Source organism: Rhodopirellula sp. J20-39 (genome assembly GCF_057365095.1).
The window spans coordinates 3,621,650-3,679,320 of sequence record NZ_CP195123.1 but is presented as its reverse complement, the minus strand read 5'-3'; the positions used below and the strand labels follow the sequence as shown (position 1 = coordinate 3,679,320).

The window sequence follows — 57,671 nt, the reverse complement described above, 5'->3', positions numbered from 1 at the left end:
CTCGACCGAGGTCGCACCGATGATGGTGGAAGCCACAAAATCGTGCTGCTTGGACCATGCGACTGACAATGCCGTGACACTGACACCAATCGATTTCGCGATTTCCATCATTCGCCGCGTCGTCTCCAGCGTGCGGTCGTTAACAAAACGTTTCGCCATATTCTTTTGACGTTCGGCATCTCCAGTCAGATAGCCGGTGAAACGAGCCCCCGGCGGTGGTCCATCGTTGTACTTTCCGGTCAAGACGCCGCCACCAAGCGGAGAATACGGAAGCAAGCTGACGTTTTCACGTCGACAAACCTGAGCGAGCTCGCTTTCGCACCGACGGTTGATCAAGCTGAAGTTGTTCTGCACCGTTTGGTACCGGTCGACATCATGCAAATCCGCCGCCCACAAACTTTTCATTAAGCCCCACGACGTTTCGTTACTGCAGCCGATGACGCGGACTTTGCCGGATCGTTTTAGATGCGTCAGTGCCTCCAGGACTTCTTCGTAAGGCATTCCATGATCCGGCCAGTGTGTCTGGTACAGATCGATGTAGTCGGTTTGCAAACGACGCAGCGAATCTTCGCACGCGCGAATGATGGTATGGCGATCCAGGGTGGTACGTCCGTGCCGTACCGGCGGGACGAACCAACCATGTCCGGGGCCTGTCACCTTGGTCGCGACCGTGATCCGGTCCCGCGGTTGCCCAGCCAGCCAACTACCGAAAATCTCTTCCGTCACGCCAAACGTTTCTTCGCTGGGCGGGACAGGATAGATTTCGGCGGCGTCGAAGAAGTTGATTCCCGCATCCAGAGCCGTATCGCATATCTGGTGGCTGAGCGTTTGGTCACACACGGAACCGAACGTCATCGTCCCCATACAGATGTCCGAAACCGCAATACCGCTGGCACCTAAACGTCGTTGTTGCATGAAAATCGGTTCTTAGAGTTCAGTTGGTCGGCTACCGGGAGGCCAAAAATCATTTTTTGGCTACAATGTGAGCCCGCGTTGTACCCACCTCCCGCCTCAGATCAAGCCGTCCATGGAATTCCCCCCGCCATTGCCCTTCCTCCGGCTTGCAATCCGTCCCACCTGGGTGGTGGCTGCGATTCTAGTGGCAACGATTTGCTACCCAGGTCCAACGACGGTACTTGCCCAAACCAACTACAAATTGAGCGCGGACTCCCAACCAAGAGACGGGGTTGAACGCGGCACGGTTACCCATCACACCTGGACAGACAGCAAAATCTATCCCGGAACGTCGCGGCACTTCAGCGTTTACGTTCCAGCCGGATCCAGCGACACGACCTCTTGCGCGTTGATGGTGTTCTTGGACGGACACGCCTACCTGAAACCTGACGGCGACTTCCGCGTTCCGACCGTGTTTGACAATCTGATCGCTGATGGAGCGATGCCGCCAACCATCGCTGTCTTGATCGATCCAGGCTTCACGAGCGAATTGCCGGACAAACGAGGTTGGCAGCCGCGTCCCGAAAACCGCAGTGTTGAATACGACACGGTCAGTGGTGACTTCGCCGAATTCCTGATCAACGAGATCCTGCCTCCGATCGAAAAACAGCACCCCATCAGCCAAAACCCCGAATTGCGAGCGATCGGTGGCAGCAGTTCTGGAGGCATTTGTGCGTTTTCGGTTGCCTGGCACCGCCCCGATTCATTTCGCAAGGTGCTTTCGAACATCGGCAGCTTCACCGACATCCGAGGCGGACACAATTATCCGTCCATGATTCGCAAGGCGGACCGCAAGCCGATTCGCGTATTCCTTCAAGACGGCAGCAACGATTTGGACAACCGCTACGGCAATTGGCCACTGGCGAATCAACAAATGGCGAAAGCACTCGCATTCCAAGATTACGACTACAAATTCGTCTACGGTGACGGAGGGCACGACGGAAAGCATGCCGGCAGTGTCTTCCCCGATGCCTTGCGATGGCTGTGGCGTGATTGGAAGCAAGCACAACCGTGAGCGATATCGATATCCCCTTCACCGTCGCCTTCACCCATCGTCTTCGAACGACGCTCGATGTGGCGGGCCCTGACTTCGACGCGTTAACGTCTGTACTGAGTGCTGACGTGGGCCAGCCCGCTAAGGTGCAACTGTGGGTTGACTCCAACCTGCACGATGCGTCCACGTCCACGCCGGATTCGTTTGCCAATCGGTTGGCATCGCAACTGGCGAACTCGGACCGTGTCGATCTCGCCGCGCCCATGCACGTGATCCCCGGCGGCGAGGTTTGCAAGAACTCGCCTGCGGTGCTGGAAGAGTTGCTTGGCTTGATCAACCAGCACGACATGGACCGCCGCAGCTACCTCATTGTCGCTGGCGGTGGAGCGGTTTTAGACGTGGCCGGTTACGCTGCCGCAATCGCACACCGCGGAATCCGTCTGATCCGCTTACCATCAACGACGTTGGCCCAGGCCGACTCGGGTGTCGGTGTGAAAAACGCGGTGAACTACTTTGGCAAAAAGAACTGGGTCGGCACCTTTGCGGTTCCTTGGGCGGTCATCAACGACACCGAGATCCTGCAGACTTTACCGGACCGCGACTTCCGATCGGGGCTTACCGAAGCGGTCAAAGTAGCGTTGCTGAAGGAGCCTGAGTTTTTCGAGTTCCTTCATACCCACGCGGACGCACTTCGACATCGTGATCCCGCGATCAGCTCCGAAGCGATCACCCGATCGTGTCGTTTGCACCTCGATCACATCACACGCGGCGGCGATCCCTTCGAAGCCCTGGAAGCCCGACCTCTCGACTTCGGACACTGGTCGGCTCACCGCCTTGAACCGATGACGGATTACGCGTTGCGGCACGGCGAAGCGGTCGGCATCGGAGTCGCTTTGGACACGCTGTATTCTTCCCAGAAATTCGGCCTTCCCAAACCCGACGCGATGCGGGTGATCGATACGCTTGCGGCCATCGGCACGCCGTTGTGGTGCGATGCGATTCAGGACACCGAAGCGGTGCTGCGGGGGCTTGAAGAATTCCGCCAGCATCTCGGCGGCCGTCTGACGGTGACGATGCTAAAGCGAATCGGCGAGAGCGTGAATGTTCACGAGATCGACCGAACCGTGATGCGTCAGTGCATCGAAGACCTGCAAACCATCGCTGCCCAGCACGAATCCATCGCATCCCGCTAGGTCGTCGCTTTGTGATTTCCGCGACATCCATCGAGCGGCCACGAACTTATTCTGGGTGAAACGTTTGTGGAATTTCACAACAGAGGACACGGAGTTGATAGAGAAAGCCGTTTCACTCCATCGACCAGTTTGGATTGACTGAAATGGATGAGCAAACCTGGTTTCAAACCTCGTTTCAAGCTCTTTGATTGTAGACAAGAGAGCGTTTAAACTGCGGGGACGTTGGGAATCTTGGTAACAGCTTTTTTGCTCCGCAAGAACTTCGCCGATCACAAAGATGTCAAGCTTCTGTCTCTTGATGACACATTGCTCGTAGATCAGACCAACCTCCCATTGACGTTCGCACGCAAGACCACTCAGGTGCAACTCATGGCACAAGGCTTTGGTGAATGTCTACGTCGGATAAACGTGGTCCGCTTCACGCTGTGCCCAAGCAATCAGGGAGAGGGATTCTCGTTTGCCAGCAATCGCTTCAGCGACCGTGGCAATGATATTGATCAAGTACTCGTCGCCACGTCGCTCGACGAAATCCAATTTCAGCCTTGGCACGTCATGCGATTCCATCACATTCACGTCAAAGTACGGTTCGCCAGATTCTTCATCGTATGGCGAATGAAGTTCGACGGTAGTCCCCGTCAGGTCGTCCATTGGCTCTAGAGGCAAACGACCGGATTCTGTCATTAGTCGAATGCCGTATGGGTATTCGGGTTCCTCACGGTCGCCAGTGACGCGTGGTCCCGAGAAATTGAAGTCCCAGCCGGGACCGCTGCAACTGTCAGTGATATACCGAAACGTTGCGGACTCAATCGCGAAGCGGTGAGAGTCGAAATGCAGTTCGTTTTCATTCATCGAAGATCAACTTGCTGCAGAAAGTCACACATTACCGAACCAGGACAGTTGATGTTCCATTTGAAAAACCACGCAAGCCCGGTTTCGGTGCATGTGGTGGTTACCCGCCGTCTTGGGCAATCTTCGCAGTGCGTCGCAGTTTACGGACGACCGCAGCCAGCGTCATCACGATAGCACCCGCGAAACCACCGTACAATGACATCATCGCAATAGCAGCTATCGAGCCACCAATGCCGCGCAAGATACCAGACCACTCTACGGAGCGTGCAAAGTCTCCGTTGGTGATAGCCGTCATATAGATAAACATGCCAACAGCAAAGATTGCGAGCGCAACTATAATCGCCGTCATTGCGATTGCGGTCAGTTTCGCGCCGAGTTTGAAACCCCGCCATGATTCGGCACGAAGAGACGACGTATGTGGAATTGCAGTTGCAGTGTCTGGGCCAGTAAGAGGCGGAGAGAACGGATTTGCGTCAGTCACAGCAGAAGATTCGCACAATGCTATCAGTCGGGTAATGCCACCGTTCACCGGACCGCGGCGAAAGACATTGATTTCACCAAACCGCGCGGCCCGCGGATCCCTTTGCAACGGTTTGTTTTTTTGCGATGTCAGGGTACAAGTTCATTTTCATCAGGCATCGACTTGCGGTCTGTACAGCGTCGCAGAAGATTGCAAAGAAGGTCTGCAGAGTCGTTAACGATGTTAGAGGCGTCGCCCTTGATTTTCGAACCATGTACAGCAGCCGAACGTGAATTGTAGAGGCGTTTCACGGCATCGAACACCGTTTGGCGTTTGCTAGCGTCGTCGGGGTGGAGAAACCGGGCAATATACAGACTAATCCGGAATCGGATTTCAGTGCTTGTCCCAAACATACATTCGATTCCAGCCCAGAGAATCGCCAGTTGAACGCGAGCCATCGAATGCCAGCGGTATGTTGCAAGGCAATGCACAGCAGTCTGAAATTGGTCGTTTTCAAGCAGTTGTCGAGCGTTTGCAAAATTGCTTGCGATCCAATGCAAATCGTCATCGGTGATTTGGTACGGCGTAGAGTTCGTGAGTCCGCGCATGTGGAGATTGGTCGCGTTCAGCGTACTGTCTGCCGATATTGCGTTGGCAGAAGTAGTGCTCTGCAAGTTGAAGCCAATCTCGGTGCGAAAAAACGCACTGAGCAACAGCACATCCCACGATGAATTCCATGCAACTACCGCCAGTTCTTTGGGCGTGTGAGCAGTTATCTCGAACTGTGCTGTGACGCGAGGGATGGATGCCGCAGCGACCGCGATATCGTCAGGTTGCGTACACGCAAAAAGCATTGTTTGAAGGTCAAGGTGTGATGTATCAGCGGGCTGCAACTCAACGCCTTCACTGAGACGAACGCAGTGAGGTACGGCGATCCCGCTGAGGAGAATGTATGTGACGTTACCAGTTCCTACGACTTGCATCTGGTCTCAGCAAAATAAAGAATCTATGTAAGTCCGAGGTTTGATGGGTGGGAGCCATTTATTCACAATGACTGGCGACTCGGACCCGTGATCTGAGCAGCTTGGGGCTGCCTGTCACATTCGCTCCACCCACCAAACACAAGGATTCAAAGCAATGAAGATTCTCGCACTTGACCTCGGCCCAGTCAAACCAAAAGAAGCGGCAACTCCGGTACACGCTTTTTCGATCCAAAGAATCGAAAGCCCAGGTTCATGACAGTTCCGACGACGCGCGAGCACATGGACTCGCTGTTCACCAATCACCAAGCCGACCTGGTCGTCATGGAGGCCTGCGGCCCCTCGGGATGGATCAATGATCTGGCTGAAGCTCATGGGCACAAAACACTCGTCTGCAGCACCAACGAGGAAGCCTGGCGGTGGGCCAACGTCAAACGCAAAACCGATCGCGACGACGCCCTGAAACTCGCTCGCATGGCCGCCATGGGCGAACTCAAGGGCGTCCACACTCCAGCACCGTGAATTTCGATCGCTCGTGAAGTATCGCAAGACACTCGACCACCGCGTCAACAAGGCCAAGAACACCATCCGCGCCTGGTTCGTTAACCATGGCATCGAGATCGCCACTGGCGAAAAAGCCTGGCACACCGGACGGGAAAGAATCAACTCGTTCCGCAAGCCACTTACCGACTGTAGCCCCGATGAACTTTGGAAGGGGCAACTGGACATTGAGCTCACCATCCTGGATTCGCTGACCGAGCAGCTCAACACGGTCGTCTAGCGTCTCGAAGCGATCGGAAAGACCGACGCACGCGTTCGGCGTGTGCAAACGATTCCTGGCGTGGGGCCTCGTACCGCCGAGATCCTGGTTGCCTGTATCGACGCCGCTCATCGCTTTGAAAGTGGAAGACAGGTGTCAGCCTATTTCGGGCTGGTGCCTCGGCAGTATCAGTCCGGAGAAACGGATCGCAATGGACGGATCACAAAACGAGGCAATCCACTGGCAAGAACGATTCTCGTCGAGTGTGCCTGGGCGTCATTGCGTTACAACCCTTGGGCCAAGGGAGTTTACGAACGAATCTACGGAGGTCAGAAGACACGCAAGAAGAAGGCAGCGATCGCGTTGGCTCGAAAGATTGCCGTGATCGCTTGGGCGATGCTGCGAGATGAAAAGGACTGGGAACCGGCCAAGATGATTGAAGTGACTGAATCCTACGGCGGTCAACTTCCCATGGATAAGAAAGCCTTCGAGGCGATGCCGAAGAAAGAGTGCCGACACAAGCGGAAACGCCGGTTGGCGAAAGAACGCAAAGCGGCTGAGGAGGCCAAGACTGAAACAACGAAAACAACCAGCAAGGCGAAGAAACCGTCCATCACCAAGCCCAAACGGACTGTCAAGAAGTTACCTCGCCAGCCAACTCAGAGACGAGCAAGACAGCCAGTATCGCGTGACTGATGTTCTGACATCGAGATAACGAATCGGACCTTTGGGCTTCCTCGAAATCCCAATCCTCGCAATTCATCGACACGACCACCTCAATCAAACAAGGAACCTGCTGAATCGAACACGCCCCAAGGACCAGATCCCCCCCAGTGTGTCAGCACCGACGTAGCCTGATGCCGAGCGGCTCGCCTAGGAACCTGATTGCGATCGAGCAATCAGCAGAGCTTTCGGACACATCGCTCTAAAGAATGTGCGGCACTCCTGGACCAACTCTTACTGCTCGTGTCCTCCAAGAGGACAGAAGCCTCCAGGTAAGAGCCAGCCGAAAACGTTTCGAACCAACCAAGTGGTTTGAACCGTGCATGGATAACTGAGACTGCGTCGCCAGCGTCCACGAACGTCGGCCCTCCAGGACTCAAGAACGCTGACAACTCGAATAGTCGTTTAATCAAGCTCCTTGGCGTTGCCTGACCGAAACACCGAACGAACCGAACTCGTTATGGCTTCACCGGCCGGTGCCGTTACCTACGCCATTGATCGGTCGCCACTACTGCGGCGAGCGACCGATCAACGCCTCCGGCAACGGCCCCTCGATCGACTCAGCAAACAAAAAACATAAAATAAACCCAAACACCCCACTTGCCAACCTCGGACTTCATAGTCGGCAGTGATCACCGAGCCGGGACGATAATCTTGCAAGCAGAAAAATCCGCACGCAAGCCCGGCTTCGCGTGCATCACATTGTTATGCTACGACCCGAACATGTCTTGCGCCTGTTTGGAAAGAGTCAGAGCTGAATCTACGAGCTGTTTCGCATCTTTCGTCGCATCTTGTTTGTTGCTTTTTGCAGAGGTTCCAGCAAGAGCTTTGGGCGAATTTCTATCGACCTGAGCAAGCACATTGACGACCTGCGTGATCGTAGCTTCCCCGTGGGAAAGAGCAACCTGCAAGCCCAAATATCGGGATTCAATTCCCGTCAGTTCATTCTGAAAGTACTTTATGTCGTCAAGGCTAAGTCGGTATAGACGCAAGAAAAAGTAAGCGAATACTTCCACAAACATTACAAGTGAAATTCGTGGAAGGAGATACAATAGAGCGTTCGATAGCGAAACATCGGATATCGGTTTGGAGAAAACTACAAACCCAAGAATGACAAGACCTGTGAGCGCAGTGACGAGCCCGATTACCAAATTGATGTTGCCGCGTTTGCTCAGTGACTCTACTTCACGAGAGAGTCGGCTGGTTGTTTTTTCGTATGCCTGTGCAACGGCTTCCATTGGGATTTCAGCTGCGATGCGAGTTGAAACCTGTTCTTCGATAGCGCTGATAACCGAATCGGCGGCTTCATTTCTAACCTGTTCTCGAAGTTGTTCTACCAATTGCTTGCGGTCGTCATCAGAGATCGTGGCGCCACCGCTTTCATGACGAAGTATCGCTATCTGGCGTTTTACGTCCTCGATCTGACGCAATGTTCTACTGCCAATTGGAATTGGCGATTCACTTTCATCTTCGGAGTCAAGTCGAAGGTAGCGCAGCATCATTGTCGAAAGACCTGCCACCGACGCACCAATGAAGAGTGCCGTAAAACGAAAATCTGAGCCTAATGAATCTCCCAGCGAAAATACTGATGTGGCTGCAGCCACTATGGTGACGAGTGCAATTACAGCTGAACGTATGTTGTCAGGATCAAATTTCATTATTCTTAAGTAGCATAACGTCCGCCGTCACCAGGCACGGAGGGACGACTTTCCATTGGTAAAAACTCGCAAGCCGTGCTCCGCGTGCACGGCTTGGTTCTGGCTCATTGCGGGCGAGAACTGAGGGCGTTGACACTCAACTGTCGAGTTTCGCCATTCTGGTTGGCTTGCCAAATTGTACCTGAATCGACACAGAGACAGGAGAGCCAGCGCCGCTTGCACGCACCGGTGTCGATACATATCGAAAATTCATTCGCGACGGGCAGACCCGAGTCTTGTGACTTATGTCCGCATACCATGAACTTGCCGGAAATGTGCCCGGGAAATTGGTCTGAGTAGCGATCCCAAAAGAGAGTGCGGTCAGATTGTTGATCCATGGGCAGAGTTGGATCGACCATTGCGTGAACGAAGACGTGTGTCTCGGTCTCGTAGTACGGCAGAAGATTTGAAAGGAATTGCCAGTGCGAATCGGGGATATCGTCTAAGTCAGCAGCGCCATCGTCGCCCGTCGCGTAGGAATCAAGAGTTTCAATCGCTCCAAATTGCCCCCAGCGGAGTTTGTCCGACTGGTTTATGCGGGCGTTAAGCATCATCACCTCGTGATTGCCGCGAAGAGCCACCAGCGAGTTCGTCTCGCGAAAGGAAATAAGCCAATCGATCACGTCTTTGGTGTTCGGACCACGATCGACATAGTCACCGAGCGTCACAACGACGTCCGAATCACAGACGCCTACGAACGACACCAATGTGCGAAGTGCGTCGAAGCAACCGTGAATGTCTCCGATGGCAAGGTATCGAGTCATACAATGGAACCGCTAACCAATAAGGATGTCTTGGTGCCAGAACGTCGGCCGTCACCGGGGACGGCGAGTTGATTTTCCAGTTGTAAACACGCGATACCGCCCTCCGGTGCACGGAACGGTTACCCGCCGCCCTGTTGTTGCGGCAGAAACTCTTTGAACGATCCCCAGTCTGGGTCACGTACCGCCATGCATTGCACGTCATGCGTTTCCGATTGTTTTCGCAACGATTCGTGTAGTGACCCGATGTCAGCACCCTCTGCGATGTAAAACACCAATTCCTTAGCGTCTGGTGCAGTCAGCGTCAAAACATGAATTCCGTGAGTCTCGGCGGCCACGGCATCCCGGATTTTGTCTTCGAGCGTCGCAACCGCATCGTTCTCGTCGGGGTTCGGGACGCCGTATTGCGGTTTCTCATTAAACGGAATCGCGAATCCAAGTTTGATGCCGAGTTCCGGATGTCCGATATACGGTTGAGCGGATTGGTTGAGTCGCACAAAGAGTGTGCCGTCTTGAAGCGGAATCTGTCCAAGCTTCCATCGGTCTTCCAACGCGTTTAGCGATTCCAAGTTTGCGTCCATCGTGAATCAGGATTCCTTCGGTCGGGTAACGGCGGTCGTCACCGAGCACCGCCAATGTGTTTTCCATTTGTAAAATCAAGATGCGGTGCTTCGGTGCACGACATGGTTCGCCGCATCTGAAGCGGAGTCGCGTCAGCCAACAGGAACGACGATGCGCAGTAGTTTACAGATCGCAGTGACCGCGAGCAAACTCGTCATTACCTACGTTGGCAATATCGACTCATTTCGCATTCGATACCACTAGATTACATATACAGAAATCGGTGTCACATTCATTACAAGACGATGATTGGTTGAGGGACGATTGATGGGTAAGAAAGTAAGTACGGTCGCCAGCATCCGGCGCGGAGACAAGGGCAACCAGGTAGATGATTACAAGATCACTGTGAATCAATATCGCGGGAAACCAGCGTGGAAAATGCCGCCGGAACGCACGCAGATTCTGTTGCGTGCAAGAATGACGTACCCGTACAAAGCAGACACGGCGGACGAGAAGAACATGGCTAACATTTGGATCGGGATGACCCGAGAGTACGCTGAAAAGGTCGCGATTGCGATGTTGCGTGAGTGCTACAAAGGCGAGCATCCATCGGTGCAGCGATTGCTCGACCTGTTTGAAGGCAGCAAATGATGACTTGGTCGGCGAACGGTGGCCATCAGCGGGCACGGACGGTTGATTTTCCATTGTCAAAAAACTTGCAAGCCGTGCTCCGTTGCATGGCTTGCTTATCCGCCGTTTTGTCTGGTTCTGGGATCGCCGCGATCACGTCGGCACCAGCAAAGCGAAACCACTGAAGGCAACGACGATACCAGCACAGAATAGCAGGTACAAAAGGCTTCGACGATGGCGAAACCAGTTCCAGCCCGCGAACGCAGAGAGGCAGGTAAACGAGAAGAGCGATAAGAACCCAGCGAGCGTTAAGCCGATGAATAGGTTTCGCTCGGCGGCGCCACTAAATCCAGACACCATCGCAATAGCGAACACGACACCAGCGGCAGGGGCCGCGAACGTCGCGGCGAGAAAGCCTATCAGTATGTCGTTGCGAATACCGCACTGTGGAGCGGAGGACGAATCAGTCGGAGTCGGAGGTTCGGTCATGTGAAGGAATCGCGGACTAACGAAGCATCAGAATCAAGCGTGCCAAGTCGGATGACGCCCAGCATCACCGGGCAGGGGTGACGGAGTGGAGGTGGTATAATGACGAAGGCAACCACCAGAACGAAGACACACTTGCTCCGGTGCATGCATTCGTTATCCGCGTCATGGAATGCGGTTGTGCAATGACGCCTCTATTGCCTCAGGGCGTTGGCGATCACCGAACACGCCAAATACGACCACCTCGTCCTTGATCACATCGTAGTAAATCGAATACGGAAAGCGTTTGGAAACAGCGCGAAAGAAGCCAAATTTCTTCGAGTGAGTGCCGGCAAAAACTTTCAGGGATTCGATGTCAGAGGCGAGGCAATCAACAAAATACGCACCTATTCCGCTCAGTCTCGATTCATAGAAATCTGCTCCACGCTCCAGGTCAAATTCCGCCTGTTCGTGCAGTCGGATTCTCAACCGTGCCGCTCCCGCAATCGCTTCTTAGCATCGGCCCAGTCAACGAGCTTTGCCGTGCCATCCTCCAGTGACGCTCGCCGCTCGGCGAGCACATCACCATGCCAGTCGGGCGGCTCGGTTCCTCCCGGATCCGCAGACAGGCGGTCCCAGATCAGCTGCAATGCTGCAATTTGCTCGGTTCGCGACATGCTGTCGACGAGAGTTTCAATTCCCATTTCAGTTCTCCCCATCGCGTCATTCTAGCCAGGACCTCGCGAGATCGCAATCAAGCCCAATGTCAACCGGATAACGGTAGCGATATGCGGGCGGCGGCGAGAGATTCTACCATTGCCAAATCGGCCACCACCGCCGCTCCGTATCATCGCATGGCTATCGGTTGTTTGTGTCAAGATCAGTGTGCCGTTCAAGAATCACTTGTGCGCGACGAGCCACGCTGTAATCACGGGCAATACAGGCGGCTAAGCCGGATCCGATCACGACCAAGAATGGCCATGAAGACAGTCCATGCCAGCGCAAAGTACGAAAAGATATACCAATCGCTCCAATGCCGAACACAATCGAATTTCTCCATTGCCTAGCAATTACGCGGTTCGCGACTTCCCTGTAATTTCCAGCGTGAATCGCCTGATGCTCGTCGTAAGCAAGTGCGAAGTTTAGTCGAAGCTCATCACCCATCGTGAGGTCACTCGTTGCGATATCAAGCCTTTCGGATTCGTAGATCGTGTAGGCAGTCATCAAGGCGACAGAGTTGAGATGGCGACGCATCGCCCAGATGCCGCACGCCGTCGTCACAAGCAGTCCCGGAACGTAGGCGAATGGGGAAGCAAGGCTGTAGAAAGAGAAGAAGAGCGAAATTGCAGCCAGAGAGGCAAGAGCTAGAGTCAACACCCAGCGTTTTCGGACCACATAGTGAACAAGAAAACCGAGATCGGACTTATGCAGCAGTTGATGCTGTTCGTAAGTCAGATGAAACGATTTGAGCTGCCGGACCAAGTCCGCGCGAAGGTCGTCTAGTTTGTGAGTAGCATCGGAAAGTGCCATCGTGACGTTTAATTCAACCTTGTTCCGATAACGAATCTGTGAACTCCGTGGTTTGAGGCGACTCGGCTGGATACACCTGCTGACCAGGCCGTGATCTCGATCTTTCGATCGGTCACAATCAACACTTCTAACACGTTGACTCCTCAAACCACGGAACCACTCCATGATTATCTGTTCGCTCGACCTCGGCAAGTTCAAGTCGGTCGCCTGTTTCTTTGACAACCGAAATTAGCGTTATCGATTCGAAACCATCCTCACCAAGGTTTCTCACGTCGATCAACTGTTCGAGTCCAATCCAATCGACCTTGTCGTCATGGAAGCCTATCAAGATCGACACCGGAGCACGCGTCTGGAACAGCGGCCGCGCCCATATCGACTCCCACCGCAAACCAATCCATGAGAGTGGCACCGACGATCTCTGGAAAGGACAACTCGACAGCGAACTGAAACAACTTGATGAGCTCACCACTGAAATGGAAGCGATCGAACAACCTCTGGAACTGTTCGCTGCCGACAACGCCCACATCCAACGCGTGATGACCATCCCCGGCGTGGGTCGCAAGATCGCCGAGATGCTCGTCGCGGCAATCGATGCCCCACATCGCTTCAAGAGCGTTTAACACATCTCCAGCTATCTTGGCGTGACCCTAGGATAAATTCTTTCCGGCCAGTTCGTGACGAAGACTGTGACTGGCGATGCCCTGAACGCGACAAGCTCAAGCGATCGGATCATACAGCAGTAGTCAATGAATCAAGCCGACTCGTTAGCACTGCAAGGAATGACGAGACGACGCTGTCACTGACAGACTTAGCTAGCCCAAGTCCAAGCGTCGACACCTCGAATAGTCGTAGAGTACCGAATCGGATCTCGCCGATACTCGCAAGCGTCAACGTTCAAAGTCAGCCGAATCCACCCCCAAGACAATAAGACGGAAACTGAAGAATCACCGATGTAGAAAAAGTCACCAAAAGCGGCCACACGCCTCTGGTCAAACCACGGACTTCATAGTCGACACGCGTTACCGGAGCACGTGAGTTGATGTCCCATTTGTGAAACCTTGCCAACGGGCCTCCGCGTGCACGCGATGGTTATCCTCCAGCCTTCGTGCCAAGTGCCCCCCACAAACGCATCGGTTCATGAATGTCTAGTCCTGGGAAACGTTCTCGCATTCTCGACAGCGCAACGGAATCAGGAGCGTCGCGAATAATCGACACCGACTTCAAGGATCGTAGCATCAGCAAGTCATCGAGTACAGCTTCGTCCAAAACATCCATATCGATCTGTACGGAGGTGATTGGTGAGAAGCAGTAGATCTGAAGCGATGCGGGAAGAAACGACAAACACTTCGGTGTCGCGTCGTTCCTCCAGGCCCTTCCTGCAGTCGGAACAAATTTTCCATCAACAATCATATGGTAGCCACCGGAGTGCCGCGGCTGATGAGACAGATTGACGACAAGAAAGTGGACGCCGTACTTTTTCTCGATCGCTCGTATCACCAAAAGCTCATCTTCAAGCGTCCGGTGCAACATCACCGGCGCCGCAAATAGAATCGCGAAAACAGCGACAATCACCAGTGAGCGACGAATCGTTAAACGCATTTCATTCAGTCGGATAACAGCGGCCATCACCGAGCACGGCCAATGTGGTGTCCATCTGCAATCGCCCCATGCCGTGCTCCGGTGTATGGCATGGTTATCCCATCGTTTTCAGGTGAATCTCGTTCGGCGTTTGGACCGCAGCATGAATGGTGGCCCCAACACTTGAATCGTGCTGGAACCAATCCTTGAGCAGCGTACCGCCCATGATCCTTGGTGTCGAATTCGAGTTCGCGCGGCGGTTAACCGAGCCAATGATTGGGAAATCGGACTGTCCGCAGAAAATATCTATCTGCTCGCCATCACCACCGAAGAACCGTTCGTGTTCGACGGTGACATTGAAGAATCCCCTGTTGAAATACGTCGTATGCAATTGAAATTGAAACTCGGTCTGCGGCGGTGAAGAATCTAGCGTTTCGATCGTGACCTTTGTCCGCGCTCCGTTCCAAGGCGGCCGAAGTGTCGAGATGATGCTGTCCTCCAGTCCTGCGGCGAGGTTCAGGTGAAACTGACCGTAGTGCATCAATCCGTTGTCCGGCAGCACGAGAATATCGACCGCGACCCCATCAGCGAGTTGTTCGCAAATCAAACGATGATTACGTTCGTTGGTCGCTTGCGTCGGACTTGGATTCCTATAGCCGCCAAGACGCTTCGCAAGTGTCTGTGTGGTCTTGCCAACGTAATACACGTTACCATCGCAAACGAACGCGTACAGGACGTTTGACTGCTTCGCATGGCGCACGAGTTCGACTTCCAACTTATCGTTGGACAGGAGCCAATGCCCTGCATGTTGAAAGCCAATTTCGAGTAAGCGATGCATGTGTGTTTGATGGGATAACGACCTGCGTAACCGGGCGGCGACGTTACGCGTTGATTTTCAGAGTCCGCCGGATTCGCCGCTCCGGTTCACGCATTTGTTAGGCTGTTGTTGATTCTTTTTCCTGAGGAACGGCACCGAAAAGCAAAGACTCCAAGTCGGACTGGGCTGGTACTTTGCCATCATCGATCATGCGGACAAGTGCGTTACGCATCATAACGTATGTTTCCATGAGCGGCGCCATCTCAACATCCTTTACCGTATGCGCCGCAACCGATCGCTCGTTATAGAGTTTGAGTATCCGCTTGTAGAGCTCAAGCCGAGAAGCACCGGGCCGTTCCAAAAAAGAAGCGAGTAGTGCCGAGACTCGGAATCGAAGCTCGCCAGCCGACGGTGCGAATAGTTGTTCAATTCCACCCCAAAGCGCAAGCATTGACGCCGAGGCGCGACCTCGAACCGTCGCTGAATCGAATGCTTTGAAAGCGCTGTAGAATTTGGCATTGCTGTTCAACATCTGGCCGGCTCTCAACCAGTTGTCGGCAACCCACGCAAGGTTATCCGTGTCGAGTGTACAGTCTGCGTCGGCGGGAGGGCCGAGAACACGTCCTTCAATCTCAAATGGAGTGAGGACTGGCTCCTCGCCAGACTCTGGGATCTGACGAAACGATTGGTTCGAAATCACAGGAACGGACAGGTAGGGATGTCGTACCAATCGCAATAGCGCGGCGATCCACCAAATGATTTCAGTTGCATCGAACGAGCTTCCTAGGGGTTTCGGCTGGGGCGCAGATTTCAACTTCAATGTCATAGCCCCATCCGCCCTTTGCCGCCTTCCAAGGGGCGGGATGATATCTCTCAGGTCCCGGACGCGCAAACGCCGTCATGCTTGTCGAGAACAGGTGGCAGTATGTTTGCCGAAGCTCTACGCCTTCGCCAATCGCGAAGGACTCAACCGGCAGCTGCACGCCAGCGATGCCTCCGTAGATCATTCCTGCGTCTTTCTGCACGTCGCTTTCCATAGACATGTGTTGTTGGTGGTGCCGGATACAGCCTAACGTCAACGATCACCGGATGGCGGGAGTTGACTCTATATTTCCGAAAACGCTGGCCACCGGCACTCCGGTGCATGGCATGGTTCGCCAATTCCTTAGCGTTTGATCAACCATGAATCCCCGCTTCGTCAGGACCATTCTTGACATCGCCGCTTACCATGATCGAATGCCCCCAAAACAAGTCTCCATCGTCGAACCAAAATTCAAATTGGCCATCTGGCAGTATTTGAATTGATTCAAGTTCCATTCTATCAATGAATCTCTTTGACGTGAAAGTGGTCTCGCCTTCTTGAAGCCACGTATCGTTCTTTAAGTCCAGAAGTTCATTGACCGCGTAGGATTCGATGCGTTTCTTCCAGGACGCCTGATCGGCCCAGAGAGCTTCGGCAGTTTCAAGAGCGTTCCCAGTGGATTCGTTTTCGTCGGCGGGAATCGAGACCCTTACAAATTGCCCGTTCCATAGCGTTTCACCATCGAACCAATTCAGCGACCGATCTAGAGTCAATGAGCCAAGTCGGTCCGTTTGAATGACCACAGGCCGTTGCAGTTTTTCTGCAATACTTTGGAATTGCGAAGAAGAATGTATTGGTTCTGAAGAGATAAGAACGGATCGGTTTCGCTCCGTCGAAAGCAGCAATCGCAAACGATGACTGGAAAACGATGCAAAGTCTGGCCCCCAATCATGATCTTGCTGAACTGGTCGAAGTACCAGCAATTCTTTCTCTATTATTGGCCCATCGGATTCTCTCCACGCCGCCAGCGTAAACATGTGGACATTGAATCCGTCCTTGTCGCGAACGGAGGCGCCCTGACTACTCTGTGAAACAAGTCCTTCGATCAGAACTGGCTCATCGTTGTAGTCAACGTCAGCGACATCCACTTCTGACAGTGAGCTTATGTTGGGTGGGGTGTACGATTCGGTCAAAGCGTTTCCTTCCGGCCTGGAACAACCAGCGATCAAGCACACGACGAGTATATGAATTCGGAGTTGCGACATTCTTTTGGCGAACGACCGGGATCAGCGGGCGGCGGGAGAAGGCATTGGTCTTACCGAGAACCGCACGACCGCCGCTCCGTTGAATCCCATGGTTCTGCTCATTTTCAAGGGGTAAAGTTGGCGTCAAAGCTCATGTAGAGAACACCGTCCTCTTCAAACTTGTCAATGACAGCAGGATGTTGTGTGAAATCCCCGTGTTGGAAAACAGATTCAAAAATCTGTCTGATCTCATCGTCGTCCACTTCGCTCTCATCGTCAATTTCAGCCGACAACGAAATCTTTGTTAGTGTTGCAATCGCATCAAGCGAAAAACTATTGCCGCCAGTTCCATAAACAAATGCGTCACCAGTCCACACAACGCGGAACTGGTCACCGTCTAGATGCCGAATTGTCACTACGTTGTTGGAACACTCTTCGTAAGATGTCATCGATCGCAAGGTGTAGATCGCTGAATGGTTTTTATTGTCAAAGTAGTCGACGTTGGCGTGCGCACCGGTTTCGAATGCGACACCATCAAGTTCACGCCATCTCGAAACGTTGATCGGAAGCGAATTCCCGGACAAGGTCGGCTGCATCTCGAAAGTGTACGGCCCATCTTCGTCAGATTCTGTGAAGGTGCGTTTTACGGCATCAGTATCAATGCACCAACGGCAATACCACTTGCCGTCGCGTTTGCCGAGATAACCCCAAATCACGCAGCTGTCTACAGCGAAGACTTCGTTTCCAAGTGTCAGTGTGTTCGGGGAAGACACAGGTGCGTTTCCGCCAGTTCGTAGATTGGTGGGGTCGCTCGTGCTACACCCAAGCAACGTGATGAGCGTTGCCGATTGGGTTACGATGGTTTTCATGGTAGCAGAACGGCGGACATCACCGAGTCGGGAGAGTTGATTTTCCATTCGTAAAACCTCGCAAGCCCGACTTCGGTGCATGCAATGGTTCTGCATCTTTGCGAATTCAAATCCGAAACGCAATTTTTTGCGATATCACTGGAAAAGAAACACGAGTGTTTGATAGCCGTGACGCTTGCGAGGTCGTTCGTTCAGCAGCATAGCAGCCTTGGCGTTCTCGGTGGCCAGACATCCACTCGAACGATACAGTTCCTAGCGTTCGGCTTTGCGATCTAGTTTTCCGCTTCGGACGATGCGGCCTTACCGATACGCGATGGAAATTCATTCTTCGACAATTCAGCCAAAGGTCCGGATGCAGGCAAACGTTAGCCGCTCAAGACACGGCGGAGGGTATACAATTTGGCACGTCCCCCGGTCCGGTGACACGTGTCTTTCGGCGTCGCATTGGTCGTTCAGCCGGCCGTTACGAAGCCCGATCCCTTGCAAGCCCGGTTACCAGCTCACTTTCCAGAAGGAATTCAATTGCGATATCTCCCACTGCTCTCATTGCTGACATCCATCTTGCTGACATCCCACGGCTGCTCGGACTCTTCCAACATGGTTTCCAAGAAAGCGAACTCCGCCCCTCAAGTTGATCCCAGTATTCCTTGGGGCGGGCTCAACGTCCAAACCGCCGGAACACCTTTGGAAAGTGCCAGCCAGATTGTCGTCTTGCTGCACGGTTACGGTGCCTCCGGAGCCGACTTGGCTCCTTTGGCCGATTACATCAACGGTCAATCTCGAGCTTTTGTGTTCCCCGACGCGCCAGTCGCGTTGGAAACGGGAGGTCTCGCTTGGGGAACCAATCAAGCGGAACTCGACGCCGGTTACAATCAAGTCGCTGCACTGGTGCAGTTCACATCGCGGACTTATCCCAACGCGGAAATCTCGGTTGGAGGCTTCTCACAAGGCGCCACGTTGTCCAGCCTGCTGCTGTCCGAAGCCGACCTGCCCGTGCGGAATCTCTTTCTCTATTCACCAGCCTACGCTCTCGATGCCACAACGGTCGCCGCCCATCCAGACGTCCGAGTTTTGATTTCTCACGGCCGCCAAGACGACATTCTGCCGTTTGCCGACACTGCCGCAATGCAGTCAATGCTGGAAAAAAAAGGGATCACGACAAACTGGCATCCATTCGATGGCCCCCACACCATCCCGGAAGACGTGTTGAGCGCGACCGCCGAGCAACTTTCGTCGACCGCTCCATAACCCCGCTCCATAACCCCGCTCCATAACCCCCGCTCCATAACCCCCGCTTATCCATCGCCCCGGCGTATCGGTAGTCCCTGCGAATCCGTAGTCCCTGCATATCCGTGGCACTCAATATCCGTGGCCTGCATATCCGTGAGCCCCGGATCGTGGTTTTCACGAAGATTCGCCTCCCCGATGGGAAGAACCCGGGCGATCCGATATCTTGTGCCTCGTGAGCACGTCCCCCCAAGAACCGCCTTCTCGAACGCCCACTTCGCCTCCGTCCGTGGCGATCGTCGGGCTTGGGCTGCTTGGTGGCAGCGTGGCCTTGGCCCTGCGGAAAACTCACCCCCACATTCGCTTGGTCGGGTGTGCTCGGCGAGCCGAAACCCGCCAATTTGCGGTCGAAAACGGCATCGTGGACTTTGCGACCGAAGACTTGATCAAGGCGTGCTCAAGCGTCGACATCGCCGTCGTCGCCACCCCGGTCGACCTGATCGCTGACACAATCGTCAAGATCGGCCAAGCTTGCCCGAATGTCCTGATGACCGACGTCGGTAGCACAAAGCTGGGAATCACTCAGGCGGTCGCCCAGCATCCCGAAATTGCCTCCCGTTTCGTCGCAGCCCACCCCATCGCAGGCAGCGAAAAGACCGGAATCCAGAACGCTCGAGCGGATCTTTTCCAGGGTCGGCCGATCGTGATCACGCCAGCGGACGATTTCCAGCTTGACCGTCCATCACCCCAATCGGGCTCAACCGCTAACGCGGAATCCGTTGAAGCGATCGAAAAATTCTGGCAGGCGACCGGCGGACACCTCGCCCGCATGTCCCCGCAACGGCACGACGAGCTGCTTGCCATTTCTTCGCACATGCCACACTTGATGGCGTCGCTGATCGCCGCACAATTACCCGACGAAGCTCGACCGCTCGCCGGTACCGGTTGGCTAAGCACCACCCGAATCGCTGCTGGCGACCCGGGATTGTGGACCGCGATCGTCGCTGAAAATCGCACCGCCATCGTCACCGCTTTAAAAGCGTCCCAAGCGGAATTGGACGCATTGATTCAGCGGATTGAAAATCACCAGGACAACGAACTTCACGACTGGCTTGCCGTCGCACAAACCACACGTCAAAACACGCCCTCATCGCAATCGACCGCTTCTAGCTAACCGCTAGTGGCTAACAGCTTTTTCAAAGAGACATCCCATGCCGCTTTGGCAAATCGACATTCATCCCAGCCCGAATCAAATTGACCGGGCCGGTGCTCAAACCGCTAGCGAAATCCACGAACTCGGTCTTGGCGACGATCTCGTGATCGCCGCCGCTCGTGGCTACCTGATCCAAAGCGATCTCGATGCCGCCCAAGCCGGCGAAATCGGTGCAACGTTACTGGCCGATGCGTTGACCGAACGGACCGTTGTGGGACGAATCGACGGCGCCGATGCAGACACCGATCTGCTATCCGAGCCACCTGAAAACATGATAGAAACGCTCGCCGAACAGGGCATCGAAGAGACTCCGCACTTGGTCCACGTGATGAGCAAGCCGGGCGTGATGGACCCGGTATCCGCGTCTACATTGGGTGCGTTGACGGATAGCCAATTGGATGTCGAAGCCGTTCGGACTTTTCGTAAGTACTGGATCGCTGGCGGAGTCGACGCGGCGCAGCTCGAAACGATTTGCCGGCGTGCACTATCGAATGACTCGATCGAAGCCTACGTCATCGGCCCGCTTCAAATGGACCGGCTCGATGTCGGTTCTGAAGGCAAGTTTGAGCTGGTTAAGGTTGCGATCCGAGACCTGGACGACGCCGGGTTGGAAAAGCTATCCAAAGATGGGCAGTTGTATTTGACGTTGGTCGAAATGCAAACCATTCGCGATCACTTCGTTTCGCTGGATCGTGACCCGACCGATATCGAATTGGAATCCGTCGCACAAACCTGGTCCGAACATTGCAGCCATAAAACATTGGCTGGTCGTATCCACTATCGTGGCCCATCCGCCGACGGCACTCCTTTGGCCGACGAGCGACAATACGACAACATGCTCAAGGAAACCATCTTCGAAGCCACCCAGACGATTCGTCGTGGGCTCGGCGACAAAGATTGGTGCGTCAGCGTATTCAAGGACAACGCCGGTGTGGTCACCTTCGACGAAGACGACCACGTGTGCTTCAAAGTCGAAACGCACAACCACCCATCGGCTCTGGAGCCTTACGGTGGAGCCAACACGGGCATCGGTGGAGTGATCCGCGACCCGATGGGAACCGGCATGGGTGCCAAGCCGATCTGCAACACCGACGTGTTCTGCTTCGCTCGGCCGGACGTGACACCCGACTCGCTTCCACCAGGTGTTCTGCATCCTCGACGTGTGATCCAGGGCGTAGTCTCCGGTGTGCGAGATTACGGCAACCGAATGGGGATCCCAACGGTCAACGGTGCGGTCTACTTCGACGACCGTTATCTGGGTAACCCGCTGGTTTACTGCGGCAACGTCGGCATCATCCCCGTGGGGATGGAAGACAAAGAAGTCAAGCCGAACGACCTGATTGTTGCCATCGGTGGACGAACAGGCCGCGACGGGATCCACGGTGCGACATTCAGCAGTGCTGAACTGACCAGCGAATCGGAAGCTCTTTCAGGTGGCTCGGTTCAAATTGGTAATGCGATTACCGAAAAGATGGTGCTCGACGTGTTGCTGCAAGCCCGCGACGCCGGCCTGTACAACGCCGTCACCGATTGCGGAGCCGGTGGGTTCAGCAGTGCTGTTGGCGAGATGGGTGAAGAACTCGGTGCGGAAGTTTGGCTCGATAAAGCCCCGCTGAAATACGACGGTCTGACCTACACCGAAATCTGGATCTCCGAAGCTCAAGAGCGAATGGTCTTGGCTGTGCCAGAGGACAAATGGGAAGCCCTGCGTGACCTTTGCGAAAGCGAAGGCGTCGAGGCAGCCGCGATCGGACGATTCGTACCAACAGGTCGCTTGAAACTGACCTTCAACGGCGACACCGTCGGCGACGTCGCGATGTCGTTCCTCCACGACGGTCGACCACCGATCATCCGCGACGCGGTGTACGAGCCACCGGCAGTCAAGCCGGTCACGATTCCTCAACGTGATGCCAAGGCGAACACGGATACGCTGCTGAAAATCTTGGGCAGCTACAACGTGGCCAGCAAGCACTGGGTGATCCGCCAATACGATCACGAAGTCCAAGCCGGCAGCGTGGTCAAACCGCTCGTCGGCCCACAATGCGATGGTCCTGGCGACGCGGCCGTCGTGCGTCCTAAGCTGAACAGCTATCGAGGCTTGGTTATCTCGTGTGGCATGAACCCTCACTACGGTGATTTCGACACCTACCACATGGCAACATCCGCGATCGACGAAGCGATGCGAAACGCGGTTGCCGTTGGTGCCGATCCGTCGAAGATCGCGATCCTGGACAACTTCTGTTGGGGCTACACCGACCGCGCCGAAACGCTCGGATCGTTGGTTCGCAGTGCGATTGCTTGCCAAGACATGGCGGTCACCCTGGGCACTCCGTTCGTCAGCGGCAAAGACAGCTTGAACAACGAGTTCAGCTACTTCAACGATGCTGGTGAAAAGCAAACGATCGCGATCCCGCCCAGTCTTCTAATTAGTGCGATGGGCCAAATCGCCGATGTGCGAAAAGCGGTCACGATGGATCTGAAGGAATCTGGCAATGTGCTGTTCCTAGTCGGCAAGACCAGCCGGGAATTGGGTGGCTCGCACTACGGACTGGTCGAAGATCAAGCCGGTGGCGAAGTCCCTAAGGTCGACGCTGCGTACGCCAAGCAAGTCTTCGCCACCGTTCACTCGGCAATCGAAGCAACCGAACTGCGATCCTGCCACGACCTCAGCGAAGGTGGCCTGGCTGCCTCCGCCGTCGAAATGGCACTCGCCGGTGGTCTGGGATTGAACCTGAACCTGGACAGCGTGGATCATCAAGTCGATGGCGGTCTGACCAGTGCGGAATTGCTATTCAGCGAATCCAACACCCGCTTCTTGATCGAAGTGGAGCCCGTTAACGTCGAGTCGCTGCAGAAACGTTTTGCCGACGCTGGAGTGCCTTTGGCTCGTTTGGGTGAAGTGGTGGAAAGCGAAACCGTCGAGATCCAAGACGGCAACGACATGGTGTTGCAGGTCGGAGTTGCCGAAGCAAAAGCGGCCTGGCAAAAACCACTCGACTGGAAGTAGACAGCCGGTCATCACGCGCTGGACGCCGCCCAGTTGGCGTCCAGGTTTAACCAGTGAGCCATACTTCCCCACGACAACAGCCAGATTCCAACGCCCCGATTCCAACGCCCGGCTGCGTCATGGCTGGAACCAGCGGTAGAGCTTGAACACTTTTGTGGGCGACGCTCACGCGGTAAGCTGCACCTGCTCCCGCCTGTACAGTGTTGCGATTGGTGAACGGGAGCACTTATTGTCGCAACCGCCCTGATAACTGCCCAAAAACCGTCTGTGGAAAAGGATTGAGAACCATGCAGCGATTGATTTTGAACGTAGCTTGTGGACTGACGCTATTGGCTAGCCACGCGATCCCAGGACGAGCGGTTGCCCAAGTAGTTCAAGAACAGACGGTGGCGTCTTCCGCAACCGTTCTAAACGAGGTGTTGATCGGGCCACTTAGCAAGGTGCCACACGCCATGCTGAAGGACGCTTACGGAGTCGCGATCATTCCCGACGTGATCAAAGGCGGCTTTATCGTCGGCGCCCGCCACGGCCGTGGACTGTTATTCGTTCGTGAGGGCGATGGTCTGTGGCATGCCCCCGTCTTCATCACGCTGACGGGCGGAAACATTGGTTGGCAAGCCGGCGTTCAATCGTCTGACGTTGTCCTCGTCTTCAAATCCGAACGCAGCGTACAAAACATTTTGTCCGGCAAGTTGACATTGGGAGCGGACGCCGCCGCAGCCGCTGGGCCAGTCGGGCGGCAAGGTGCAGTGGCTACCGACGCCCAGCTTCAAGCGGAAATCTATTCGTATTCCCGTAGCCGAGGCCTCTTCGCTGGCGTTTCCATCGATGGTTCCGTAGTACGCGTCGACCAACTCGCCACCGGTGCTTATTACCGTTCCCCTGGTCCAGGAATGCCCGTCGTCGTGCCGCCCGCCGCCGAACAATTGACGATGGCCATCGCGTCGCTCGCTGGCAACTCGGGGCCCGACAACCTTGGTGCGGGTAACGCAGCACCTGGCGTTAACGACTTTGCTAATTCGACAACCGCCGGCCCCAATTCAGTGGGAGCCAACAACAGCGGCGCGATCGCTCAGCGAGTGGGTGTTCGCGAGGCGGATGTATTGCGCACTCAACTCGAACAACTCGCGCCGCAACTGGATGCTTTGCTGGATCCCCAGTGGCGATCCTTCCTAGCACTTCCCCCAAGTCTGTTTGTGGGCAACGAACATCCCCAACCCGAAGAACTGCAAGCCGCCGTGCTGCGTTTTCAATCGGTTGCAGCCGATCCGCGATATCGCGAACTCGCCTCCCAACCGGCATTTCAATCCGTGTTCGGATTGCTGAAGCATTACCAGGTGGCACTGACCTCGGCTTCGTCAACACTGAACCTGCCTCCGCCGCCCACTCGGTAGTTCTCGCCGTCAGATCGGCCGGTCTGCCTACAAAAAATGCCGGCCCCTTAGGACCGGCATCGGAAGGTTTTGCTCTTGAGGCGTCTAACTCAACTTTCGAGTTCAAAACATCTCGGCGAAAGGCGAAACTGAGTGAAGCGAGAGATCATCAAGCAAACTCGATGATCTCCGCTCGCACTTGACCGTTCGATTCAAGACTTGCAATTCCTAGTGCTTCATCTACTTTTCATTTTGGGGTTGATCGTAGTGGATGAGGCGACGAATCCTATCCACTCACCGACCAGACGGGCTCGTCGCCTCGCCCACTACCCCCAACTTGAATCTGGATGAATCACTAGGCTTGGGATTCTTCGACTTAGAACTCTTCTTCGATAACCTCTTTGGCTGCACGTGTTCCCAGTGCACCCCAAACGCCGTACGGGCTTTGAGCACCGGCGAGGTTCGGGTTGGTCGTGTGCCCAGAGAACGATGCCACAACGGCGTTGTCATTCAGGTCACCGGATTCAATGCTATCGGTGATGAACTTCACCGCACCGTCACCCATCAACACGTGTGCTCCGCCTTGGTGACGACTTCCGATCGACGAGATGAAGTAGTCGTTTCCGTCGCTACTGCTCTTCGAGCAGTTAGCACTGTTAGGTGGCAAGATGGTTTGAACGGCCGTGTAAGTCAGCCGGCCATCAGCCCAACGACACCCGCGTGAGTTCAAAGGACTTGTTTCAACGCTGGCTCCACCGGTGTAGAACGAAGGACGCGTCGCATCGATGTGTGCGCCTTGACTGCAACGGATTGGCTCGCCCGCACCGTCCCAAGTTCCGTCACCCTTGAACGAAATGTTGCGAACCCAGTCCGCACGAGTTTCTCTCGCACCCAGGGATGTGCAAAGTTCACCAGCGGCGATCGTGTTGGACAAGCCGTCCAGGCAATCGCGGAACTTCGTCTTGTGCCGACTCCAGAAGAAGCCTCGGTTTGCTGCTCGAGCACGAAGAACGATTGTGTCATCCTTTGTGTATGAGTTGGTGCCGGGCTGGTTGTAAACACCGTACTCGTTCTTACCACCGTAATAGCACGAGTCGATTGTGTCACCGAGCGACGCACCGTAGTTGGTCCGCCCGGTCGCAACGCCAGCAAGGTTAGCCGGATCGCTAGGACAACGGAATGCAACGACTTGAGTAGCCCATGGAACGTAGCGAGATTCCCATGGCACGGGTCCCATCGATGGCCAAGTACCGTTCAAGGTCGCCGACGACATGGTCGTTCCAGGCGTGGTCTCCTGACTAGGATTGCTGATGCTTTCCCACAATCCTTGCTGCTCAACGAACGGCAAGACAGGTACCAACCAGCTTAAGAAGCGTCGGTTACTGTTCACCGAAACGTCGCCGTTGGCGGCACGGTCAGTTCCCGTGTGATTGGTTGGCAGTTGATTGTAGGCGCTGTGATAGTTGTGAATCGCCAAGCCAATTTGCTTGAAGTTGTTGCTACAACTCATTCGCCGGGCTGCTTCGCGTGCCGCCTGAACGGCCGGCAATAACAATCCGACCAGAACGCCGATAATTGCGATAACCACGAGCAGTTCGACTAACGTGAACGCCCGCCTTTGGGATGCTTTAATCATTTGAAACTCTCAAAACTTGGTACTGAAACAAAACAAAACTGCGTCACACAGCGTGATAAACCGTGTGCGAAAACTGAACAAACCCGAGTAAATGACAAGTCGCTCACCTAAGGTTGTCATAGATCTAGCCGAATCGGACATCCGCCTGACCGCTTGACCCAAAATTCACCGTCGAAAAAACCGTCAAAAGATATTTGGCAACTACGCGGACGCCACACATGCGGCGACGCGACTTCGCAACGAAATATCTCTACATCTAAATACCATCGCGAGGTGCATTCATCTGGGCTTCGTAATTCTCTCGAGCCTCCTGATTAACAGTCGTCTGGTCGATGACTTCGTTTTGTGGCTCCGAACACCCAGTGGTGCTGAAACCAGCAACCAATCCCAAACAGAGGACAGTGGCAGAGAGAAAGCGAACTAACATGAAAAGAAACCTATGCGTTGGTGGAAAAGAGAGGGTGTGGGTCACAATGTGAATCAAAGCAACTCTGCCCTGGTGCATGGGAATAGCCGCTCACGATAGAATCTTTCATAATATTTTTGCGCACTGGGCGAACCCATTTTAATTGGAATCTTTGTGCGAAAGATTCAGCGCTAACGGGCTATCTAGTTAATGCCATGGAACACCAACCGAAATCAGACCGCGTTGAACTGACAACAGAGCTGGTTCTCCAGCTAACTGAGGCTCAACCTCGGCTGCTCAGTTTCCTGTTGAAACGGCTAGGAAATCCCGAGCACGCCCACGAGGTGCTGCAAGAGGTAAATCTTGTCATTTGCCGCGACGTTTCTCGATTTGAAGCGGGAACCGATTTCATGGCGTGGGCATTTACCATTGCCCGCTACCAGATTATGGCGTTTCGGAAGCGGAATTCCCGCGACCGCCTCGTCTTCCCAGCCGACTTGGCTGCGTCGCTGGACAGACTGGACTGCGAAATTTTCGCAGAAGAAACCTGCCACCAACGTGAAGCAGCACTTCAAGATTGCCTGGTCAACCTGCAACCGGCACAACGCAAGTTGGTCATTCAACGTTATGCCGAATCAATATCAGTGAAAGCTATCGCGGGCGAGTTGGATAAGTCAGCCAACGCGGTGAGCATCATGCTGCACCGAGTCCGAGAAAAACTCATTGACTGTGTTCAATCCAAACTTTCGATCGAGCCACAACAATGAACGTGCGTCCAACCAATCCGGACGATCTTAAACTCCTCAAAAACCTGCTTCCTCGTTTAGTCGACGATCAGCTCAGCAGTGACGAGGAACATGAGCTGGTGGCTGTGCTCCAGCGATCAACCGAAGCTCAAGTGTATTACCTGCATTACCTGCAAATGCACGCCGAGCTATCGGGCGCGTGGGGCATGGCGGACAACCATGCGATCAGCCAACTCAACCAGCAATTGCCCGACAACGTGTTCGAGCAAGCTTCGTCACAGATTGACGAAACAACCAAAGTAAGCCTACCGCAACCTCACCCGTCTCGACGTTTCTTCGATACGATTTTGGGCTTCCAAGCCGTTGTGGCCGCACTGGTTTTTGTAATTGGCGCATTGGCGGTCGGTCTTTTCGTATCACTGAATAACACGCCCAACCAATCGGATAAAATTGCGCAGTCACAAAGCGGACAGTCTAACGTTGATTCCTTAGCGGATTCACAATCCACTGATGGACTTGCACTGCGAACCCGAAACGTTGTCTTCACGAGCGGACTTGGTGAAAACGAAATCCCACCGATCGCGGCCGTTGTTGTTCGCTCTGACGGTGATCCGGAAACCAATCTAGTCGTCGGTTCGCGACTCACAGCTGGCACACTGAAGTTACTTAGCGGAACAATGCAAATGGAATTCATGGGTGGCGCAGTCGTTGCCCTTGAAGGCCCAGCCGAATTGCGGATCCACTCCAAAGACGCGGCAACGCTCCTAACCGGTGCGATCAGTGCCCATGTTCCTCCGCGGGCCCAGGGCTTTGTTTTAAATGCACCGAAGGCTGCGATCGTTGACCTCGGAACCGACTTCGGCGTTCGTGTTACTCCAGCCGGAATTTCTGAAGTCGAAGTACTCAGCGGCGAGGTTGAATTGTCAGTCCTCGGTGACGATGGAAACACGCTTTCAAGCCAACATATTCAAGAAGCCAGTCGTATTCGAATCAATGGCGAGGGCGATCCGCTGCAAGCGATCGAGGCGGGACTGAACGACCTACCCATCATCTCCGGTAGCGACAATTCAGAACTCCCCTTGCTGCTCGACTACGTCGATACCGTTCGCCGCGATCAACCAACGCTTTATTGGCGTTTTGACGATGCCGACGGCCCGCAGGTGTTCAATGAAATGTCGGGCAGTCATTCCGCCAGTATTTTCGGCCTGGACGAGGACGACGAAAGCATTCGTTTCCAAAACGGTTATGCTCGCTTCGATCGATGCGACGTGAAACGCTACTTGATCTCCGACGAAGCCATCGAGGGACTCAACGAACGTCCGTATTCGATCGAATTTTGGATGAAGCCTGACGACCTGCAACATGCAACCTGCGTCGGTATCATCCCCGAAAACCGCATCGACCCACGTAAGTTCCTTAACGTGATCGAGATCGTCACGGACACGTTCATGATCCACGAACCCGGTGCGGTCCGTTTTCTCCATCGAACACCACCGGATGTCAATTACGAAATCGGTACCAACGCTTTCACCCCCGGTATCTGTGTTCCAGGCCAGTGGCAACATGTTGTCACGGTTAAACGCACTGATGCGATGGAGATCTATATCAACGGCAAGCTGATCCGTCGTGTTGGCCTGGGCCCCGGCAAGGTCAACAGCCTCGGCAATTTCCACGTGATTGTTGGACAGTTAACGGCCAACGAAACATGGCGTCAATTCTCCGGTGCGATCGACGAATTCGCCATCTACAAGCGAGATCTCTCTGCAGAAGAAATCGCAGAACACTACCGCTTAGTCGATCTGCCCATCCAAACTCACTAAGGACGGAGCGGAAAATAAGTGGCATAGGCTTCCAGCCTGTGATTGCGCGGACCACAGGCTGGAAGCCTTTGCCACAATTTCAGCTCGACACTTATTCTTCGCTCGTTGCTACGCCGGCTGAATTTCGTATACGCCGGACTGCTAAATCGCCCGGCGTTTTTCTACTGCTATGCTGCCATCGTTATTCACGTGCCGCTTGCAAACGAACATTTTCTAGCAGCCGATTTCGTCGTCGACAGAAATCTGACAATCCCCAGTCTGGTCTCCGTCGGCACTCCTTGCCGCGTAGATGTTAAGATAGTTGAGGGTTTATCGCGTTGGTGCTGACGTTCTTACGCGTTACTCATTCAGGTGATGACATCCGCGTATCAACCGGGGAAACCGATGGCTTCAATCCTCTCGAATCTTCGTGTTCGTCGATGGGTACTGTGGGGCAGTGCGGTGCTGGTCTTTGTGGGCGTTCCGGCATACTTGGAATTCAAGTTGCGCCGGCCAGTGGGTGAAGGTCCGGCTGGGGCCACCGTTCCCGCAGAACCTTTCGAGTCGACGTGGACGGAACATCGCGTTCACATGTTGGGAATCGGCGACAGTGTCACCCGCGGACTCGGTGCCAATTCAAAGTCCCATTCCTATTTCGAGCGACTCCGAGAAAACCCCGTCGACGAATGGCCTGACATGCGTGGCAAGCACTTAACCGGCGTGCTGCCGAACTTGACGGCCACCAATGTCGCGGTTTCCGGTTCAACATCTCTTGATCACGAAAGAGTCATCGAAGAACAAATCGAGGCATTCGACGAGGATGTGTTTGGGATCGTTGTCATGACAACGGGCGGGAACGATTTAATTCATAGCTATGGCCGACGACCGCCGGTCGAAGGTGCGATGTACGGGGCGACGCTGGAACAAGCCCAGCCTTGGATCACCGCATTCGAGCAGCGACTGAACAAAATGCTTGACCAGATCAAGAGCCGCTTCCCTGGAGGATGCCTGATTTTCTTAGGGGATATCTATGACCCAACCGATGGCGTCGGCGATGCCCCTAGCATTTTTCTTCCGGATTGGCCTGATGGCCTCGCGATCCATGCCCAGTACAACGAAGTGATCCATCGGGCAGGAGCCGAACACGACAACGTCCACACCGTGCCGCTTTACCGAACCTTCCTGGGCCATGGTTCGCATTGCCGACAATTCTGGCGACGGCATTACGACTCGAACGATCCGACCTACTGGTTCTATACCAACATCGAAGACCCGAACGATCGCGGCTATGACGCGATCCGTCGAGCCTTTCTGAATGTCATCGCTATCCAGGAGCCAATTTTCCGGTCGCTATCGCAAGACCTCGCGCTCGCGGAAGCGAGCGAGTGAGCAACCGATGTCCGAGTCGCGATAGATTCGCTGTCATGCGAAAACGTCTATCGCGAGTGACAATTGCAGCTGGCTGGCGGTGATTACCTGGTTAAGGCAAATCGCCGCTACCAAGCTTGCTCGCCTTGAGACGGCCTCTACAACTCTTCTTCGATCGTTTCTTTCGAAGCCCGAGTTCCGAGAGATCCCCAAAGTCCGAACGGCGACTTTCGACCAGCGGCTAAACCGCCCGAGGCGTTCGACACCTGAGCACTGTTGCTATTGCCGGCTTCGATGGAATCGGTGATGAACTTGACCGCACCGTCACCCATCAAGACGTGACATCCACCTTGGTGCCGACTTCCGGGTGGGCAAACTCCTGCCCCGCTGAAGTCGCCGGCCATGCAAATTTCGCGATTGGGAGGAAGAATGGTATTCATCCCCGTGAACGAAATTCGTCCGAAGGCCCATTTGTAGCCTCGTCGGCGATCGGATTCATTCTCATTGATCACGGCCTGTGATCCCCAAAATTGGGGACGGGTTGGATCGGTGCCGGAACAAGCGACCGCATCATTGGGGCCTACCATTCCGGAGCCATCATCGGTTCCAAATCCTGAATCGCCGAACAACGTTCGTTTATCGCGATCGCCTAAGTCGGTCACGATTTCGCCCGCGGCGATGGTGTTGGACAAGCCGTCAAGCACATCACGAAAGGCAAGCGTTGTTCGAGGGACGAAGAACCCACGCTGAGCATGACGTACCGCGATGGCACGGGTGCTGTCCACGTTTTCGTTATTATTGAGCGATCCCCAATCACCCATGTGCACTGAATCACCGGCGCAGTACGCGTAGTTGGTACGTCCATCGGACGGCAAACCGACTCCAGGATCGCTAGGGCAGCGAAACGATTGAACTTCGGTCAACCAGGGCTCATAGGGCGTGCTGCCATAACTACTTTGCGACCGTTTGGGGTTAGGGCCCATCGCTTGGAAAGTCCCAGCGGAAATGGTCAGCGGGTTGCTGATCTGTTCCCACAATGCTTGTTGTTCAACAAACGGAGTGATCCCGACCAACCAGTTCAAGTCCGATCGATTGATCCCCGTTCCGACGGCTTGGCTTTCTGCATCACTTTTGCTGGGGTGAGCGGTACCGCCTTGTGATCGTGGGCACTTGTTATAGGCAGAATGGTAATTATGAAGCGCCAGGCCGATTTGTTTGAAGTTGTTGCTGCAACTCATCCGGCGAGCAGCTTCTCGAGCCGCCTGGACCGCAGGCAACAGCAACCCAACAAGGACACCGATAATGGCAATCACAACCAACAATTCGACCAGCGTAAAACCGATTCGATTTCGAATCGTGTGAGTTGATTTCATTTCAAAGTCTCTGAACTAGGAGTTTAGATGCACCAATGGGTGACTGAATAAATCCACCTGCGATGGTGAACAACTAGCAATGTCTCGAGAATATGAATTCTTAACACTAATAACGCCCAGTTCTTGATATTTATGAAGACATAGGCGAGCGCATTCGCACTAGCGCAATCAAACAACGTAGTTGTCTTGCACGGACACGCTCAATCTTCGCGTTACGTATACGCGGGTATCGCCAATCGCCAACGTGGAATGTGAGACGATCCCATCGCTTCGCTTTACCCGGGCTCGACGCGACAGCATCAGCATGCTTCGCAAAAGACCTAGTAGAAAATAACCGAACCGCGGGCGGCTTCAGAATGAAACCAAGCGTCAGTGTCGTTACCAACTAACGACCAATGTCACGACGATTTCTTATCGAGTTCGTGAGGCGGATGAGAAAGAGGCTCAATCCAGCCTAAGCCGACGAGATTAAGCTGATAACCGTTTGCCGGATGCACTTTTGGGTGCCAACCACCGGCCCAGTGGGGACGCCAAGATTGCGGGCATCAGGACCACGTCGCCGATCAAGGCGGCGGACAAAAGTCCCAACATCATGAACGCAAACCGCTGAGTCGGTACGAAATGCGATAGCCCATAGACCAGTGGAGACAGACCACATACCGCCGTGGTTTGCCACATCGCCGGCCCGCATATCCGTAATGCTTCCGTCGCGGCTTCGTGGCGAGTGTGTCCCAATTTCAGTTGACTACCGAAACGAGACAGTAAGTGGATGGTCGCATCAACCGCGATCCCCAGTGCAACACTTGCCGTCATCACACTTCCGATGTCCAAAGGCACTTGCATCAGCCCCATTGCACCGAAGAGCGTCACGGTCGGAAATAGATTAGGGAACATCGCCAGCAATCCACCCACCACACTCCGCAGCAAAAGCATCATGATTAGGGCGACAATTCCAAACGCAGTCATAAAGCTGCGGAAGAGATCGTTCAACAAGATGTCTTGAGAAGCGGTCGTCATCGGCACGTTGCCGGTGTAGTGCGCCGAGACACCATCAACATCCACCATCGGAGCCAAGAGCCCTTCCACACGCTTCAGCTCAGATCGGTAATCCATCTCTTCGCCGAACGGAAACTGAAACCCAATTCGCCAAATCTGGCGGCCATCGTCCGTCCGAACGTAGTACCCCGATTCACTCAGTCCACCCTCTTCTCGCAACATCGAGTTGCGGATATTCGTTTCAATCATCGTCGCGCCAAGCGAACGCTTCCCTTCATCCACCGATGGAGGCGGTTTGGGCAGGAAAGTGCGAGCGGACACCACGCCGCCAACCAATTCGGTGTCGCGCAATCGGCTATCAATGTCACGAATAAGACGAAACTGATCCACGTCGTCGGGCACTGCGCCGGGCTCAAACGTGATCAACATCTGAGCGTCGATTGTCGGCCCGAGGTGTTCTTCGAACCATTCGTAGTTCTCGAAAATCTCACTATGGGGCGGGAACATTCGAGGAACGTTTACCGAAGTGGTCAACATCGGCAGCCCCACCGCGGTAATCGCGGTCAGGATCGTAAACCCGGCCACAATCTCCACCGGACGTCGCAAACTGCGTTCGGTGAACGCCAACCACCATCCATCAATATTCTTTAGAAGGCCACTGAAGTGCGTCGATTTCGCTTCTCCGGTCTTCCGAACCTTGATGCGTTTTTTGTTACCAAGCCGTCCGTGTAACTGCATCGCCCCCGGCAACAACGCCATCAACAGCAACAGCGTCAGGAGAACAGAACCAGCCGCGATCACACCGAAAGCGCTAACCGGCCAAAGCCGCACCATTCCCAACGATCCTAAACCGATGATCGTGGTGATCGCCGCCAACCAACAGGGAACGTACCCGGCCTGCATGGCTCGACGAGCTGCAGCAGTGGGGTCGATATCAGGGGTTTGCCGCACAATGTCCAGGTAGTAATTACTTAGGTGAATCCCCGCGCTAGCGGTCAACACAAACACAAGTGGTGGCAATACGATCAGGATCGCATTCATATCCAACGCAGCCAGACTGACCGCCGCCAGAGAGATCCCCTGGCCAATCATGCCCACAGCGATCACAACACTTGTCAGCAACCACGACCGCAAGCACAACAAGCAGATCAACGCCCCCAACAAACATGATGGCAACGTGTAACGCTGGATCGATTGGCGAGCCTCAAGGTCAATCAACGCACCGTCGAACGGTGCTCCGGCGATGTAGATTTCTTCCGTCGGACTATTGATTGATTCGGCAACCAAGGCCCTGATCTGATCAATTGCCGTTTGCCGATGCCGACTTCCAAATAGCGTGAAAGAGGCCAAGATCGCCGTGTGTTTGCCATCCGGCCCCACCAACGCTCCCATCAATCGAGCCCGCGCACTGCGGTCAGAGAAGCTGGTCGGTGGGCTGTTTAATGAATCGTACGCCGCCTGACCGGATGTCAGTTTGTCAAGGTATCCCGGCGCGTTCAAGCGAGCCTGTTTCCAGATTGGATTGTCGGCGGGATCCTTATCCTCAAACTGACTATTGGGTTGTAGGTAGCGGACCTCTCTGGGCACCTCGGCCTCATCGACCAGAAACTTCTGCAGCTTGCCAATCACAACCGGAATGTCTTTTGAGCCAAGCTCGCAACCTTCCCAGCTTATCAGCAGAACGTCGCGGCCCAGGAACCGGTTGGCAAACTCATCGAATTGCTGGCGAACTTCCAAGCCTTTCGGCAACCACAAGGCCGGGGCGTTGAACATGGATGAAAGTGCGCGTTCGGAACCGACAATGCTGATCGGCGCCAGCAGTAACAGCACGAGAATCCCTAGTACAAACCGAAGCCGATAGATGGTTGCTTGACGGTTGAGAGAGATCAAAGCCATGAAAGCAATGGGGATTGGTGGTGCCAGCGAATCCGTTGAGTGAACACAACGAAAAGATTAGCGAATCGCCGCGTCAGTGACGAGGGTGAAGCCAAACACGACGTCGTGGTTATCGATGACCGATCTAGCGAGATGAGAACCGAAGCGAGTGGACGCTCCCGGACGCTCAGCACCGTGGGTCACAACGTGGGTTAAAAAAACACAGCGAAAAGCGAAGCTAATGTCATTGGAACGCTCATTACTCGCCGGTCCTAGACGGCGAAAAGAGTCACACCGGGACAACCCCTATCGATTGAAGTGAAAGAGGCATGACGGGAACTGATTTCCCATAATTCGCAGGCCTCGTTAGCCAGTCTCGGCCTAGTTTCTGATGTTGAGGAGACGGAACTCAACATGAATCAGAATTTTCCACACGGTCAATTCTCACTCTCGTACACGATGTACACAGCGGAATGAAATTCAGATGGCGGATACAGAGCTTCAATTCATCGAAGCCTTGTGGGGAATCCAAATTTGTTGAAAAGACTTCCAAACCTGGGGCAACCAATGAAGACACCGACACTTGTTTTGCTCGTCGAAGACGATGCAACCGACGCCATTATCGCTCAACGAACTCTGCTTGCGGCTGACGCCAACTACGAAGTCGACGTGGCTGCTTCGATTAGCGAAGCGATTGCGTTGATGAAGCTACGCAAGCACGACGTCATTCTCAGTGACTTGGGGCTACCCGATGCGGCCGGCCTGGATGCCATCACCGACATTCGGGTCGCCTGCAACGACGTGCCTCTGATCGTGCTGTCCGGTTGTGACGACGAACGCTTCTATGTCGAAACGCTGGCCAAAGGCGCCGACGACTTCATTGCGAAACAAAGCCTAACGTCCACGACACTATTTCGATGCATCAACCAGAACATTGAACGTATGCGACAAAAATGCGAAATTCGGGATCTGATGGAAGCGGTTGAAAGCCAGCGACGAGTACTCGCGCAGCAGGCCGATCAATTGCAAGAAAAAAACGATCGACTGGCAGTTCTCTGTCAATCGGCCAAATCGTTCGTGAACAATGTCTCACACGAGTTCCGAACTCCTTTGTGCGTCATCAAGCAATATTCCGGAATGATGTCGCAAGGCATGTTCGGCGAACTCACCGAACCGCAACAACACTTCCTAAGAGTGATGGAAGATCGTGTCGACGGGCTGAACAACCTGGTCGACGACATGCTCGACATCAGTCGCTATGAGTCCGGAATGCTTGCAGCAAGCCGGAAAAAGTGCGACATGAACGAAATCATTCGCCGGGAAATTGCACCGCTGGCTCATCGTGGCAAGGTCCGTGCGATCAAGGTGTTCGCCAGCTGCCCAGACGATCTTCCGGACGTGTTTTGCGATCCTGAAAAGGTCGGCCGTACGATGGTCAACTTGGTCACCAACGCGATCAAAGTTTCGCCGCCGGAAGGCCACGTCCGTGTTTCCGTGAATGCCAACGACGCGAACCAGGAAATTGAAGTTCGTGTCAGCGATAACGGTCCCGGCATCGACGAAAAGCTACAAAAAAAACTCTGCAGCCAATTCGCTCAGGGCCCAAGTTCACTCCTCAGTAACGAAAAGGGCTTCGGCCTTGGCTTGAGCATCACCAAAGAACTTGTCGGTTTGAATTTGGGTTCGCTGGACATCGAAAGCGAAGTCGGATCGGGAAGCACATTCGTCTTCACGATTCCCTATGCGAATCCAAAGAAAGTGTTAAGCCGGTATCTCGAACGCCTTGAACGAACGACGCAAAATCGACGAACCGAGCTGTCCGTGATTCGCGTGCACATTGATATCTCGAGCGACAATGAATCGGCCGACGACGTCGAACGATTCCTTAACTACACCCTACGAGCACAAGACATCGCGCTGCCGATTCATAGCAACGAGTGGTTAGTCGTACTGAACAGCACGAATGCGGACCTTCCTAATTTCTTGCAGCGGTTCAACGACGAGTTAACCGAGGTCAATCGGAATCGCCCGCAAGGTGAACTGCCCGTTATCAAGCTCCATCAGCTCGGCAGTTTTGATCGGGTCGACCAAGCTGATGACATTCAAAATTGCTTGAATCAAATGTTGGCCCCCGTCGCTCGGCCACGCCAGCCCCATATGAGGAAGGCCCAGTATGTCTAGCCTGATGTCTAACCCGGTTCACATCGTAACAGCGGAAGACGACCCCGACATTCAGTTCGCCATCGGAATCGTCCTTGGCCACACTGGATATCGTGTCAGCAACGTGTCCAACGGAGAAGAGCTAGTACAGTTCGCCAATACGATGAGCCCCGACATCATTCTGCTGGACCTACGGATGCCCATCATGGATGGGCAAGAAGCACTGGCGGTTTTGAAGGAAAACCCCATTACCGCGTCCATCCCAGTCATCGTTTTATCGGCCAGTCCCGGTGATTGCGCGTTGGTACTCGATCAGGGTGCCGCATTCTTTCTCTCCAAACCATTCGAACCGCAAGCATTACTGAACGCTGTACAGGCTTGCCAAACCAATCTTGCTTTCCCAACGGAAGCGATGCCCCAAGACCGCTGATCCCGCCTAATGGATTTAGATCGGGTGAAGCTACGGAATTGAGACTTCGGTTTCGACCCCTGTTGCACGACTGGCTTCACGATGAAGCCACGAAGCAGATTCACATGTCACCTACTTACGACTCTTTGCAACCTCACTCTGTAAATCTCATTGCAAACCTCTCTGACACATTGCATCCAACTTGGAAAAGCTCATGACGACCACCACAGAACCGATCACAACATCACCCAATACGGAATCTCATACAGCGACGAAGCAACGTCGATCATCAATGGGAGTCGTCCGGGCGCCCAAGTTCCTGTCGCACCCGCGGGCTAAGTCGAAGACCGACAAAGGAACGAAGTGCAAAGACTGGGTTTTGTGCATCGATGATGACCAAGACTTCGCCTTGAGCATGAAGCTAAGCCTGCAAACTCGCGGGTACAACGTTGCCAGTGCTCAGGAAGCCGACAAGGGTTATCAACTGGCTTTCGAAATCGAGCCCGTTGCAATCCTGCTGGACCTCGTGATGCCCAACGACGGCGGCGATGACTTGTTGTCACAAATTCGTTTCCACCCATCGCTCTCGCACATACCGGTTTTCATCGTTACCGGAATGTACTCCAGCAACGTCCGCGACCGATTGCTTGCCAGTGGTGCCAGCGACGTGTTCCGCAAACCAGTGGACATGGACACGATCACCGAAGCCATCGAATACTACCGCACAACTTCCTAGTGCATCCTGCACACTAGCGACAAACGTATCGGACAAGACTACGAGTCCAACGTAGTCGACCTAGCTACGAGTCCAGACAAAAAACGCAGTGGACGAGGTTACGAGTCCAAGTGGTAATTGGCGTTATGAACTCGTTACCTTGTCCACTGCGGGTAAGGTGTTCTGAACCAAATGGATTTGAATCACCTGACTTACAAACAAAAAACGGTGGCCACCTAAAAGGTGGTCACCGTTTTTTTATGACGTGCGTGCCACTTCCCGCTGCGTTACCAGCAACGAGATAGTGGGCAACTAGTTTGTAGGCAACTACGTAGTGGGCAATTCGACGAGTTGCTTGTCCTTCGCCATTTGACGAATGTCTTCGGTGATCTTCATCGAGCAGTACTTCGGTCCGCACATGCTGCAGAAGTGGGCGCTCTTGAAGGTATCTTGGGGAAGCGTTTCGTCGTGATAACGCTGGGCCGTTTCCGGATCCAACGACAAACGAAACTGCTCTTTCCAATCGAATGCGAAACGAGCACGCGACAAGGCGTCGTCGCGTTCTTGAGCACCCTTACGTTTGCGAGCGACGTCCGCAGTGTGAGCAGCAATCTTGTACGCGATCACGCCTTGCTTGACGTCTTCTTCGTTCGGTAGCCCCAAGTGTTCCTTCGGGGTCACGTAGCAAAGCATGGCGGCACCGTGCATGCCAGCGTTGGCTGCACCGATGCAACTGGTGATGTGGTCATATCCCGGCGCGATGTCGGTGACCAAGGGGCCGAGCACGTAGAACGGTGCACCGTGGCACACTTCGATTTGACGCTCGATGTTCATTTGAATTTGATCAAGCGGAATGTGGCCGGGGCCTTCCACCATGACCTGAGTTCCCTTTTCCCAACCACGCTTGGTGCATTCACCGAGCACGTCGAGCTCGGCAAATTGCGCGTCGTCGGATGCGTCAGCGATCGATCCAGGACGCAAACCGTCGCCAAGCGACCAAGTCACGTCGTATTCACGCATGATGTCGCACAAGTCATCGAACGCTTCAAGCAATGGGTTTTGCTTGTTGTGAGCCATCATCCATTTGGCGATCAGCGAACCACCGCGGCTGACGATACCGGTCACGCGGTTAACGGTCAGGTGCAGGTGCTCGAGTTTGACGCCACAGTGGATCGTCATGTAATCGACGCCTTGCTTGGCTTGGTGCTCGACCATGTCCAAGAAGTGCTGAGCGTTCATGTCCTCGATCGTGCCGCCGAGCTCTTCCAACATTTGGTAGATCGGCACGGTCCCGATTGGAACCGGGCTCTTGTCGATGATTTGACGGCGGATGTTGTCGATGTCTTTGCCAGTCGACAAATCCATCACGGTGTCGGCACCGAAGTGAACCGCGGTGTGCAACTTGTCGAGCTCTTCGCCGACGTTACTGGTCACGGCGCTATTGCCGATGTTGGCGTTGATCTTGCACTTCGCAGCGATCCCGATTGCCATCGGCTCCAACGCACCAGCAGCGTGGACTTTGTTAGCCGGAATCACCATCCGACCGGCAGCAACCTCGTCTCGAATCAGCTCAGGTGCGAGGTCTTCACGTTTGGCGACGAACTCCATTTCGGAGGTGATCTCGCCCGCACGGGCGGCCAGCAACTGTGTCATTATAGGGAACTCATATTCAGAGTAGGCAGATTCGGGAGCAAACAGGTCGCTCCCTTTATACGGCGACAGCGACGGATCGAGTAGTCCGCTCAATCCTCTTCCAGGGCAACAATCTTCTGGAGCCGACGAGCGTGACGCTCTTGCGGTGTGTAACGGGCATTCAGAAACGCAGTGATAATTTCGAATGCCAACTCGCTACCGATGATCCGGCCGCCAATACACAAGACATTCATATCGTCGTGCTCGACACCCTGGCGAGCGGAATAGGTGTCGTGGCAAATCGCTGCCCGAATCCCGGTGATTTTGTTGGCCGCGACGCTCACGCCGACTCCGCTGCCGCAAATCAATAGTCCCCGATCAGCCTGACCGGACTGAATTCGCTCAGCCACCTCAACGGCAAAATCGGGATAGTCACACGCCTCTTCGTTATCCGTACCGCAATCGATCAAATCGGTCACGACGCCTGAAAAACGCTCCACAACCATTTGTTTGAGAGGAAAACCCGCGTGATCGCCGCCAACGGCCAATCGCAAAGGAGAAATGGAATCGCCGTCAGACATAAAACGCGTGGGGGGTGGAGGAATCGGTAAGAAATGTTGGCCTGGCCAGCAACCGACGCCAAAATGACACCGAGCCGAACCAGCACGGCCCGATAGTCTAGGCACTGACGAAAGAATCGGAAATGGTCGACCCAAAATCCAATTCCGAAGCGGCACGAAGCCTGCCGTTTTCAGATTCAGAGCAAAAATCAGCCGAGCGGACGCGGCAGCGCTATCGAAGCAACAATCCCGCAACGGCGCCAGTCATGCAACACGCCAACAGCCCACCGAACATCGCTCGCATCCCCAATTGAGCCAATTCCGCTTTTCGTCGCGGAGCCAATCCGCCCACACCGCCGACCTGGATCCCGATCGCCGCAAAATTGCTGAAACCCGCCAACGCGTACGTCAGCACATTGGCGGTCCGATCGCTCAACGGAGGCGACGGCGACTTCATCAGCTCGCCAAGTTGTTGGAAGGCCACAAATTCATTGGCGACTGTTTTCATGCCAATCAAACGTCCCGCCACCATGCACTCGTCCGGTGGAATGCCCAACAACCACGCCAACGGCCAGCCGACGTAACCCAACAACAGCCCCAACGTCATCGCTGGCTCGCCCCCATCACTGATCCAGCCCACCGTTTGGCAAAACGCACCTAACAGCGTATCGATCAGGGCAATCAATGCGAGAAAGGCGATCAACATGGCCGCGACGTTCAGCGCTAGCTTCATTCCCTCACTGGCCCCTTCCACGGCCGCGCCGATCACGTTGGCCGGTTCGCCAGGAATGATGACTTCAGGGCTGACGACACCGGGAGTCTTGCCGTCGGGAGTGACGACACTGGGATGACTGGCGTCAGAAAGCTTCGATTCGCAAGCCGGCTGAACCGCGTCCGGGCGCGCAGCTTGCTCTTGCGTCGAATCCACTTCAGACGTTTCCGGCACCATCACTTTGGCAATCAACAGGGCCGCTGGGGCACTGATCACCGAAGCGGTTAACAAGTGACCGATGTCGATCCCCATTCCTGCGTAAGCGCCCAACAGTCCGCCGGTCACCGTCGCAAACCCGCCCGTCATCATCGCACACAATTCACTGCGGGTCATCGTGTTTAGGTAAGGGCGAACGACCAGCGGAGCCTCGGTGTGACCGACGAAAACGTTAGCCGCAGCCGCCAGCGTTTCAGGCCCACTGGTTCCTAACGTGAAACGCATCACCCACGCCATCGCCGCAACGAGCTTCTGCATCACGCCAAGGTAATACAGCACGCTCATCAGCGATGAAAAGAAAATCACCGTCGGCAGGACGCCGAAGGCAAACGTGGCAATCAAACCGTTGCCCAACGAATCGCCGCCTCGAAACAAAAATCCGCTACCGACGTCGACGTTCTTCATCACCGCGGTAAACCCGTCGCCGATCTTGGAAAACAACCAGTGCCCTGGCGTGGTTCGCATTACCAGAAACGCCAGAACGAACTGCAGTCCCAATCCGCCGACCACGATTCGCCAAGGGAAACGCCGGCGATCGGTGCTAACCAGCCAAGCCAAACCGATAAAAACCGCCAGGCCCAGAACGCAGGTGCCGTGAGATAGGAGTTCGCTCAAGGTTGGCTTCCTGGATTGAAAGACGTTATCGATGAAGGCAATGTGTCCACGAGACTGCGTGTCCATGAGGCCGATGCCGTGTTCGTCTGCCGAAGGAACGTCGGGACCAGCCTGGAACCATGGTAACGTTCAATGGATGCCGCGTTGGTCGCGTCGCCAAACGCAGCACTTGCAAATTTCGCCCCCAATACCCAGCTCTCCCCACAAAAACTTGCTCTCCCCCATAACGAGTAGGGTGCGTGCTAGCACGCACCCTACAATAGATTTCAAAGTGAAACTTATTTGCGGATTGCCGAGAGTACTTTATGACTTTGGGCCCATTAAGACTCTTTTACTCGCTCATCCCCACACTCATCCTGAGCACTCATGCGGCTGATTAATTCGACGGCAGCGTCCTGCCCGGTTTTCCAAACGCCTGTCACTGCCCAATGCCGTGTTGACTGGCCACTACGGTTTGTCGTTAAACGAAACGCTTGATTTGTGAGACGATACGGAAGGTTTCGTTTCACCCTCGACGTCGCACTGAAAGGCATTCAAGCTTTTGGACTTCCAGCTTCCTGTACGATTATCCCATCGCTGTGATTGGCGAAAACGGCCTGACCAGACGGACCATCCGCCCGGTGAGTTCGTTTTGTACTGGATGCACAACGCCGTCCGTGGGCATGAGAACCCGGCACTCGATGTCGCCGTTCAGCTTGCCGTTCAAAACGGGTTGCCGTTGTTGGTCTATCACGGACTTGCGGAAAATTACCCATACGCGTCCGACCGTCATCACGTCTTCATCCTGCAGGCCGCACGCGACGTCCAACGTGAACTTAAGTTGGCCGGCATTCCCTATGCGTTTCACCTCGAACGCGTAGGCCATCGCGGCCCCCATCTTCGCGACCTCGCTCGCCGCGCCGCCGTTTTGGTCACCGAGACGATGCCAGTTGTGCCGTTAGCTTGTTGGACCGAGCGGTTAACAAGCGTGGTCACGACACCGCTGGTGACAGTCGACGCGTCATGCATCGTGCCGTTGTCACAAGCGACAGCATTGATGGAACAGTCGGGCGATTCCAATAAGAATGACGCAACCAACATTGATGACGCTGCTGACGACATTTTTGACGATCCTGACCTCGTCCATCATCCTGACCTTAACTCTGACACAGACGTCAGTGCACTCAATGGCACCGATAGCCCCGCGCCCGACTGGTTAACCCAATTTCAACTTTACAAAGAGCGAACGGGCGAGACCTACCTGTCCATCGCGTCTCGTCACTACGACCAATCGGTACCATCGACACCAGGCTCCGCCGACCCATCCAATCGGTGTGCCGACGCCGGCGAGTTGGTTCCACTGGATCTGGATGAAGCGTTCTTGGGTTTCGAACCACTTGATCTACAAAACGCGAATCTTGCCGAACTGGTTCGCTACTGCAAAATTGACCACACGATCGGTCCCGTCGCCGATTCTCCTGGCGGAACCCGTGCCGGATATCAGCGTTGGGAACATTACCGAAATCACGGCCTTACCGAATATGGCTTGCGTAGTAGTGATGCGGCGGACGCATTTGGCGGCAGTCGACTGAGTGCTTACCTGCACTTCGGCATGGTGAGCCCCTTTCGAATTGCACGAGACGCAATCGAAATGCGGAACGCGATCGACTCGCATGAAACACCCCAAACGTCGTCAACCAAAGCGACACAATCGATCGACAAGTTCCTGGACGAATTGTTGTTTCGCCGCGAGCTTGCTTTTCACTTTTGCCAACATCGCGTCCATGATCTCGACTCGTTGGCAGCACTGCCTAAATGGGCACAGAAGTCGCTAGCCGACCATGCGGCTGACCGCCGCGAGCAAGCTCTGGACCTAGAATCGTTGGCTCGTGGACGAACCAGCAACCCGCTTTGGAACGCGGCCCAACGAAGTTTGCTCAAGCATGGCGAACTTCATAACGATCTTCGCGTGACCTGGGGCAAGTGGTGTCTGCCGCTGACCGCATGCCCAAAACAAGCACTCAACTACTGCATCGATCTGAACCACCGATACGCGTTGGACGGACGAAGCCCCACTAGCTACGGCGGGATTTTGGGTTGCTTCGGTCAATTCGACACGCCCAACTCCGACGAAAACGCGATCTTTGGCCGGGTGCGTCCCGGTGCCATTGAATCACACTCACGCCGGTTGGATCTTTCCAAGTTTCAACAACGGTGTGACCGACCGATCGCCGCCAAGCTGCCACGGGTTGCGATCATCGGTGCGGGTTTAGCGGGATTGGCCGCCGCTCGCACTCTTGCCGACCACGGATTGGAAGTTCGTGTGTTCGAAAAGGCAATAGAAGTCGGTGGCCGATTAGCAACCCATCACGCGAATGCCCCGCAAGGCACCGACGACGCGGCCTACTTCGACCAGGGGGCGCAGTACTTCACAACCCGCGATGCTCGCTTCGGTCGACACGTTCGGGCCTGGATCGATGCTGGAGTCGTGGCCCCGTGGCTGGCTCCCGTCGTTGAGCTTCGCGATGGTGTGATCGTGAAAGAGAAATTGGGCCAACCGCGGTATGTAGGCACGCCTGACATGAACACGTTGCCACGCCACCTAGCTTCGGATCTTGACGTCACTACCGAATGTCGAGTGCAGTCGATTGTGCGCACCGATGGTGAGCATCCGCAAGATCCCGCAACCTATCAGCTCGCGACCGAACAAGGTCCCATCGACGGCGTCTTCGATGCCGTCATCGTTAACTGCCCACCCAAACTTGCCTATCCAATCCTGGCGAGCCATTCGCCGATTGCGGACGCGATTGAGAAGGTGGAAATGCGGCCGTGCTGGACCTTAATGTTGCGTTGCGAAGGCATCGCGGATTTGCCGTACGCCGGTGCTTTCATCAACCAAGGCCCACTCGCCTGGGTTGCCCGCAACGATGCCAAGCCAGGCCGAAACTTGCCCGCACGTGAATGTTCGAGCGACCCAAACTCGCTTTCCAGTTGGGTCCTGCACGCAACACCGGACTGGTCTACCGAACAAATCGAAGCAGACCCCGATGCCGTTCGCGACGCGCTCGTTGAAGCGTTCACCGGTGCGATCGGCCGGCCGATCGGACGCATCGTCCACGGGGTGGCCCATCGTTGGCGGTACGCCAGCCCAGTGAACCCCGTCGATCAAAGTTGTTTGTGGGACTCGACCACCTTATTGGGCGCCTGTGGCGATTGGTGCGGCGACCTGCGTGGTGGACCGCGAATCGAAGCGGCCTACTTAAGCGGTGCGGCGGTGGCTGGTGCCTTGCTGCGTCATGTGTCCATCGACCGGGCCGCTGTTCCCGTCAAAGTCGCAACGCACTAACTCTGACGCAGCCGCTGCAGCATCACGTCGGGCAGTCCAATGTCGATGATCTCGACATTCCCCAACCACTCGTGAGCGTGGTCGTATCGCATGGCTTGTTTGGCGGTCACGAAAGTCAGCGTCAAATCCGCTCGAAAGGTCGGTTCGCCCGGCTCACCCGTGTCGCCATTCAATCCAGACGGTAGGTCAATCGCGATTCGCCGCAGTTGTCCAGGTTGCACGGCCGCGGAGATCGGCGATTGACGAGCCCGCTTTTCAGCCACTGTATCGTCCGGTTCGTTTGCCGCCCGAATCGCGGACGCGTGGGGTTCTCGCGGATCGCCGCTTGCACCGGTCCCCAACAGGCAATCAACAATCGGTCCTGGGTGAGCTTTCACGACCGCCGTAATCTGCTCCGGATCGGTCATCGATTGAATCGACACTCCCGTTTGGATCGCTCGGTCATAACTGATTTTCGCGTCGCCTCGCAGTCGCTCGGGCGAGGCCAGCAAAAGCATCTTCACGTCAAATTCGGCTTCGAACAGGTGGCGAGCAATGACAAATCCATCGCCGCCGTTGTTCCCGCTTCCGGCCAGAATCAGCGTGCTCGGCTTGGTCGGCGAAATCTCATTTCCGACAAGCGATCCGAATTGGCCGAACGACTCCAGCAGCCGATCGGCGCAAGCTTTCCCGGCGTTTTCCATCAATTCGATTCCCGCGATCCCGTGATTTTCGATCGCCTCGACGTCCACCTGACGCGACTGCTCGACCGACAAATACGGCCATCCTGAGCGCTGAGCTTCGGCTAAAGTGACGGTCACAGACACCTCTCTCTTTTTAATGCAAATCATTCGCAATAAGGCTTGCCGAGTGATTTATGACTACCTACATTGTGTTAAATCAGTATTGGCGAGGCACTCTGACGATCAGAGCGACCTTGCTGGCGGAGTCCCCGCATTGCACGCCAATGCCGATCCCGTTGTAACGAGTTCCTGTGGACGGATCGACCATTTCCATGTCAACCAGCCAGCCTACCGATGACAGCGCGAAACCCGTTGCACCATCCGCTGGCAATCCCGAGCCTAGCCCATCGACCGTACCAGCCGCCAATGACGGCCTGCCTACGGAAAGCGTGCCCGCTGACTCGGCCTTGCAATCGGTGAATGTCGGTCCTAATTCTTCGCAATCGTTCAAAATGGTCCGCTTCGAAACGCTAGCACGATGTGGCGACGAGATCTGGATCGAGAATGAAGGCCAAATCTACCGACTCCGGCGTACTCGCCAGGGAAAGCTAATTCTGACCAAATGAAGTACCAAGAAACCATTTTGTCTGTCGTCCCCGGTGACACCGATCAAGCAAGATTGGTGGTCGTCATGCGATCGATGTCCGGTGCAGCAAACGCTCCCGGGCCAGCACTTCATTTGCACGATCCGAACAGCTCTGAAACATCCAGCGCGACACCCGCGGCGGGTAGCTCCAGCTCGCTGGTCAGCGATGGATTGTTCTGCGAAAAGCTGGCGGCCGTTCAGGAACGTCCCATTGTCTTACGGCAAGAAACATTCAGCCCCGCTGTGGGTTGGTTCACGCAAAGTGAACTGGAAATGTCGGAACAACAGTGGTCGATGATGCGGTGCACCGTGGTGCCAACCTCAACCCAACGTGCACCTCGCCAACCAACACGCGCCCGACGTGCAGCGGTCATCCCCAGCGACGAATCCATCGCGATGGTGATCCCGTTCACCCCGGATCAAGCCGCCTCGGCATAATCGCTGGACTCCAGGCTCCAGCCTGTCACACACAGCTCCCCCGCATCACCCCATTCCCAAGTCCAACGCCTGAACAGCCTGAAGGCTGGACACCAACGGGGGTTTTCAACCAAACGCTCAATTTCCAGATTGCTGCGGTCTGGTACAATCGATTGCCACTTCTTCTCATCAAGGCAATCGGTCATGCAACGCTTCTCCCAGCCAAGCTCTGTTCTTCTCGCGAGTCCAGCCCCACGCCTGGCCGCAGTCTTCGCTTGTGCCGTCATCACGCTGCTCGCATCGTCCAGCGTTAGTGCCCAACTAATCCAGAGCCAAGTCCCGGCTCAAAACTTGGGCAACTCGTTTTACGAGGGCTATTCATTGGGCTGGGGAGTCCAGGGTCCTGGGTTCTTTGCCAACTTCAATGGCAACCAAGCCCCGCCGCCGTTTGGCGGGTTCGATCCGAATGCTGGCGCCACAACCGGGATTGGTTTCCAGAAAGGCGGTTGGTCTGGCAACCTGGGCCTCTCGCTGAACCAAGGCAGCAGCCGATCGAACACATCCACAACGGCATCGTTGACCACGACGGATGGTCTGCCCGGCAACATCACGAATCAAACCGTCCGGCCTTATGTGACCGGCATTGTTCCTATCGTTGGTGGCCGGCCGGCGGGTTTCATCCAGGCGATTCCGCCGGTAACCTCATCCGGCCAACAAGACCTGGCCTATCAACAAAACCAACGCCACGCCGATATCCAACAGCGGCTAGCGAAGCAACACGACGCCCGTCAACAAAAAGCCTACACATCCTTGCAACGCGGCATCGATGCGGAAGAAAAAGGAAATCTACGAATGGCCCGCGCCAACTATCGAAACGCTTTGCAAGCCGCCGAAGGTGAGCTTCGGGTCGAAGTGGTACGCCGCATGCAAGCCCATGGCTGGATGGGCAGCGGGCGATAGAGATGACGCGTCGATATTTTGTTCCCGATCTAGCCAAGCACGCTGGCATCGCTGAACTTCCCGACGAGGAAGCATCACACGCGGCCCGGGTCATGCGCGTCAGCGTGGGCGACACGATCGAATTGTTCGACGGTCGCGGTAATCAAGCGGAAGCCGAAATCGCGAGCGTTTCCAAACGATCGTGCACCTGCCGTGTTGAGCAGATCGTTTCAGTCGATCGGGAACCGTCGATCCGGCTGACTCTCGCCACCGCGATTCCGAAACCAGACCGTGCTAAGGAGATGATTGAACGGCTAACGGAGTTAGGCGTCGACCAAATCCAGCCATTGACTTTCGAAAGAACCCAACGCGGGCCCAGCGAAAATCTGATCGGCAAGCTAGAGCGAATCGTCATCGAAGCATGTAAACAGTCTGGCCGCAATCATTTGATGCGAATCCTGCCATCGATGACGTTTGCCGACTGGCTAAGGAAGTTTCAAACGGCCAGTCCACTGCCGCCCGCGTTTGTCGCGATGCCTGGCGGCCAAGCTACGCTGGATCCGCAAACGCTGCTCGGGATTGATAGCACCGTCCCCTCATCGCCAGAACAAACCGTGCGAACGGACGAAACCGCCCCGTCGTCACAACCGACCTCTTCGGCGCAGTCATTGGTTGACGCGAAACCGGAATGCTATGCGGTCATCGGCCCCGAAGGCGGGCTAACCGACCAAGAACTGCAAAGCTGTCTTGACGTTCCGATTGCGGCGGTCGACCTAGGAAAACGCATTCTCCGGATTGAAACGGCGGCTTCTCTGATCGCATCGCGAATATTAATCGACTGACTCAAAACGCAAGCTACGTTTGCTTAGGCCAAGAATCCATAGTGGACTTTTGACCCTCAGGTCGGGCACCCACCCGCCTCAAACACACGCGAACCCGCTTGAGTCCGATGACTGCATTGATGACCGACACCCACAGTTTCGAAACATCCGCGTTAGGCGGACTGTTGACGGACGACACGTTTTGGCCTGCCGAACCAGCCACACTGAACGAACTTGGGCTGTCGATCAGCTTCGTCGAAGCATTGCTATTGAAGACGGTTCACTTGGCCGGCACGATCAGCGGCCGAAACGTTGCTACACGATTGGGTTTGCCTTTCCGAATCGTCGAGCCCATTGTCGACGCACTGCGCACTCGCAAGTTTGTCGCTCACGTTCGCCCGGCCGCTTTCAACGATTATTACTATTCGTTGACTGAGCACGGCCAAAAACGGGTTCAACAACATCTGGCCCAGTGCAGCTATGTCGGCCCCGCTCCCGTGCCATTGGCCGACTACACACTAAGCGTCGAAGCGCAAGCCGCCGGCGTCGACCCGATTGACCGCGATCAATTGCGTGCGTCGCTATCACAAATTTCTTATCAAGACGAATTGCTGGACCAACTCGGACCAGCCATCAACAGCAACACGGGTCTGTTCCTGTTTGGCCCTCCCGGTAACGGCAAAACCACCATCGCTCGCAGTCTAACCCGTTGCCTAGGCCAAGAAATCTGGATCCCACACGCGATTCTGGATGATGGCAACCTAATCAAACTGAAAGACGACGCCTTCCACAAAGAAGCTCCAGTTCCCGAAGGCGACGGACAACTACTCAATTCCCAAGAGTGGGACAAACGATGGGTGCGAATCCAACGGCCAAGCGTGGTCGTCGGTGGTGAATTGGTGATGGATAACCTGGAAGTGCGCCATGACCCACGATCCAACATGTGTGAAGCACCGCTGCAAATGAAAAGCAATTGCGGCTGCCTGTTGATCGATGACTTTGGACGTCAACGGATCGCTCCCGAAGAACTGCTCAACCGTTGGATCGTGCCCCTAGAAAGTCGCTGCGACTACCTGACGCTGCCAACGGGAAAGAAGATTCAAATTCCGTTCGAACAACTCATCATGTTCTCGACCAACTTGAATCCGGATGATCTCGTGGATGAAGCGTTCTTGCGCCGAGTGCCTTACAAGATCTTCGTCGACGACCCGACAGCCAACGAATTCCGCACGTTGATGAAGGTGGTTGCCAACCAAATGGGCTTCCCTGAAACACCGGAAGCGGCCGAACATCTGCTGAACTATTACCAAACCAAGAAACGACCCGTTCGCCGGTGCCACCCGCGAGACCTTTTGACTCAGGTAGCCAGTTTTTGTCGCTACCGAAAAATCCCGCTCGCGTTGCGTCCGGAATACCTCGATCAAGCGTGCCGAAATTACTTCAGCGCTTTATAGAACCGACTCAAATAGAACCGACTCGGTACTCGTTCAAGGTTGCTGACATGATCCTTTTGACGACTCGCCAAACACAGCAATCACCTTTGTCACTTTCGTCGCCGCATTCACCGACGCCTTCACTGCTTACCCTTTCTTTCCTATGAACGTTCAAGCCTCTCGAACTATCGCGCCCGGCTACGAGCCGATCGCCGGCTACACGCTTGAGCAAAAAATCGGCGAGGGCGGCTTTGGTGAAGTTTGGCGTTGCAACGCACCCGGTGGACTGAAGAAGGCAGTCAAGTTTGTCTTCGGCGCCACCCACGCCAACCGTGGTTCGCGTGAACTGAAATCACTGGAACGAATCAAGGGCGTCCATCACCCGTTTCTACTAACGTTGGAGCGGTTCGGCGTCGTCGACGACCAACTGGTCATCGTTACCGAACTGGCCGACGGTTCGCTCGAAGACGTACTGAAACGCCATATCGATCGAGGATCCTGCGGGATTCCCCGAGCCGCGTTGTTATCGTATCTGCACGACGCCGCCGACGCGTTGGACTACCTACACTCCAGCTATCAGCTACAACACCTCGACGTCAAACCAGGCAACTTGTTGATGGTCGGTGGCCACGTCAAGGTTGGCGACTTCGGCCTACTGAAAGACCTGCGAGAAAACGACCACTCGATCGTTGGCGGCCTGACCCCGATCTACGCACCTCCGGAAGTTTTCGACGGCAAGCCCAACATCAACAGCGACCAATATTCGTTGGCCGTGATGTACCAAGAGTTGCTCACGGGAACACGTCCATTTTCTGGACGCACGATCGCGCAGCTCGCCACCCAGCACCTGCACGCGGCTCCCAACCTCGAACCTTTACCGCCAGCCGATCGCGTCGCGGTCGCCCGTGCGTTGGAAAAGGATCCCAAACGTCGCTTTGACAACTGCAAAGAATTCGTCGACGCACTACGCGCACCACGACAGCGTGATGAAGCGGTCATCCAGCGAGTCGCAACGCCCAGTGCTGCTGCTAGTGGCAAAGTCGAAGACCTGCCTAGCATTTCGACCGACTGCCGGATTGTACAAAGCCGTGTTACCGGACACGCATTGGTCGTGGCGGTCGGCGGAGTCGGCGGTGAATGCCTGCACGAACTGCGCGGCCGCGTTGCCACGCTGCACTCGGCGTGCCCGCTCGATTTGCATTCGGTGTTGATCGACACCGACATGCGAAACATCCATGCGGCTCGGCTGACCGAAGCGTCCGATCGGATTCCCCCGGCCACCATTCTGCACACGCCTCTGCGCAGTGCTCACGAATACCGCAGCGGCGACAATCAACATCTCAAGACCGTATCCCGGCGTTGGATTTATAACGTTCCGCGTAGCGGTGCCACCGAAGGCATGCGTCCGCTCGGTCGACTAGCGATGGTGGATCACGCCAAGAAGATCGATACCGGACTGCGTGACGCAATCGCCCACCTCGCGGCCGTATGTGGCGAGCGTGTCCCATCGATCTATGTCATCGGTTCGCTGTCGGGCGGCACGGCCAGCGGCATGCTGCTTGACATCACGCCACGCCTTCGCACGCTTCTCGACGAAGCGGGGCTGGAACACGCCCAGATCTTGCCGTTATTCGCCTCGGTATGCATGCAGGGAAACCCACACCAAGGCGTGACGCTGCACGATACGCACTCCGCGATCTCCGAACTGCGTCACTACCTATCGCCAGGCAACAGCTATCCCGGCGACGTTGGCATTGATTGGCCAAGCGTCCCCGCGGTTCGCAACCCACTTCGAAACGCATACGTCATTTTGGAAGGCGACTACTCGGCACCGAATACGTCAACCGCCGCCGAAACGATAGTCGATTACTTATGGGCCGATGCCACTGGCGCTGGCGAATTGCTTGCCAAGGCTCGCCAATCTGAAAGACAAGAAGCCACGTCAATTGCCAAACCATTGATCCGCAGTGTCGGAGTCGCTCGGCTGAAGTGTCTGCGTGCACTCGAAGAAAACCTGCTAGCCCCCGCGGCCGCTCGGCACCTGTTGTTGCGTTGGCTTGGTCGTCCCGCCGAATCTCGAGAAATCGCGGGGCCACTTTCCGAACGATTGCGTCGGCGTTGCGACCTCGACATCCAAAGTGCCATCGACTTGGTCCTTAACAAGCTTGGCGAAACCGAAGCGGATCGTGCGGGCCAGATATCACGCCTCTTATCCCCTCTCAATGAAGAGTCGCTTGCCAGCGTTGACGCCATCGAAGGACAAATCCTTTCCAGCCTCGACGACAGTGACATCAACTCGCTACTGAACCGACGATCCGCTGAGCAAATCCTTTCGCTGCGCCGCGAATTGACCGTTCGTTTGCAAGACGGACGCATCGACATCACATCCGCCGTCCAAGCCGTCCAGCGTCTAGCTCAAGACGTGGCGGAACGAACCGCAGCGATCGAGGCCGAACAGGCCGCAAGCTCAGACGACGCCGCATCCATCGTCAGCGACAATTTGGTCGGTCGATTGCAGGCCGCCGAGGAACTTGCAATGACACGCCTAACCGCGATCGCGTCCCAAATTGCCTGCCAAACCTACACCAAAATCAAGAAGCAACTCGACGAACTGCACACCCAGCTAACCGAAACCGCAATTGGAATCGCTCGCGCCATCCGCAGCGTGCCCGGCGACAATCGTGACACCGAAAACCCTTGGCAGGAAATGCCTCAGGAGATTCAGCTGCGGCTACAAACCGTGCTCGATCACCTCCATAACCAAACCGCAGCCAAATGGCTGGTCGCGCCGCTGCGAAATCCTGAAGCCTTGTGGGACGTCAACAGCATGGCGACCGACTTGGTAGCGAAATGCTTGCCGATCGTTGAAGATATCATCGACCAGCACCGCGAATCCGAACAGGTCGCCTCGATAACAACATCAACCGACACAGCCAACTCAACGTCAAACGATGAACGGGCCCCCGCGACCGTCGTCACGCCGACGGCCTGCTATCGCACCAACCCAACCTCGCCTGAAAAGACCAGTCCGATCGCCGGCCAAGGTCAATCCCAGCCAGGCATTCAGATGACGCAAACCATCACAACCTCAGGCATTCCTCATCAGCGATGGACTGAACAAACAACGATTGAATCGGCACTATCCGTCGCTGCACCAGGTCTGTTGAAGTGCGGCGGTCGCCAACGCTTGCTCTTGCTTGTCGGTAACGAAGCGGAACGTGAGCGACTTGAGCCCAAGGTGACTGGCGCCCACGGCGGGTCGGTGACCACCGTCGTGATCCCTGGCATTACGCCGATCCTGATTCACGAAGGCCAACAGATCCCGGTCGACGACGTGTTAAACCGCTTCGCAGTCCTTGCTGGTGGCGATACCCAGGTCAGCAAGCGTTTGCACGCAAGAACCGACGTCGCCTGGAACGAGCAGCGAACTTAGCCGACAAGTAAACCTAGCCGACAAGCAACCCTAAACGAAAAGCAACGGGCCAGCCAAAAAGGCACCGACAAACGAAAAAAGCCGCCTTTCGCACTTAGCGAAGAGGCGGCTTTTGTTTTGCTGGCAAGCGATCAACAGTCAGGCGGAAGTTTCAGGCCGGCTGACAATGGACACGACCGACGACTCAATCGGTCAGTCCGAACAGCCTAAACCCTGTGGCTAGCGGCTCAGTGACAAGCGTCTCTGTAGCTAAGCTTTGCAGCTCAGCCCGGAAGCCATCACTACCACATGTACTCGACACCGAGAGTGAAACCTTGCAGGACAGCCGAACCCTTGTCGGACGTCGAAGGATTGAACACGGTCAGGTCGTTGTCATCAACTCCGCTGATCAGTTCGTCACGGGAAAGCGTGGTTCCGACAATATCGTCGATCGCGATCAAGTGGTAAGCCGTACGGAAGGACCACTCGTGTGAGAAGCGGTAAACCAATGCGGTTTCCAGTTCGCCCATCACGGTCCCTTCACGATCGCCTTGGCTGGCACTCGATGCACCCGTGGCACCGCCAATACCAGCGGAGTTGGCCGCTAGGTTGATGTTACGCTGCCAATCGTTTTGGACCCATGCACCCTTCATGCCGAAGCCGAAGTGAACACCCGGCGTGACGTTCCACCAGAAGTCATAACCAAGCTGTGCACCGAACAAGTCGTTCTTGGTACGCACGTCCGATTCGAATGATCGCAAGTCACCATCGCCATCAAGCGAGCCAACCGTTGCCCCACCGGCGTCGAGGTAAGAACCAATCGCGTTGTAGGCCAAATTGTTGTCGTAGCGAAGGTATCGCAAACCAACCAACCATGAACCTTGGAACTTGCAGTAAGGGCCAACCACGCGGCGACGATAGTTGATTTCACCACTGTGGAACTTCGAGGTAGCCGACAGCGATTGAATCAATGAACGGTCAGTGTCGTCGTAGCCATCGGCAGGGTTGGTACCGAATTCGGAGATATAGGAGAACAGGTCGCCGTCGCCGGTGATGCCATCTTCGTTACCCAAGACGGTCGCCGAGTCGCTCCATTCATGACCGCCCATGTAAACCGCTTCGACGTTACCGCCGACACCTGCAATCACGGCTGCCGAAAGACGCATACCCGAAGTCAAACCGTTGTCGACGGCGTCTTTAAGCGACAAGACTGGGTTGGCAGGTCCTGTTCCTTGAGTCGTGAAGACTTGGTTGCCTTGGCTGAATGACTGCGAAAGCATCATGTATTCGGCTGACAAGTCATACCAACGTTGTGAACACTTGCCGGCTTCCCCGTATGGCTTCAAGCAATCAGCAAACCCAGCCAATCCGCCACCGATGGTTCCAAGCAACAGCCCCAGATCGTTATCCAAGCACTTGCCGCTAACCATGTCACCGAACACACCACCGTGCCCGATGCAATCGTTTTGCAGAGTGCGTGAAGCACAGGACTGGCATCCTGCACCGCTGCACTGTCGACAATCGCGTCGACCAGCCAACGCAGGCAGCAGGCCTTTGAAGCCGCAGCCACCACTTTCGCACGAAGCGTCGCCGCATCCGCACGAGTCGCTGTAACCACCGTAACCATAGGCGTTGGCGGGATAACCCGAGTACATCGTGTCACAACCGCCGTTGTATCCAACCGGCATCACCCCATAAGGAGCTTGCATGGCGGCTTGATAGGCGGCCGGTCCCATCGGAGCCTGAAGTCCAGTGGGCACCACTTGGCCCATACCTGGAATCGGTCCTGATGGGAACGAAGCAGGAATTTTGGAGGCACCGGACATACCGGGCATTTGCATTTGAGCGGGCCCCATCATCGGGCCTTCCATGCCAGGTCGTCCCATCACGGGGCCGTTGGGTCCCATGCCAGGCATTCCCATCGCCATCATGCTGGCGGGGCTGCCCATCGCTGGTGGGCCCATTTGAGGTGGGGCCATCATGGGGCCGCTGACGACGGGTCGGCCAGCGTAGTTAATGCCCCCGGTCGCGGTGGCTCCTGCGGCGGTTGCCCACTCGCCAGGGTTCACACCCGGTGGGAACTGGAAACCGCTGGCGGCATAGTCGATATTGTCAGCCGCGGTGGGCGGTGCCGCTTGCACGCCCCCAGGTGACAATACGAGCGAACAGCACGCACTCCAGAGGACTAGCGGTGCCAAGGCAAACGCCGAGAGCGAATTGAGTTGTAAGTGAGTCTTCATCCCAGATTCCTGAATCAAAGCTTGCCTGTGAGACGGCACTGCTAATCGCAAAACGAGACATGCCGCCGAATGGACGGAATCCCTTCATGCGGAGTTATCGGCACAACCCGCCCTGAACCTTCGGCAAAATGCGAACAAACGGAACAACCCGAACCGATTGACCCCGCTTGCGTATCAGATAGCGGAGCATTCGCGTCAGTGAATCTCGCTTGCCTGGCCTCCCGCCCTTTCCTACTATCCCCAAAGCGTCGTTTCAGGGGTCGGGGTTTCCATCTGGCGTTTTTCGCTTGATTCTTGCTACAACAACAATTCTTGCTACGACCCACGCCAGTCTTTCACCTGGGTGCGCCTGCCCGGGTTACGATTGATGTCACAACTTCACTCTATGCAGAAAACTTCTATGTCGCATCGACTCGCCCGGGTGTCTTCGCACCGGTTGGTTCACCCCGTTCTCGTCGCAGGTGCGAGGGAACGCCAGACTGGCCCACGAATCACATCGGTCACGAAAACGGCTGTCTTGGCCGCTCTTTTCGCCACGCTCTCCAGCGGCATCCTGGTCGACTCGACGTCCGCCACAGCCCAAGAGCAAATCTTGCGAGAAGTGGTGCCCGCCGGCAATCCATCGGTCCGCCCGGCCGTTCGTCCAGCCGCCGTTCCGATGCCCAAACCGGCACCCCAAGACGGCGTGGTTTCGCGATTGATCGCCCGACTGATGCCCAGCGAGCATGTTTCGGGTAACGAACTGAGCGACGAAAACAGCCGTCGTGCCTTGGATTTGTATGTCGAAGCGTTCGATCCGTTGAAACTGTATTTCTTGCAGTCCGACGTGGATCAATTCCATCGCTACTCAACCGTGATCGACGATCATGTCCGAGCCGGCAACCTGGACCTGGCTTATTACATCTTTGAACAATTCACTCGCCGCGTTGACCAACGTGTCGAAACGATTCGCGAACTGCTCAGCTCCGACTTCGACTTCACGATCGACGAAGACGTCATCATCGACCGAGATGCAGCGAAATACGCGACCAACAACGACGAAGCTCGCGACCGCTGGCGTCGACAGCTCAAGCTTTCACTGCTTGACCTGAAAGACGCGGACGATCCCGTTGTCGGACAAGAAGCTCGTGACCAACTGATGCGTCGCTACGATCGCTACGCCAGCCGCTGGAAATCCACCAGCAGCGATGACATCCTGGAAATGTTCTTAACGTCGGTCACCAACAGCTACGACCCGCACTCCACCTACATGTCGCCAGCCACGCTGGAAGACTTCGCTATTTCGATGAGCCTGAACCTTGACGGGATCGGAGCCTCGCTTGGTGAGAAGGATGGCGTCACACAAGTCAAACAAATCATTCCTGGCGGAGCCGCGGACAACCACGGTAAGCTGAAGCCGGACGACACGATCGTTTCAGTAGGCCAAGGCGAATCCGGCGAGATGGTCGACATCGTTGAAATGCCGCTGAAAGACGTTGTGAAGCTGATTCGCGGCAAAGCCGGTACGACGGTTCGTCTAGGCGTCAAACCTGGCGGATCGGGCAACCTGGAAGTCTTGAAGATCGTCCGTGCCCGCGTGCAACTGGAAGATTCCGCAGCTCGCGGCAAGGTGATCGAACACACCCTGCCAGGCGGCGGCACGATGAAGATCGGCTACATCAATTTGCCTAGCTTCTACATGGACATGGAATCGGCCAAACGCAACGAAGCGGACTTCCGCAGCAGCACCCGCGACGTGGCTCGAATCCTAGAAGATTTTAAGACCCAAAGCGTCGGCGGCGTGGTCTTGGACCTCAGCCGTAATGGCGGTG

General features: G+C 55.2%; 50 protein-coding genes (2 of these 50 running past the window's edge). 25 read left to right on the top strand and 25 right to left on the bottom strand.

All coding sequences use genetic code 11. The features are described from left to right. Nucleotides 1-915, bottom strand: the 5' portion of a protein-coding gene (locus ACR3ZL_RS13405) for an aldo/keto reductase (RefSeq protein WP_473652633.1). The gene continues 123 nt to the left of window position 1, outside the view; only the first 915 of its 1,038 coding nucleotides appear in the window; its start codon is at nt 913-915; its stop codon lies beyond the left edge, outside the window. A gap of 112 nt (nt 916-1,027) precedes the next feature. Here ACR3ZL_RS13405 and ACR3ZL_RS13400 point away from each other — a divergent pair, with 112 nt between their 5' ends. Together ACR3ZL_RS13400 and ACR3ZL_RS13395 are read left to right on the top strand one after the other, a co-directional pair. Then, entirely contained in the window at nt 1,028-1,969 is a 942-nt protein-coding gene (locus tag ACR3ZL_RS13400) for an alpha/beta hydrolase (RefSeq protein ID WP_473652634.1), read from the top strand. After that, nucleotides 1,966-3,141 (top strand): 3-dehydroquinate synthase, encoded by a 1,176-nt coding sequence (locus tag ACR3ZL_RS13395; RefSeq protein ID WP_473652635.1) that lies wholly within the window; start codon nt 1,966-1,968, stop codon nt 3,139-3,141. The genes ACR3ZL_RS13400 and ACR3ZL_RS13395 overlap by 4 nt, the downstream gene beginning before the upstream one ends. On the opposite strand, the gene ACR3ZL_RS13390 is transcribed toward ACR3ZL_RS13395, so the two are convergent. From ACR3ZL_RS13390 to ACR3ZL_RS13380, 3 genes are all read right to left on the bottom strand, one after another. Next, a complete protein-coding gene (locus ACR3ZL_RS13390; protein WP_473652636.1) occupies nt 3,025-3,519 on the bottom strand; it encodes a GxxExxY protein in 495 nt (164 codons plus the stop codon). The genes ACR3ZL_RS13395 and ACR3ZL_RS13390 overlap by 117 nt on opposite strands. Before the next feature lie 15 nt (nt 3,520-3,534). Continuing rightward, nucleotides 3,535-3,990, bottom strand: coding sequence for a hypothetical protein (locus tag ACR3ZL_RS13385; protein WP_473652637.1), 456 nt, complete (start codon nt 3,988-3,990; stop codon nt 3,535-3,537). 609 nt (nt 3,991-4,599) lie between these two features. Beyond that, nucleotides 4,600-5,163: a hypothetical protein gene (locus ACR3ZL_RS13380; protein ID WP_486173544.1), complete on the bottom strand. Its 564-nt coding sequence runs from the start codon at nt 5,161-5,163 to the stop codon at nt 4,600-4,602. Nucleotides 5,164-5,685: 522 nt separating this feature from the next. Here ACR3ZL_RS13380 and ACR3ZL_RS13375 point away from each other — a divergent pair. From ACR3ZL_RS13375 to ACR3ZL_RS13365, 3 genes are read left to right on the top strand one after another with little or no spacing between them, the layout of a single operon-like run. Next, nucleotides 5,686-5,952 carry a hypothetical protein gene (locus tag ACR3ZL_RS13375; protein ID WP_486173543.1) on the top strand — a complete coding sequence of 89 codons (267 nt, stop codon included), beginning with the start codon at nt 5,686-5,688 and terminating at the stop codon, nt 5,950-5,952. A 13-nt stretch (nt 5,953-5,965) separates the two neighbouring features. Then, nucleotides 5,966-6,211: a hypothetical protein gene (locus ACR3ZL_RS13370; RefSeq protein ID WP_473652639.1), complete on the top strand. Its 246-nt coding sequence runs from the start codon at nt 5,966-5,968 to the stop codon at nt 6,209-6,211. A 42-nt stretch (nt 6,212-6,253) separates the two neighbouring features. After that, nucleotides 6,254-6,886 carry a transposase gene (locus ACR3ZL_RS13365; protein ID WP_473652640.1) on the top strand — a complete coding sequence of 211 codons (633 nt, stop codon included), beginning with the start codon at nt 6,254-6,256 and terminating at the stop codon, nt 6,884-6,886. Between the two features lie 737 nt (nt 6,887-7,623). Here the strand turns inward: ACR3ZL_RS13365 and ACR3ZL_RS13360 are convergent. The 3 genes from ACR3ZL_RS13360 to ACR3ZL_RS13350 form a co-directional block, all read right to left on the bottom strand. Next, nucleotides 7,624-8,571 (bottom strand): hypothetical protein, encoded by a 948-nt coding sequence (locus ACR3ZL_RS13360; RefSeq protein ID WP_473652641.1) that lies wholly within the window; start codon nt 8,569-8,571, stop codon nt 7,624-7,626. A gap of 104 nt (nt 8,572-8,675) precedes the next feature. Next, nucleotides 8,676-9,374, bottom strand: coding sequence for a metallophosphoesterase family protein (locus ACR3ZL_RS13355; RefSeq protein ID WP_473652642.1), 699 nt, complete (start codon nt 9,372-9,374; stop codon nt 8,676-8,678). Between the two features lie 119 nt (nt 9,375-9,493). Continuing rightward, on the bottom strand, nt 9,494-9,952 hold the full coding sequence (locus ACR3ZL_RS13350; RefSeq protein WP_473652643.1) for a DUF695 domain-containing protein: 459 nt from the start codon (nt 9,950-9,952) through the stop codon (nt 9,494-9,496). A 307-nt stretch (nt 9,953-10,259) separates the two neighbouring features. On the opposite strand from ACR3ZL_RS13350, the gene ACR3ZL_RS13345 reads away from it, so the two are divergent. Beyond that, nucleotides 10,260-10,583: a hypothetical protein gene (locus ACR3ZL_RS13345; protein ID WP_473652644.1), complete on the top strand. Its 324-nt coding sequence runs from the start codon at nt 10,260-10,262 to the stop codon at nt 10,581-10,583. Nucleotides 10,584-10,715: 132 nt separating this feature from the next. Here ACR3ZL_RS13345 and ACR3ZL_RS13340 read toward each other — a convergent pair whose 3' ends face one another. The 4 genes from ACR3ZL_RS13340 to ACR3ZL_RS13325 form a co-directional block, all read right to left on the bottom strand. Continuing rightward, on the bottom strand, nt 10,716-11,051 hold the full coding sequence (locus tag ACR3ZL_RS13340; RefSeq protein ID WP_473652645.1) for a hypothetical protein: 336 nt from the start codon (nt 11,049-11,051) through the stop codon (nt 10,716-10,718). Between the two features lie 162 nt (nt 11,052-11,213). Beyond that, nucleotides 11,214-11,516, bottom strand: coding sequence for a hypothetical protein (locus ACR3ZL_RS13335; protein ID WP_473652646.1), 303 nt, complete (start codon nt 11,514-11,516; stop codon nt 11,214-11,216). Next, nucleotides 11,513-11,731 carry an addiction module protein gene (locus ACR3ZL_RS13330; RefSeq protein WP_473652647.1) on the bottom strand — a complete coding sequence of 73 codons (219 nt, stop codon included), beginning with the start codon at nt 11,729-11,731 and terminating at the stop codon, nt 11,513-11,515. Before ACR3ZL_RS13330 ends, ACR3ZL_RS13335 begins: the two co-directional genes overlap by 4 nt. Nucleotides 11,732-11,885: 154 nt before the next feature. Further along, nucleotides 11,886-12,557, bottom strand: coding sequence for a hypothetical protein (locus ACR3ZL_RS13325; protein WP_486173542.1), 672 nt, complete (start codon nt 12,555-12,557; stop codon nt 11,886-11,888). A 305-nt stretch (nt 12,558-12,862) separates the two neighbouring features. On the opposite strand from ACR3ZL_RS13325, the gene ACR3ZL_RS13320 reads away from it, so the two are divergent. Next, complete coding sequence (locus ACR3ZL_RS13320; RefSeq protein ID WP_473652649.1) at nt 12,863-13,177, top strand: hypothetical protein; 315 nt, start codon at nt 12,863-12,865, stop codon at nt 13,175-13,177. 469 nt (nt 13,178-13,646) lie between these two features. Here the strand turns inward: ACR3ZL_RS13320 and ACR3ZL_RS13315 are convergent, their stop codons facing one another. The 6 genes from ACR3ZL_RS13315 to ACR3ZL_RS13290 form a co-directional block, all read right to left on the bottom strand. Next, nucleotides 13,647-14,156 carry a hypothetical protein gene (locus ACR3ZL_RS13315; protein ID WP_473652650.1) on the bottom strand — a complete coding sequence of 170 codons (510 nt, stop codon included), beginning with the start codon at nt 14,154-14,156 and terminating at the stop codon, nt 13,647-13,649. Between the two features lie 94 nt (nt 14,157-14,250). After that, nucleotides 14,251-14,973, bottom strand: coding sequence for a GIY-YIG nuclease family protein (locus ACR3ZL_RS13310; protein ID WP_473652651.1), 723 nt, complete (start codon nt 14,971-14,973; stop codon nt 14,251-14,253). A gap of 97 nt (nt 14,974-15,070) precedes the next feature. Next, entirely contained in the window at nt 15,071-15,652 is a 582-nt protein-coding gene (locus ACR3ZL_RS13305) for a hypothetical protein (RefSeq protein ID WP_473652652.1), read from the bottom strand. Between the two features lie 61 nt (nt 15,653-15,713). Further along, nucleotides 15,714-15,995 carry a hypothetical protein gene (locus ACR3ZL_RS13300; protein WP_473652653.1) on the bottom strand — a complete coding sequence of 94 codons (282 nt, stop codon included), beginning with the start codon at nt 15,993-15,995 and terminating at the stop codon, nt 15,714-15,716. 133 nt (nt 15,996-16,128) lie between these two features. Further along, on the bottom strand, nt 16,129-16,947 hold the full coding sequence (locus ACR3ZL_RS13295) for a DUF2262 domain-containing protein (RefSeq protein ID WP_473652654.1): 819 nt from the start codon (nt 16,945-16,947) through the stop codon (nt 16,129-16,131). 176 nt (nt 16,948-17,123) lie between these two features. Continuing rightward, on the bottom strand, nt 17,124-17,867 hold the full coding sequence (locus ACR3ZL_RS13290; RefSeq protein WP_486173541.1) for a hypothetical protein: 744 nt from the start codon (nt 17,865-17,867) through the stop codon (nt 17,124-17,126). A gap of 522 nt (nt 17,868-18,389) precedes the next feature. Here ACR3ZL_RS13290 and ACR3ZL_RS13285 point away from each other — a divergent pair. The 4 genes from ACR3ZL_RS13285 to ACR3ZL_RS13270 all read left to right on the top strand — a co-directional run bounded on the left by ACR3ZL_RS13285 (nt 18,390) and on the right by ACR3ZL_RS13270 (nt 24,708). Then, complete coding sequence (locus ACR3ZL_RS13285; RefSeq protein ID WP_473652656.1) at nt 18,390-19,115, top strand: alpha/beta hydrolase; 726 nt, start codon at nt 18,390-18,392, stop codon at nt 19,113-19,115. 214 nt (nt 19,116-19,329) lie between these two features. Continuing rightward, nucleotides 19,330-20,268, top strand: coding sequence for a prephenate dehydrogenase (locus ACR3ZL_RS13280; protein ID WP_473652657.1), 939 nt, complete (start codon nt 19,330-19,332; stop codon nt 20,266-20,268). A 37-nt stretch (nt 20,269-20,305) separates the two neighbouring features. Next, entirely contained in the window at nt 20,306-23,314 is a 3,009-nt protein-coding gene (gene purL, locus ACR3ZL_RS13275; RefSeq protein WP_473652658.1) for a phosphoribosylformylglycinamidine synthase subunit PurL, read from the top strand. 287 nt (nt 23,315-23,601) lie between these two features. Further along, nucleotides 23,602-24,708, top strand: coding sequence for a lipid-binding SYLF domain-containing protein (locus ACR3ZL_RS13270; RefSeq protein ID WP_473652659.1), 1,107 nt, complete (start codon nt 23,602-23,604; stop codon nt 24,706-24,708). A 355-nt stretch (nt 24,709-25,063) separates the two neighbouring features. Here the strand turns inward: ACR3ZL_RS13270 and ACR3ZL_RS13265 are convergent, their stop codons facing one another. Next, nucleotides 25,064-26,323, bottom strand: a complete 1,260-nt coding sequence (locus ACR3ZL_RS13265) for a DUF1559 family PulG-like putative transporter (RefSeq protein ID WP_486173540.1) — start codon at nt 26,321-26,323, stop codon at nt 25,064-25,066. Nucleotides 26,324-26,944: 621 nt separating this feature from the next. Between ACR3ZL_RS13265 and ACR3ZL_RS13260 the strand changes: the two genes are divergently transcribed. The 3 genes from ACR3ZL_RS13260 (at nt 26,945) to ACR3ZL_RS13250 (ending at nt 30,663) form a co-directional block, all read left to right on the top strand. Then, nucleotides 26,945-27,496 (top strand): sigma-70 family RNA polymerase sigma factor, encoded by a 552-nt coding sequence (locus ACR3ZL_RS13260; RefSeq protein WP_473652660.1) that lies wholly within the window; start codon nt 26,945-26,947, stop codon nt 27,494-27,496. Then, nucleotides 27,493-29,295, top strand: a complete 1,803-nt coding sequence (locus ACR3ZL_RS13255) for a LamG-like jellyroll fold domain-containing protein (protein WP_473652661.1) — start codon at nt 27,493-27,495, stop codon at nt 29,293-29,295. Before ACR3ZL_RS13260 ends, ACR3ZL_RS13255 begins: the two co-directional genes overlap by 4 nt. A gap of 384 nt (nt 29,296-29,679) precedes the next feature. Next, the gene (locus ACR3ZL_RS13250; RefSeq protein WP_473652662.1) at nt 29,680-30,663 is read left to right on the top strand and encodes an SGNH/GDSL hydrolase family protein; all 984 of its coding nucleotides are present in this window, start codon (nt 29,680-29,682) and stop codon (nt 30,661-30,663) included. Between the two features lie 137 nt (nt 30,664-30,800). Here the strand turns inward: ACR3ZL_RS13250 and ACR3ZL_RS13245 are convergent, their stop codons facing one another. Further along, complete coding sequence (locus tag ACR3ZL_RS13245) at nt 30,801-32,015, bottom strand: DUF1559 domain-containing protein (protein WP_473652663.1); 1,215 nt, start codon at nt 32,013-32,015, stop codon at nt 30,801-30,803. A gap of 468 nt (nt 32,016-32,483) precedes the next feature. Further along, nucleotides 32,484-34,907, bottom strand: coding sequence for an efflux RND transporter permease subunit (locus ACR3ZL_RS13240; RefSeq protein ID WP_473652664.1), 2,424 nt, complete (start codon nt 34,905-34,907; stop codon nt 32,484-32,486). Nucleotides 34,908-35,453: 546 nt separating this feature from the next. On the opposite strand from ACR3ZL_RS13240, the gene ACR3ZL_RS13235 reads away from it, so the two are divergent. The 3 genes from ACR3ZL_RS13235 to ACR3ZL_RS13225 all read left to right on the top strand — a co-directional run bounded on the left by ACR3ZL_RS13235 (nt 35,454) and on the right by ACR3ZL_RS13225 (nt 38,191). Beyond that, nucleotides 35,454-37,067, top strand: coding sequence for a hybrid sensor histidine kinase/response regulator (locus tag ACR3ZL_RS13235; protein WP_473652665.1), 1,614 nt, complete (start codon nt 35,454-35,456; stop codon nt 37,065-37,067). Then, nucleotides 37,060-37,476 (top strand): response regulator, encoded by a 417-nt coding sequence (locus tag ACR3ZL_RS13230; RefSeq protein WP_486173539.1) that lies wholly within the window; start codon nt 37,060-37,062, stop codon nt 37,474-37,476. Before ACR3ZL_RS13235 ends, ACR3ZL_RS13230 begins: the two co-directional genes overlap by 8 nt. Nucleotides 37,477-37,669: 193 nt before the next feature. After that, a complete protein-coding gene (locus tag ACR3ZL_RS13225) occupies nt 37,670-38,191 on the top strand; it encodes a response regulator (RefSeq protein WP_473652667.1) in 522 nt (173 codons plus the stop codon). A gap of 306 nt (nt 38,192-38,497) precedes the next feature. On the opposite strand, the gene thiC is transcribed toward ACR3ZL_RS13225, so the two are convergent. From thiC to ACR3ZL_RS13210, 3 genes are all read right to left on the bottom strand, one after another. Continuing rightward, nucleotides 38,498-39,823: a phosphomethylpyrimidine synthase ThiC gene (thiC, locus tag ACR3ZL_RS13220; RefSeq protein ID WP_473652668.1), complete on the bottom strand. Its 1,326-nt coding sequence runs from the start codon at nt 39,821-39,823 to the stop codon at nt 38,498-38,500. Nucleotides 39,824-39,912: 89 nt separating this feature from the next. Then, on the bottom strand, nt 39,913-40,383 hold the full coding sequence (rpiB, locus tag ACR3ZL_RS13215) for a ribose 5-phosphate isomerase B (RefSeq protein WP_473652669.1): 471 nt from the start codon (nt 40,381-40,383) through the stop codon (nt 39,913-39,915). Nucleotides 40,384-40,594: 211 nt separating this feature from the next. After that, nucleotides 40,595-41,965: a NupC/NupG family nucleoside CNT transporter gene (locus ACR3ZL_RS13210; protein WP_486173538.1), complete on the bottom strand. Its 1,371-nt coding sequence runs from the start codon at nt 41,963-41,965 to the stop codon at nt 40,595-40,597. Between the two features lie 640 nt (nt 41,966-42,605). Here ACR3ZL_RS13210 and ACR3ZL_RS13205 point away from each other — a divergent pair. Then, on the top strand, nt 42,606-45,290 hold the full coding sequence (locus ACR3ZL_RS13205; RefSeq protein WP_486173537.1) for an FAD-dependent oxidoreductase: 2,685 nt from the start codon (nt 42,606-42,608) through the stop codon (nt 45,288-45,290). Here the strand turns inward: ACR3ZL_RS13205 and ACR3ZL_RS13200 are convergent. Next, nucleotides 45,287-46,090, bottom strand: a complete 804-nt coding sequence (locus tag ACR3ZL_RS13200) for an NAD(P)H-hydrate epimerase (protein ID WP_473652673.1) — start codon at nt 46,088-46,090, stop codon at nt 45,287-45,289. The two genes, ACR3ZL_RS13205 and ACR3ZL_RS13200, sit on opposite strands and share 4 nt — an antisense overlap. Before the next feature lie 194 nt (nt 46,091-46,284). Between ACR3ZL_RS13200 and hemP the strand changes: the two genes are divergently transcribed. The 6 genes from hemP to ACR3ZL_RS13170 all read left to right on the top strand — a co-directional run bounded on the left by hemP (nt 46,285) and on the right by ACR3ZL_RS13170 (nt 53,641). After that, nucleotides 46,285-46,578, top strand: a complete 294-nt coding sequence (hemP, locus tag ACR3ZL_RS13195) for a hemin uptake protein HemP (RefSeq protein ID WP_473652674.1) — start codon at nt 46,285-46,287, stop codon at nt 46,576-46,578. Then, complete coding sequence (locus tag ACR3ZL_RS13190; RefSeq protein ID WP_473652675.1) at nt 46,575-47,036, top strand: hypothetical protein; 462 nt, start codon at nt 46,575-46,577, stop codon at nt 47,034-47,036. The genes hemP and ACR3ZL_RS13190 overlap by 4 nt, the downstream gene beginning before the upstream one ends. A 183-nt stretch (nt 47,037-47,219) precedes the next feature. Next, nucleotides 47,220-47,975 carry a hypothetical protein gene (locus tag ACR3ZL_RS13185; protein ID WP_473652676.1) on the top strand — a complete coding sequence of 252 codons (756 nt, stop codon included), beginning with the start codon at nt 47,220-47,222 and terminating at the stop codon, nt 47,973-47,975. 2 nt (nt 47,976-47,977) lie between these two features. Next, nucleotides 47,978-48,796, top strand: a complete 819-nt coding sequence (locus ACR3ZL_RS13180; protein ID WP_473652677.1) for an RsmE family RNA methyltransferase — start codon at nt 47,978-47,980, stop codon at nt 48,794-48,796. A gap of 107 nt (nt 48,797-48,903) precedes the next feature. Then, nucleotides 48,904-50,229 (top strand): ATP-binding protein, encoded by a 1,326-nt coding sequence (locus tag ACR3ZL_RS13175; RefSeq protein WP_473652679.1) that lies wholly within the window; start codon nt 48,904-48,906, stop codon nt 50,227-50,229. 142 nt (nt 50,230-50,371) lie between these two features. Continuing rightward, nucleotides 50,372-53,641, top strand: a complete 3,270-nt coding sequence (locus tag ACR3ZL_RS13170) for a protein kinase domain-containing protein (RefSeq protein ID WP_486173536.1) — start codon at nt 50,372-50,374, stop codon at nt 53,639-53,641. 281 nt (nt 53,642-53,922) lie between these two features. On the opposite strand, the gene ACR3ZL_RS13165 is transcribed toward ACR3ZL_RS13170, so the two are convergent. Continuing rightward, nucleotides 53,923-55,860, bottom strand: coding sequence for a BBP7 family outer membrane beta-barrel protein (locus ACR3ZL_RS13165; RefSeq protein WP_486173535.1), 1,938 nt, complete (start codon nt 55,858-55,860; stop codon nt 53,923-53,925). A gap of 400 nt (nt 55,861-56,260) precedes the next feature. Here ACR3ZL_RS13165 and ACR3ZL_RS13160 point away from each other — a divergent pair, with 400 nt between their 5' ends. Continuing rightward, nucleotides 56,261-57,671 carry the 5' portion of a carboxy terminal-processing peptidase gene (locus ACR3ZL_RS13160; RefSeq protein ID WP_486173534.1) on the top strand. Its footprint extends 812 nt past the window's final position, so 1,411 of the gene's 2,223 nt are visible here — the first part of the coding sequence; it begins with the start codon at nt 56,261-56,263; the stop codon falls past the right edge of the window.

Excerpts from the sequence above, each read along its gene's own strand:
- ACR3ZL_RS13310 (WP_473652651.1), bottom strand. The coding sequence starts at position 14,973 with ATGCATCGCTTACTCGAAATTGGCTTTCAACATGCAGGGCATTGGCTC.
- ACR3ZL_RS13315 (WP_473652650.1), bottom strand. The coding sequence starts at position 14,156 with ATGCGTTTAACGATTCGTCGCTCACTGGTGATTGTCGCTGTTTTCGCG.
- ACR3ZL_RS13255 (WP_473652661.1), top strand. The coding sequence starts at position 27,493 with ATGAACGTGCGTCCAACCAATCCGGACGATCTTAAACTCCTCAAAAAC.
- ACR3ZL_RS13190 (WP_473652675.1), top strand. The coding sequence starts at position 46,575 with ATGAAGTACCAAGAAACCATTTTGTCTGTCGTCCCCGGTGACACCGAT.
- ACR3ZL_RS13300 (WP_473652653.1), bottom strand. The coding sequence starts at position 15,995 with ATGTCTATGGAAAGCGACGTGCAGAAAGACGCAGGAATGATCTACGGA.
- ACR3ZL_RS13225 (WP_473652667.1), top strand. The coding sequence starts at position 37,670 with ATGACGACCACCACAGAACCGATCACAACATCACCCAATACGGAATCT.
- ACR3ZL_RS13400 (WP_473652634.1), top strand. The coding sequence starts at position 1,028 with ATGGAATTCCCCCCGCCATTGCCCTTCCTCCGGCTTGCAATCCGTCCC.
- ACR3ZL_RS13170 (WP_486173536.1), top strand. The coding sequence starts at position 50,372 with ATGAACGTTCAAGCCTCTCGAACTATCGCGCCCGGCTACGAGCCGATC.
- ACR3ZL_RS13205 (WP_486173537.1), top strand. The coding sequence starts at position 42,606 with ATGCACAACGCCGTCCGTGGGCATGAGAACCCGGCACTCGATGTCGCC.
- ACR3ZL_RS13235 (WP_473652665.1), top strand. The coding sequence starts at position 35,454 with ATGAAGACACCGACACTTGTTTTGCTCGTCGAAGACGATGCAACCGAC.
- purL (WP_473652658.1), top strand. The coding sequence starts at position 20,306 with ATGCCGCTTTGGCAAATCGACATTCATCCCAGCCCGAATCAAATTGAC.
- ACR3ZL_RS13260 (WP_473652660.1), top strand. The coding sequence starts at position 26,945 with ATGGAACACCAACCGAAATCAGACCGCGTTGAACTGACAACAGAGCTG.
- ACR3ZL_RS13355 (WP_473652642.1), bottom strand. The coding sequence starts at position 9,374 with ATGACTCGATACCTTGCCATCGGAGACATTCACGGTTGCTTCGACGCA.
- ACR3ZL_RS13350 (WP_473652643.1), bottom strand. The coding sequence starts at position 9,952 with ATGGACGCAAACTTGGAATCGCTAAACGCGTTGGAAGACCGATGGAAG.
- hemP (WP_473652674.1), top strand. The coding sequence starts at position 46,285 with ATGTCAACCAGCCAGCCTACCGATGACAGCGCGAAACCCGTTGCACCA.
- ACR3ZL_RS13325 (WP_486173542.1), bottom strand. The coding sequence starts at position 12,557 with ATGGCACTTTCCGATGCTACTCACAAACTAGACGACCTTCGCGCGGAC.
- ACR3ZL_RS13385 (WP_473652637.1), bottom strand. The coding sequence starts at position 3,990 with ATGAATGAAAACGAACTGCATTTCGACTCTCACCGCTTCGCGATTGAG.
- ACR3ZL_RS13360 (WP_473652641.1), bottom strand. The coding sequence starts at position 8,571 with ATGAAATTTGATCCTGACAACATACGTTCAGCTGTAATTGCACTCGTC.
- ACR3ZL_RS13230 (WP_486173539.1), top strand. The coding sequence starts at position 37,060 with ATGTCTAGCCTGATGTCTAACCCGGTTCACATCGTAACAGCGGAAGAC.
- ACR3ZL_RS13345 (WP_473652644.1), top strand. The coding sequence starts at position 10,260 with ATGGGTAAGAAAGTAAGTACGGTCGCCAGCATCCGGCGCGGAGACAAG.
- ACR3ZL_RS13175 (WP_473652679.1), top strand. The coding sequence starts at position 48,904 with ATGACTGCATTGATGACCGACACCCACAGTTTCGAAACATCCGCGTTA.
- ACR3ZL_RS13245 (WP_473652663.1), bottom strand. The coding sequence starts at position 32,015 with ATGAAATCAACTCACACGATTCGAAATCGAATCGGTTTTACGCTGGTC.
- ACR3ZL_RS13265 (WP_486173540.1), bottom strand. The coding sequence starts at position 26,323 with ATGATTAAAGCATCCCAAAGGCGGGCGTTCACGTTAGTCGAACTGCTC.
- ACR3ZL_RS13165 (WP_486173535.1), bottom strand. The coding sequence starts at position 55,860 with ATGAAGACTCACTTACAACTCAATTCGCTCTCGGCGTTTGCCTTGGCA.
- ACR3ZL_RS13240 (WP_473652664.1), bottom strand. The coding sequence starts at position 34,907 with ATGGCTTTGATCTCTCTCAACCGTCAAGCAACCATCTATCGGCTTCGG.
- ACR3ZL_RS13180 (WP_473652677.1), top strand. The coding sequence starts at position 47,978 with ATGACGCGTCGATATTTTGTTCCCGATCTAGCCAAGCACGCTGGCATC.
- ACR3ZL_RS13290 (WP_486173541.1), bottom strand. The coding sequence starts at position 17,867 with ATGAAAACCATCGTAACCCAATCGGCAACGCTCATCACGTTGCTTGGG.
- ACR3ZL_RS13375 (WP_486173543.1), top strand. The coding sequence starts at position 5,686 with ATGACAGTTCCGACGACGCGCGAGCACATGGACTCGCTGTTCACCAAT.
- ACR3ZL_RS13340 (WP_473652645.1), bottom strand. The coding sequence starts at position 11,051 with ATGACCGAACCTCCGACTCCGACTGATTCGTCCTCCGCTCCACAGTGC.
- ACR3ZL_RS13250 (WP_473652662.1), top strand. The coding sequence starts at position 29,680 with ATGGCTTCAATCCTCTCGAATCTTCGTGTTCGTCGATGGGTACTGTGG.
- ACR3ZL_RS13270 (WP_473652659.1), top strand. The coding sequence starts at position 23,602 with ATGCAGCGATTGATTTTGAACGTAGCTTGTGGACTGACGCTATTGGCT.
- rpiB (WP_473652669.1), bottom strand. The coding sequence starts at position 40,383 with ATGTCTGACGGCGATTCCATTTCTCCTTTGCGATTGGCCGTTGGCGGC.
- ACR3ZL_RS13185 (WP_473652676.1), top strand. The coding sequence starts at position 47,220 with ATGCAACGCTTCTCCCAGCCAAGCTCTGTTCTTCTCGCGAGTCCAGCC.
- ACR3ZL_RS13330 (WP_473652647.1), bottom strand. The coding sequence starts at position 11,731 with ATGGGAATTGAAACTCTCGTCGACAGCATGTCGCGAACCGAGCAAATT.
- thiC (WP_473652668.1), bottom strand. The coding sequence starts at position 39,823 with ATGACACAGTTGCTGGCCGCCCGTGCGGGCGAGATCACCTCCGAAATG.